Annotated in this window: 30 protein-coding genes and 2 pseudogenes; 14 read left to right on the top strand and 18 right to left on the bottom strand. The window is 71.1% G+C overall.

Features of this window, described 5'->3' with window-relative positions; genetic code table 11:
• Positions 1-370: 370 nt before the first annotated feature.
• On the bottom strand, positions 371-1,030 hold the full coding sequence (locus ABZY11_RS20910) for a helix-turn-helix domain-containing protein (RefSeq protein WP_356480563.1): 660 nt from the start codon (positions 1,028-1,030) through the stop codon (positions 371-373).
• A 199-nt stretch (positions 1,031-1,229) separates the two neighbouring features.
• On the opposite strand from ABZY11_RS20910, the gene ABZY11_RS20905 reads away from it, so the two are divergent.
• Both ABZY11_RS20905 and ABZY11_RS20900 read left to right on the top strand, forming a co-directional pair.
• Complete coding sequence (locus ABZY11_RS20905) at positions 1,230-2,435, top strand: cytochrome P450 (RefSeq protein WP_356480562.1); 1,206 nt, start codon at positions 1,230-1,232, stop codon at positions 2,433-2,435.
• A 3-nt stretch (positions 2,436-2,438) separates the two neighbouring features.
• Positions 2,439-2,651, top strand: coding sequence for a ferredoxin (locus ABZY11_RS20900; RefSeq protein ID WP_356480561.1), 213 nt, complete (start codon positions 2,439-2,441; stop codon positions 2,649-2,651).
• A gap of 129 nt (positions 2,652-2,780) precedes the next feature.
• On the opposite strand, the gene ABZY11_RS20895 is transcribed toward ABZY11_RS20900, so the two are convergent.
• From ABZY11_RS20895 to ABZY11_RS20880, 4 genes are all read right to left on the bottom strand, one after another.
• The gene (locus ABZY11_RS20895) at positions 2,781-4,553 is read right to left on the bottom strand and encodes an ABC transporter ATP-binding protein (protein ID WP_356480560.1); all 1,773 of its coding nucleotides are present in this window, start codon (positions 4,551-4,553) and stop codon (positions 2,781-2,783) included.
• Positions 4,550-6,310, bottom strand: coding sequence for an ABC transporter ATP-binding protein (locus tag ABZY11_RS20890; RefSeq protein WP_356480559.1), 1,761 nt, complete (start codon positions 6,308-6,310; stop codon positions 4,550-4,552). The genes ABZY11_RS20895 and ABZY11_RS20890 overlap by 4 nt, the downstream gene beginning before the upstream one ends.
• Before the next feature lie 680 nt (positions 6,311-6,990).
• Positions 6,991-8,853, bottom strand: coding sequence for an ABC transporter ATP-binding protein (locus ABZY11_RS20885; RefSeq protein ID WP_356480558.1), 1,863 nt, complete (start codon positions 8,851-8,853; stop codon positions 6,991-6,993).
• Positions 8,850-10,700: an ABC transporter ATP-binding protein gene (locus ABZY11_RS20880; RefSeq protein WP_356480557.1), complete on the bottom strand. Its 1,851-nt coding sequence runs from the start codon at positions 10,698-10,700 to the stop codon at positions 8,850-8,852. Before ABZY11_RS20880 ends, ABZY11_RS20885 begins: the two co-directional genes overlap by 4 nt.
• A gap of 172 nt (positions 10,701-10,872) precedes the next feature.
• Between ABZY11_RS20880 and ABZY11_RS20875 the strand changes: the two genes are divergently transcribed.
• The 4 genes and pseudogenes from ABZY11_RS20875 (at position 10,873) to ABZY11_RS20860 (ending at position 14,555) form a co-directional block, all read left to right on the top strand.
• Positions 10,873-11,775, top strand: a complete 903-nt coding sequence (locus tag ABZY11_RS20875; RefSeq protein ID WP_356480556.1) for an ABC transporter ATP-binding protein — start codon at positions 10,873-10,875, stop codon at positions 11,773-11,775.
• A 1-nt stretch (position 11,776) separates the two neighbouring features.
• On the top strand, positions 11,777-12,568 hold the full coding sequence (locus ABZY11_RS20870; protein WP_356480555.1) for an ABC transporter permease: 792 nt from the start codon (positions 11,777-11,779) through the stop codon (positions 12,566-12,568).
• Positions 12,569-12,599: 31 nt separating this feature from the next.
• Positions 12,600-13,888, top strand: a pseudogene (locus ABZY11_RS20865) (sensor histidine kinase).
• 19 nt (positions 13,889-13,907) lie between these two features.
• Entirely contained in the window at positions 13,908-14,555 is a 648-nt protein-coding gene (locus ABZY11_RS20860; RefSeq protein WP_356480554.1) for a response regulator transcription factor, read from the top strand.
• A gap of 24 nt (positions 14,556-14,579) precedes the next feature.
• Here the strand turns inward: ABZY11_RS20860 and glgX are convergent, their stop codons facing one another.
• Positions 14,580-16,811 (bottom strand): glycogen debranching protein GlgX, encoded by a 2,232-nt coding sequence (glgX, locus tag ABZY11_RS20855; protein ID WP_356480553.1) that lies wholly within the window; start codon positions 16,809-16,811, stop codon positions 14,580-14,582.
• Between the two features lie 154 nt (positions 16,812-16,965).
• Here glgX and ABZY11_RS20850 point away from each other — a divergent pair, with 154 nt between their 5' ends.
• From ABZY11_RS20850 to ABZY11_RS20825, 6 genes are all read left to right on the top strand, one after another.
• Positions 16,966-18,192, top strand: coding sequence for an Ig-like domain-containing protein (locus ABZY11_RS20850; RefSeq protein WP_356480552.1), 1,227 nt, complete (start codon positions 16,966-16,968; stop codon positions 18,190-18,192).
• A 213-nt stretch (positions 18,193-18,405) separates the two neighbouring features.
• Positions 18,406-19,653: an Ig-like domain-containing protein gene (locus ABZY11_RS20845; protein ID WP_356480551.1), complete on the top strand. Its 1,248-nt coding sequence runs from the start codon at positions 18,406-18,408 to the stop codon at positions 19,651-19,653.
• A gap of 88 nt (positions 19,654-19,741) precedes the next feature.
• Positions 19,742-20,509 (top strand): enoyl-CoA hydratase-related protein, encoded by a 768-nt coding sequence (locus ABZY11_RS20840; protein WP_356480550.1) that lies wholly within the window; start codon positions 19,742-19,744, stop codon positions 20,507-20,509.
• Positions 20,510-20,760: 251 nt separating this feature from the next.
• Complete coding sequence (locus tag ABZY11_RS20835) at positions 20,761-21,276, top strand: ATP-binding protein (protein WP_356480549.1); 516 nt, start codon at positions 20,761-20,763, stop codon at positions 21,274-21,276.
• Positions 21,277-21,648: 372 nt separating this feature from the next.
• Entirely contained in the window at positions 21,649-22,467 is an 819-nt protein-coding gene (locus ABZY11_RS20830; RefSeq protein WP_356480548.1) for a polysaccharide deacetylase family protein, read from the top strand.
• Positions 22,467-23,645 carry a hypothetical protein gene (locus ABZY11_RS20825; RefSeq protein WP_356480547.1) on the top strand — a complete coding sequence of 393 codons (1,179 nt, stop codon included), beginning with the start codon at positions 22,467-22,469 and terminating at the stop codon, positions 23,643-23,645. The genes ABZY11_RS20830 and ABZY11_RS20825 overlap by 1 nt, the downstream gene beginning before the upstream one ends.
• 37 nt (positions 23,646-23,682) lie before the next feature.
• Here the strand turns inward: ABZY11_RS20825 and ABZY11_RS20820 are convergent, their stop codons facing one another.
• The gene (locus ABZY11_RS20820) at positions 23,683-24,321 is read right to left on the bottom strand and encodes a GNAT family N-acetyltransferase (protein ID WP_356480546.1); all 639 of its coding nucleotides are present in this window, start codon (positions 24,319-24,321) and stop codon (positions 23,683-23,685) included.
• 153 nt (positions 24,322-24,474) lie between these two features.
• Here ABZY11_RS20820 and ABZY11_RS20815 point away from each other — a divergent pair, with 153 nt between their 5' ends.
• On the top strand, positions 24,475-24,690 hold the full coding sequence (locus ABZY11_RS20815; protein WP_123461777.1) for an EF-hand domain-containing protein: 216 nt from the start codon (positions 24,475-24,477) through the stop codon (positions 24,688-24,690).
• Between the two features lie 51 nt (positions 24,691-24,741).
• Here the strand turns inward: ABZY11_RS20815 and ABZY11_RS20810 are convergent, their stop codons facing one another.
• Both ABZY11_RS20810 and ABZY11_RS20805 read right to left on the bottom strand, forming a co-directional pair.
• The gene (locus ABZY11_RS20810; RefSeq protein WP_356480545.1) at positions 24,742-26,229 is read right to left on the bottom strand and encodes a carboxylesterase family protein; all 1,488 of its coding nucleotides are present in this window, start codon (positions 26,227-26,229) and stop codon (positions 24,742-24,744) included.
• Positions 26,230-26,347: 118 nt separating this feature from the next.
• A complete protein-coding gene (locus tag ABZY11_RS20805; protein WP_356480544.1) occupies positions 26,348-27,841 on the bottom strand; it encodes a long-chain fatty acid--CoA ligase in 1,494 nt (497 codons plus the stop codon).
• Between the two features lie 175 nt (positions 27,842-28,016).
• Here ABZY11_RS20805 and ABZY11_RS20800 point away from each other — a divergent pair, with 175 nt between their 5' ends.
• The gene (locus ABZY11_RS20800; RefSeq protein WP_356480543.1) at positions 28,017-29,339 is read left to right on the top strand and encodes a helix-turn-helix domain-containing protein; all 1,323 of its coding nucleotides are present in this window, start codon (positions 28,017-28,019) and stop codon (positions 29,337-29,339) included.
• A gap of 136 nt (positions 29,340-29,475) precedes the next feature.
• Here the strand turns inward: ABZY11_RS20800 and ABZY11_RS20795 are convergent, their stop codons facing one another.
• From ABZY11_RS20795 to ABZY11_RS20755, 9 genes and pseudogenes are all read right to left on the bottom strand, one after another.
• Positions 29,476-30,453, bottom strand: a complete 978-nt coding sequence (locus ABZY11_RS20795; RefSeq protein WP_356480564.1) for a terpene synthase family protein — start codon at positions 30,451-30,453, stop codon at positions 29,476-29,478.
• Positions 30,454-30,977: 524 nt separating this feature from the next.
• Complete coding sequence (locus tag ABZY11_RS20790) at positions 30,978-32,396, bottom strand: DUF6177 family protein (RefSeq protein ID WP_356480542.1); 1,419 nt, start codon at positions 32,394-32,396, stop codon at positions 30,978-30,980.
• 81 nt (positions 32,397-32,477) lie between these two features.
• Positions 32,478-36,449, bottom strand: a complete 3,972-nt coding sequence (gene eccCa / locus ABZY11_RS20785; RefSeq protein ID WP_356480541.1) for a type VII secretion protein EccCa — start codon at positions 36,447-36,449, stop codon at positions 32,478-32,480.
• A 48-nt stretch (positions 36,450-36,497) separates the two neighbouring features.
• Entirely contained in the window at positions 36,498-37,976 is a 1,479-nt protein-coding gene (locus tag ABZY11_RS20780; protein WP_356480540.1) for a MinD/ParA family protein, read from the bottom strand.
• 53 nt (positions 37,977-38,029) lie between these two features.
• The gene (gene eccD, locus ABZY11_RS20775) at positions 38,030-39,403 is read right to left on the bottom strand and encodes a type VII secretion integral membrane protein EccD (RefSeq protein WP_356480539.1); all 1,374 of its coding nucleotides are present in this window, start codon (positions 39,401-39,403) and stop codon (positions 38,030-38,032) included.
• A 103-nt stretch (positions 39,404-39,506) separates the two neighbouring features.
• The gene (locus ABZY11_RS20770; protein WP_356480538.1) at positions 39,507-39,821 is read right to left on the bottom strand and encodes a hypothetical protein; all 315 of its coding nucleotides are present in this window, start codon (positions 39,819-39,821) and stop codon (positions 39,507-39,509) included.
• Between the two features lie 256 nt (positions 39,822-40,077).
• Positions 40,078-40,431: pseudogene (locus tag ABZY11_RS20765) on the bottom strand (DUF6508 domain-containing protein); the annotation flags it as partial.
• 475 nt (positions 40,432-40,906) lie between these two features.
• Positions 40,907-41,305 (bottom strand): hypothetical protein, encoded by a 399-nt coding sequence (locus tag ABZY11_RS20760; RefSeq protein ID WP_356480537.1) that lies wholly within the window; start codon positions 41,303-41,305, stop codon positions 40,907-40,909.
• 14 nt (positions 41,306-41,319) lie between these two features.
• The coding region (locus ABZY11_RS20755; RefSeq protein WP_356480536.1) for an ADP-ribosyltransferase at positions 41,320-42,909 on the bottom strand (1,590 nt) is incomplete at its 5' end.

Raw genomic sequence — 42,909 nt, 5'->3', positions numbered from 1 at the left:
ACCCGGACAGAATGACGCCCACGCGCCGTCCACCACAGCACCCGGACGGCGCGTCACATCACAACAGGGCAAAGGTTGCCTGATGCGGCACTAGCCACACCGTCCGCCCGGCACGGGGGAGCCGGTCATGATTCTGTGGCACACCGCGCTCCCAGGCTTGGTCATGCGCCGATCGCCCCCTTCGGGGTGCGGTGCCGTTGGTGGGAGTGGTGCGGCGCCGCGGCTGCCAGGCGCATGATCAGGCGTAAGAGCTGTGGACCGGGTGATGTGTGATCGGGCCGGGCAGGGCAGTGATTCATCGCCCGCCGCGGGCGATCCGGGGCGTCCTCGGGAACTGGTCGGCCGGCTGCCCGGGTTCGTCCGAGCCCCCTCACGCCAGGAGGCTGCGCCAGCGGTCGGCCGACTCCATGATGTCCAGGCTGACCCGCTCCAGGAATGCCCCTGCCTTGGCCATCCGCCGCCCCACGGGGCTGTCGGGCCCGGCCGCCTCCGCCGTGGCCATCGCGGACTGCGCCGCTTCGAGCGTCTGCCGCGTGCTGAGGACGATGGATTGGTACCAGGCCTCGTCGTCGATCACGTAGATGTCGCGACGCCGCTGCGGATCGCGCTCGCGCCGGACATAGCCGTGCTGGACGAGGTAGTTCACGGCCAAGGAGACAGAGGCGGGGCTGACCTTCAGCCTGCGGGTCAGTTCGGCCGCGGTGCGCCTGCCGTCCTCGGACAGCAGCAGGTCGACGTGCACGCGTGCGGTCATCCTCGGCAGCCCCGCCCGGACCGCCATCTCGATGATCTCCTCTCCCGCCCTGTCACCCGGTGGTCCGGCCGCGCGCGGGGGTGTCGGTGTGCCGCGCCGCGCTCGCCGGCCCGTCGCCCGGTGCGCCCGCTGGGGCTGGTAGCCGCCGGAGCCGCCGTTGCGTCCGATCTCCCGGCTGATCGTCGAGGTCGGCCGGTCGAGCCGCCTCGCGATCTCGGCGTAGGAGAGCCCGTCGGCGATTCCGGCCGCGATGCGCTGGCGGTCCTGCTGGGTCAACCGTTCTCCTGGCATGCCGTCAGTATTGCTTTCGCCATCATTCATTGCAACGCGATATTGCATTCGAGTCCAGCGTCATTGCATCAATTTTCCGCAGTTCACCTGGGGAAATGCAATTCTGTTTATTGACAGTCATTCTGAATGCAACGTAGCTTTCGAGCATCGTCAAACGCGCACTATCGCGAGATGAGGGATGGTCATGGGTGAATTCCTGCACACCGTCGCGACGACGCCGACGGCGCGTCCGTCCGGCTGCCCCTTCGACCCGCCGGCAGAGCTGGTCGACGCCCGCCGGCACAGCGCCATCAGCCACTACACCTTCCCCGGTGGACAGCCCGGCTGGCTGATCACCGGATACGACCTGGTCAGGTCGGTCCTGGCCGACTCGCGGTTCAGCTCACGCAAGGAGCTCATGCTCCACCCGACCATCGACTACGGAGACATGAAGGCACCCCCGGCGCCGCCCGGCGAGTTCCTCCTCATGGACGAGCCCCGGCACAGCCGCTATCGAAAGCCGCTGATGGGCAAGTTCACCGTACGACGGATGCGACTGCTCACCGAGCGCATCGAGCAGATCACCGCCGACCACCTGGACGCCATGGAGGAGGCCGGGCCGTCGGCGGACCTGGTGACCGCGTTCGCCAAGCCCATCCCCGCCATCGTGATCTGTGAACTGCTGGGGGTGCCGTACCGGGACCGGGGTTCCTTCCAGGAGCAGGTCGACTCGTTCATGAACGGGGAGACGAGCGACGAGGACCTGATCGCGGCCTATACGGGGACCCAGCACTACCTCGCGGAGCTGGTGGCCGCCAAACGCGCGAACCCCACCGACGACGTGCTCAGCGACCTCACCGACAGCGATCTGACCGACGAGGAACTGAGGGGGATGGCCCTGCTCCTGCTGGCGGCCGGGCTCGACACCACCGCGAACATGCTTGCCCTCGGCACCTTCGCGCTGCTGCGCAACCCGGAGCAACTGGCCGCGCTGCGCGCCGATCCCGCGCTCACCGACCGGGCCGTGGAGGAACTGCTGCGATACCTCAGTGTCGCGAAGACGTTCATGAGGACGGCGCTGGAGGACGTCGAGGTGGGCGGCCGGACCATCGAGGCGGGCTCGCGGGTGATCCTGTCGTACAACACCGCCAACCGCGACCCCGAGCGCTTCGCCGACCCCCATGTGCTCGACCTCCGCAGGCAGGACGGCGGGCACCTGGCCTTCGGCCACGGCATCCACCAGTGCCTGGGGCAGCAGCTGGCCCGTGTCGAGATGAAGGTCGCGTTCCCCGCGCTGTTCAACCGCTTCCCCACACTGCGTCTGGCCGTACCGCCCGAGGAGGTTGCGCTGCGTCCGGAGACCGCGGACGTCTACGGGGTGAAGAGCCTCCCGGTCACCTGGGAGGCGTGACCGATGAGGATCACCGTGGACGCCGAGCGCTGCGTCGGCTCCGGAATGTGCGTGCTGACGGCCGGTGAGGTGTTCGACCAGCGTCAGGACGACGGCAAGGCGATCGTGCTGCGACCCGAGCCGTCCGCCGGGGCGCGGGACTCGGTTCGTGAGGCCGTCGACCTGTGCCCCGCCGCGGCGATCGCCCTGTCGGCCCCCGGTCCCCCGGTTTCGTAGGCCGCCGCCCATGGACGGCCTCCACCCGCCCCGAGCAATCGGCGCCGCTGGCTCTCCACGGTCGGTCACAGTCGGTAGGGGCAGCACAGAACCCGCGAGATCTGTCCGGGGCGGCGATGGGGCGCCGGCTCAGGGTGCGGGCGGCCGTTCGCCGTGCCAGGAGCGCCAGAGTGCGGCGTAGGCGCCGTCGGCCGTCACGAGCTCGTCATGGGTGCCCAGTTCGGTGATCCGGCCGTCCTCCATCACGGCCACCCGGTCGGCGTCGTGGGCCGTCTGCAGGCGGTGGGCGATGGCGACGACGGTCCGGCCTTCGAGCACGGCGGCCAGCGCCCGCTCCGTGTGCCGGGCGGTCCTCGGGTCCAGGAGCGCGGTGGCCTCGTCGAGTATCAGCGTGTGTGGGTCGGCCAGCACCACGCGCGCCAGGGCGAGCTGCTGCGCCTGGGCACCGTCCGGCCGGTGTCCTCCGTGGCCCAGATCGGTGTCCAGGCCGTCCGGCAGCTCGTCGGCCCAGTCGGCGCCGACGGCGGCGAGCGCCGCGCGCAGTTCGGTATCGGTGGCACCGGCCGAGGCGATCTGCAGGTTGTCCCGGACCGTGCCGAGGAACACGTGGTGCTCCTGGGTGACGAGGACGACGTGTCGGCGCAGCTGGTCGGGGTCCAGGTCGGCGACCGGGACCTGCCCTACCGTCACTGAGCCGGTGTGCGGTGTGTCCATGCCTGCCAGCAGTCTGCCCAAGGTGGTCTTGCCCGCACCGGAGGGGCCGACGATCACCAGTCGCTCGCCGGGCAGGACCGTCAGGTTGACGCCGTGCAGGACGTCGCTTCCGTCGTCGTAGGCGTAGCGCACATCGGCCACTTCGATCCGGTCGTCGGTCGGTGTGGGGGAGGCGGCCGGTGGTGCTTGCGGTGCCGGGCCGAGGCCCTCGACCCTGGCGAAGGAGGCGCTGCTGCTTTGCAGTTGCTCGATCCGCTGCAGGATGGTGTCCAGGGGCTGGGAGAGCTGCCGCAGGTACAGGGCCGAGGCGACCACTGCGCCGAGGCTCATCGTGCCGTGATCGTGCAGCACGCCGCCGATCAGCAGGACACCGACCACGGGAATGACGTAGGAGATGTCCACGGCCGGGAAGAGCACACTGCGCAGGAACAGTGTTCGGGTCCGGGTGCTCCGGCACCTTTCGATCTCCTCTTGGCATGCCGTGATGCGGCGCTGCTGCAGGCCGAGGGCTTCGACGGTGCGGGCGCCGGCAGCGGTGGCCGCGAGTTGCTCCGCGAGAGCCGAGTTGGCGGCTCCCTCGGCAAGGTACGCGATGAGGGCTCGGCGCAGATACCAGCGGGCGGCGAACCGGATACCGAGCAGGCCCAGCACCCCGCACGCACCGAGCAGCGGGTCAAGCGCGAAGACCGCACCGAGGATGAACAACACCTGGACTCCGGCGATGAGGACCTCGGACCCGGCATCCCGGAGGGCGGCGCCGACCGCGGCGACATCGGTGGTGCCACGGGTCATCAGGTCGCCTGTGCCGGCCCGCTCGACCACCGCGGCGGGCAGCGCGAGCGCCCGGTCGGCGAACTGCTCACGGATACGCGCCAGGGTCCGCTCGCCGAAGCGGTGTCCGACGTAGCCGGCATAACGGACCAGGAGGAGCTGCGCCAGTGCGAAGACGAGGATGGTGAGCGCAAGGCGGTCCACTGTGGACACTCCGCTGCCGGCCCTGACCTCGTCGATGATGCGGCCGAGCAGCCACGGGCCGACGAGTCCGGCACCTGCGGCCAGCGCGTTGAGGCCGATCATGGCGGCGAAAGCGCGAGCGTCCAGTCGGATCAGCCGGAGCGCCGCCTGGCGTATCCGAAATGGTTCGGCGATGGGCAGGGCTCGGGCCGTCGGCTGGGAGCCGGCAGTCATCGCACGGCCTCCTGGAACGGCGGGACGGTTCCTTCGTCCGGGCGGTCGTGGCCGTCGTCATCCACGCTGCGGGACACCAGGAGGCGGTAGCCGGGCTGCCGGTCCAGGAGTTCACGATGGCTGCCGACGGCCGCGACGGAGCCGTCGACCAGGTAGTACACGGTGTCCGCCTGGTCCAGCAGGAGCGGTGACGTGCTGGTGACGACTGTGGTGCGGCCGGACCGTGCGGCGCGCAGTCGGGTCGAGATGGCCGCCTCGGTGTGTGCATCGACCGCAGAGGTGGGCTCGACCGCGAGGAGTACCTCGGGATCGGCGAGCAGGGTCCGGACCAGCCGGATGCGCTGCCGCTGACCTCCGGAGAGGTTGCGGCCCTGCGCGTCGACGGGCGAGTCGAGCCCGTCCGGCAGGCTGCGGACGATGTCCTGCGCCATGGCCGCGTGGACACCGCGACCGATGGTTTCCTCGTCCCGGTCCCACTTGCCGCAGATCACCTCGCGCAGCGAACCGGCGAACAGATCGGCCTCGTTGTCGGCGACGAGGATCCGCCGGCGAACGTGCGTCAGGTCGATCTCGTCGAGGCGTATCGCGCCCCAGGTCGCGGCCGACTCGACGAATCGGCCGAGACGGTCGACCACCGCCGCAGACTCCGACGGCCGGGCGCTGACCAATGCGGTCAGTCTTCCGGGCGCCACCTCGACGCCGGATGCCGGATCACGAAGCGTGGACGGCGACCCGGGCCCGTCCGAAGCCGCGTCCCTGTCGACGGAATCGGGCTCCAGAGCCAGGAAACGTATGACTCTGCGGGCAGCGACCAGTCCCCGGCTGAGGTCGTAGCCGCCCTCGATGAAGAACGAGACCGGCACCACAAGGACCGCGACGTAGCCGTAGACGGCAACCAACTCGCCAAGAGTGATGGCCTGTTGAGCGGCCATCCGGGCCGCCAGCCAGGTCACGGCCCCGAGGAACAGGGTGGGAAGGCCGACACCAAGGGCCTGGATCCAGCTGGTCACCGCGCCGACGCGGTACCCCTCCGCCTGCAACGTCCGCGAGCCGCGCCGGTAGCGCTCGGCATACACCTCCTTACCGCCAATACCATTGAGGACGCGTAAGCCCCCGACAATGTCCTCGAAACGAGCGGCGAGCCCGCCCTGCTGCTCCCGGTACGTCGCCTCGACGCCCTGCAGCCGCCCCAGCAGTGGACCGACCAACACCGCGAGCAGTGGCACACCGAGCAGCACCACCACGGCGAGCAGCGGCGAAACGGTCAGCAGCAGCGCGGCCACAACGACATAGGCGAGGACCGCGCCGACACCGGGGCCGGTGATGGTCAGCGTGTTGGCGATCACGGCGACGTCGCCGAACCCGATCGTGACGACTTCCCCGGCCGTGACCCGGCGCGGCAGCGCCCCGCCCAGCCTGGTCGCCTGCATGACCACAACCTGTACAGAACGAAAGGCGGCGTCCAGCCGCACCCTGGTCATCGTGCGGTGTCGCATGATGGCCAGCCACGCGTTCAACACCCCCACACCCAACAACGCCGCGACCCAGCCGACCAGTGCGGACTGCTGTCCTGGTTCCAGCCCGTCGTCGATGGCGCGGGACAGTAAGTACGGCGGCAACGTCAGACAGAGCATCCAGGCGCTGCCAAGCAGCGCACCGGCGGCGATCCGACGGCGCTGACTGGTGATCAGCCACCACAGGTACCGCATGGCGCTGCGACAGTCCGGGGTCCCCGGATCCATGTACGAATCTTTCATCTACCACACGTTAGTGATCGCTGGCCGAGTCGTCCGGGAGACCGGGGACGGCACTGAGTGCCCTGCGCGTCCCGGCGCGAAGGCTCGCAAGAGATCGACAGTTGGCAACGGGTGGGATAGATCAGTGGTCAGCCGCCCAGACCACACCAGTGCCAAAAGTGGCGTTCGCGCCTCGTGGTCGGGGCGCCCGGCCGCCAGCCGCCGCTCGGCGACCCCGAGCCGATCAACGTCCTGCACGCTGTCCCAAGCCCGTTCGATCTCGGCCTCTGGGACCACGCCGGGACTGCGGCAGGCCGCGAGGAACCGAACGTGCTCCAGGACCACCCGATCCGCCCCGGACCAGATTTCGTACTCCCAACCGTGGCGTTCGACCAGTTCACCCGGCCAGGCCAACGCCTCCGTGATTTGTGGATCCGTGAGCCGATCTGCAGGCTTGACGTTCACCACCTGCACCACTCCCCACTCCATGACCAGCAGGAAGTCCGGCACATGCCGTCGTAGCGGACTGACGCTATCGGCTGTTCGCACGTCCCACGTACCCGGGCTGAAACCTGAACGGTCATACGGCGGTAGCTAGTTACTGTCCGGAGTCAGTGCGCACAGATTCCTGGAATTGCGCATTCGGTGCGCACCCCACGAGCACAGTGCGCACCGAATCGCGGATCCTACACGGAGGCCGCTCACGTCAGGCTCTCCCGCCACGCCCGGTGCAGCCCCGCGAAGCGGCCCGTGCCGGCGATGAGTTCGGCCGGGGCGCCGTCCTCCACGATGCGGCCGTGCTCCATCACCAGGACCCGGTCCGCGATCTCCACCGTGGAGAGGCGGTGGGCGATCACCACCGCGGTGCGGCCGTGCAGCACCGTGTCCATGGCCCGTTGCACCGCCCGCTCGCCGGGGACGTCCAGCGAGCTCGTCGCCTCGTCGAGGATCAGCACCGCCGGGTTCGCCAGCAGGGCGCGGGCGAAGCCGACCAACTGGCGCTGGCCGGCCGAGATCCGGCCGCCCCTCTTGCGTACGTCGGTGTCGTATCCGTCGGGCAGTCCGCTGATGAAATCGTGCGCGCCGATCGCCTTGGCGGCCTGCTCGATCTCCGCACGGGTCGCGTCCGGGTTGCCGATCGCGATGTTCTCGGCGACCGTCCCGGAGAACAGGAAGGCCTCCTGGGTCACCATCACCACGCCTCGCCGCAGCTCCGGCACGGCCAGGTCGCGCAGATCCGTACCGTCGAGCAGCACCCGGCCGTCCGTCGGGTCGTAGAACCGGGCCAGCAGCTTGGCCAGCGTCGACTTGCCCGCGCCCGTCGATCCGACCACGGCGACGGTCTGCCCGGCCGGGACCGTCAGATCGAAGCGGGGCAGCACCTCGCCGCCCGTGCGGTACGCGAAGCGCACCTGGTCGAAGACGACCTCGCGGCCCGGGTGTTCGCCCGTGAGGGCCGGCAGCTCGCGCGGGTTCGACGGCTCGGGGACGGACGGGGTCTGGGCCAGCAGACCCGCGATCTTCTCCAGCGAGGCAGCGGCCGACTGGTAGGAGTTGAGGAACATGCCGAGCCGGTCGATCGGGTCGTACAGCCGGCGCAGATAGAGCACGGCCGCGGCCAGCACCCCGAGCGCCAGGGTGCCCGAGGCCACCCGGTACGCCCCCCAGAGCACGATTCCGGCGACCGCGGTGTTGGCGACCAGCCGGGAGCCGACGACATAGCGCCCCATCTCCAGCATCGCGCTGCCGTTGGTCCACCGGTGCGTGTTGTTGAGGCCCTCGAAGTGCGCGTCGTTGACGGGCTCGCGGCGGAAGGCCTGGACGGGGCGGATGCCGTTCATCGTCTCCGCGAACTTCACGATGACCGCGGCGATCGCCGACGACCGCTCGGCGTACAGCACTCCGGCCCGCCGCTGGAAGCGCCGCACCAGCAGATACAGCGGGACGAAGGAGAGCACGGCCGGCGCGCCCAGACCGAAGTCCAGCCAGAGCAGCATCAACGAGATGGAGACGAAGGACAGGACGACGCCGATCAGCTCCTGAAGTCCCTCGCTGAGCAGCTCCCGCAGCGACTCCACGTCCGTGGTGGAACGGGAGATCAGCCGGCCCGAGGTGTAGCGCTCGTGGAAGTCCACGCTGAGCGCCTGCGCATGACGGAAGATCCGCCCGCGCAGATCGAGCAGCGCGTCCTGGTTGATCAGGGCGGCGACCCGGACGAACGCGTACTGCATGCCCCCGGCCACCGCCGAGCACAGCGCGTACCCGACCGCCACCGCGATCAACGGCCCGTAGTCCGCGTCCCGGAACGCGGGCACCCCGCTGTCGATGGCGTACGCGACGAGCAGCGGGCCGGCCTGGACCGCGGCCTGTTGGACCAGCAGCAGCAGCGCGGTCAGCGCCATCCGGGCCTTCATCGGCCGCAGCAGCGATCTCAGCAGTGCCCGGGTCGCGCCGGGCGGGGTGGGCAGATCGTCCCGGTCGAAGCGGTCCCCGGCGCCCTCGGGGCCCGCGGCGTCCGCCGCGTCCTCGGCGGGGGAGGAGTCCGCGGTCGTCGTACTGGTCATCGGGTGCCCTTCTCGGCGAGGAGGTCCTCGGCGGACAGGTCGGGGAAGGCGTCCTCGGCGGGCGCGTCCGCCGCGCCCTCGGCGCCCGACATCAGCCAGGCGTACTCGGGGCTGCTGCGCAGCAGTTCCTGATGGGTGCCGACGGCGGCGATCCGGCCCTCCGAGAGCAGCGCCACCCGGTCCGCGAGCATCACCGTGGACGGCCGGTGCGCGACCACGATCGCCGTGGTCTCCGCCAGGACCCGCCGCAGCGCGGCCTCCACCAGCGCCTCCGTGTGCACGTCCAGTGCGGAGAGCGGATCGTCCAGGACCAGGAAGCGCGGCCGGCCGACCACGGCGCGGGCCAGCGCCAGCCGTTGCCGCTGTCCGCCGGAGAGGCTGAGGCCCTGCTCGCCGACCTGGGTGCCCACGCCCTCGGGCAGATCGTGCGCGAAGTCGGCCTGGGCGATGGCGAGTGCCCTGCGCAACTCGTCCTCCCCGGCCCCCGCGGCGCCCATCAGCACGTTCTCCCCGACGCTCGCCGAGAAGAGCGTCGGCTCCTCGAAGGCCACGGACACCAGCTCGCGCAGCCGCTCCCGGGGCATGGTGGTGATGTCCGTACCGTCCAGGGTGATCCGCCCCGCGGTGGCCTCGTGCAGCCGCGGCACCAGGGCGGTGAGCGTCGTCTTCCCGGAACCCGTCGCCCCGACCAGGGCCATCGTCTCGCCGGGCCGGATGCGCAGATCGATACGGGACAGCACGGGCACGGAGCCGGGCGCCGCGTCGGGATAGCGGAACTCCACGCCCTCGAAGACCATTTCACCGCGGGACGGTCCGCTCTCCGGGGCCTGCCCGGCGACGGTGGGCGCGTCGTCCTCCTCGGCCACGTCCATCACCTCGAAGAACCGCTCGGTCGCCGTCGCCGACTCCTGGCTCATCGCCAGCAGGAAGCCGATCGACTCGACCGGCCACCGCAGCGCGAGCGCGGTGGAGAGAAAGGCGACCAGGGTGCCCGCGGAGAGGCCGCCGTCCGCGACCTGGACCGTGCCGAGCACCAGTGCCGCACCGATGGCCAGCTCCGGGATCAGGGTGATGGAGCCCCAGATGCCCGCGAGGAGACGGGCCTTGCCCAGCTCCGTGGTGCGCAGCCGCTCCGAGAGGGAACGGAAGGAGAGGGCCTGGCTGCGGTGCCGGCCGAAGCCCTTGATGATGCGGATGCCGAGCACACTCTCCTCGACGACCGTCGTCAGATCACCGACCTGGTCCTGGGCCCGGCGCGCCACCGCCGAGAACTTCGTCTCGAAGACCAGGCAGATGATCACCATCGGCACCACCGGAGTGAGCAGCACCAGTCCCAGCGTCCACTGCTGCATCAGCAGGATGACGAAGCCGATCAGGATCGTCGCCCCGTTGACCAGCAGGAAGGTCAGCGGGAAGGCCAGGAACTGACGCAACAGCATCAGGTCCGTGGTCGCACGTGAGAGCAACTGCCCCGACGGCCAGCGGTCGTGGAACGCCACCGGCAGCCGCTGGAGATGCCGGTACAGATCGGCCCGCATCGCCGCCTCGACCCCGGCCAGCGGCCGCGCCACCATCCACCGTCGCACCCCGAACAGCGCCGCCTCGCCGATGCCCAGCAGCAGCAGGTACAGCGCGCCGAGCCAGACCCCGCCCGGGTCGCGGTCCGCCACCGGCCCGTCGACGATCCACTTCAGTACGAGGGGGATCACCAGGCCGACGCAGGACGCGGCGATCGCCACCAGCGCGGCGCCGAACAGACGCTTGCGTACCGGCTTCACATAAGGCCACAACCGCAACAGGGACTGAACGGTGGACCGGTCCTTGGGCTCTGCATGTTTTTCGGGCATCACAGTCGAGCCTACGGTTCACCCTGACATCGCTCATGTGGTTTTTTCGGCCGACGGGCGGTGGCCGGGCCCGGGGAACGCAGGTCGTAGCCCGTATCAACCGATCGGCTGATGCCCCTTCGAGCGCGATGGACGATGGTGCGCCGGACCCCGCGACGCGATGCTCGGGGTCATGGCAATCATCGAAGTGAACGGGGTGCAGAAGGCGTACGCCGGGCGCACCGTGGTCGACGGAGTGAGCTTCGCCGTCGACGAGGGGGAGATCTTCGGGATCCTCGGCCCCAACGGCGCGGGCAAGACCACCACCGTCGAGTGCGTCGAGGGATTGCGGGTTCCCGACGCCGGTACGGTCCGCGTCGCCGGACTCGACCCCGTCGCCGACCACGACCGGGTCACCCGGCTGCTCGGCGCCCAGCTCCAGGAGAGCGAACTCCAGCCCAAACTCACCGTGGCCGAGGCGCTGGAGCTGTACAGCGCCTTCTACCCGGCCCCCGCCGACTGGCGGGAGCTCGCCGAACGGCTCGGCCTGCACACCGCGTACGGCACCCGCTTCGCCAAGCTGTCCGGCGGTCAGAAGCAGCGGCTGTCCATCGCGCTCGCCCTGGTCGGCAACCCGCGCGTGGTGGTGCTCGACGAGCTGACCACCGGCCTGGACCCACGGGCCCGCCGGGACACCTGGAAGCTGATCGAGGACGTACGCGACAGCGGCGTCACCGTTCTGCTGGTCACCCACTTCATGGAGGAGGCCAGGAAGCTCTGCGACCGGATCGCCGTCATCGACAAGGGGAAGGTCGTCGCCCTCGACACCCCGTCCGGCCTGATCGGCAAGGCGGACAGCTCCACGGTCATCTCCTTCACCCCGTCGCGGCCGCTCACCGACACCGAGCTGGGGCAGCTGCCCGGCGCGGCCTCCGTGGGGCGCGAGGACGACCGGATCGTCATCAGCGGCACCGACGAGACGGTCAACGCCGTGATCTCCCTGCTGGCCCGGCACAGCATCACCGCACACCGGCTCCGCATCTCCGAGGCGACGCTCGACGACGCCTTCCTCGACCTCACAGAACAGGCGGCCTGAGATGACCACGGCGAACCCGGCCACGGCGCAGGCCGCGACGGCACCCGCACCGGCATCCGCGCGCAAGGCGGTGCTCAGGTCCGAGACCCGGCTCTTCCTCCGCGAACCCGCCGCCCTGTTCTGGATCCTCGTCTTCCCGACCGCGCTCATGACGATCCTCGGCCTGATCCCCTCCTTCCGGGACCCCGACGACGCACTCGGCGGCCGGCGCGTCATCGATCTGTACGTACCGGTGGCGGTGCTGCTCGCCGTGATCATGTCCGGGCTGCAGGCCATGCCGCCCGTACTCACCGGCTACCGCGAACGCGGCATCCTGCGCCGGATGTCCACCACGCCGGTACGCCCCTCCGCGCTGCTCACCGCGCAGATCGCCCTGCACGGCGCCGCCGCCCTCGGCTCCGCCGCACTGGCGATGGCCGTCGGCCGGGTCGCCTTCGGCGTCGAACTGCCCGGACAGCCCGTCGGCCATGCCCTGGCGCTGCTCCTGTCGACGGCGAGCGTGCTGACCGTCGGCGCACTGCTCTGCGCCCTCTCCCGTACGACCAAGGCGTCCGCCGGCATCAGTTCGGTCGTGAACCTCCTGATGATGTTCACCGCCGGCGTCTGGATCCCGGTGCAGTCGATGCCCGACACCCTCCGGAACATCGTCCGGCTCACCCCGTTCGGCGCGGCGTCCGAGGCGCTGGACCGGGCGGCGTCCGGCGGCTGGCCCGGTTTCACCCAGCTCGGTGTGATGGCGGTGTGGACGGCCCTGGTGACGCTGCTCGCGACCCGCCTGTTCCGGTGGGAGTGACCGTCACGCGGGGGACGTGGAGACTGCGTCCATGAAAGCGTGGGACACGGCAACGGCGCACAGGAAGCGCACGATGAGCGCCGAGCTGGGGTGGGAACGGTTCTTCAGGTACGCGCCCTACGGGTTCCTCGGCCTGAGCACCGTCGTCTCGGCCGTGACCTCCCCGCTCATCATGGACCGCGCGGACGTGTACGCCGTCGTAGTGCTGGTGCCGGTGGCCTTCGCCCTTCAGCTGTGGTGGGGGAGGGTCAGGCCGGCCGTTCCTCCCAAATCGCGGGCGTCGCAGTTCTACTACGTCGCCCGCTTCGCGCTCGCCTTCGCACTGACCTGGTGCAACCCGTTCTTCTCGGTGTTCGCGATCCTCGGATACTTCGACACCGGCCGACTGCTCCCGCGCCGGGCCGTCCGTCCCGCGCTGCTGGCCACCGCCGTCATCATGGCGGGCGCGCAGTGCGGCAGCGGCCTGCCGCCGGTCTCCCTGATGAACTGGGTCGCCTTCGCCGCCCTGTTCGGCCTGCACGCCACCCTCACCATGGTCTTCGCCAAGATCGGCGACCGCGAGGCCGACCACGCCCGCACCCAGGTCGACACCATCGCCGAACTGGAGTCGGCCAACGCCCGCCTCGAACAGGCCCTGGCGGAGAACGCCGGGCTGCACGCCCAGCTCCTGGTCCAGGCCCGCGAGGCGGGCGTCGCCGACGAGCGCCGCCGGCTCGCCGCCGAGATCCACGACACCCTGGCCCAGGGCCTGGCCGGCATCATCGCCCAGCTCCAGGTGGTGACCTCGATCGGCGACACCGACCCGGCGCTGGCCCGGGTGCACCTGGACCGCGCCGCCGCCCTGGCCGGCACAGCCTCGGCGAGGCGCGTCGCTCGGTCCACGACCTGGTCCCCGCCGCACTGGAACACGACGACCTGCCGGGCGCGCTGAAGCGCACGGTCACCGACTGGGCGGAACGCCAAGGAGTCCGGGCCGAGTTCACCGTCACCGGGACCGTCGAGCCGGTCCACGACGAGATCGCCGCCACCCTTCTCCGGATCGCCGAGGAGGCCCTCGCCAACGTCGGCCGCCACGCCGGGGCCTCCCGGGTCGGTGTCACGCTCTCGTTCATGGGGGACGAACTCACCCTGGACGTACGGGACGACGGCTGCGGCTTCGATCCGGCCGCCCTGCCGCCGTACAGCGGTGCGGGCGGCTTCGGGCTCGGTGGCATGCGGGCTCGCGCCGAGCGCATCGCGGGCACCGTCGAGGTGGAGACGGAGACGGGCCGCGGCACGGCGGTCAGCGCCCGGGTCCTCCTGGTCCGGCACACCCGATGACCAGTACGGTTGGCCTGCCATGGCTCAGGAATCCGCACGCGTCATCACGCTCGTCGTCGTCGACGACCACCCCGTCGTACGGGACGGTCTGCGCGGCATGTTCGATTCGGCCCCGGGCTTCGAGGTCCTCGGAGAGGCGTCGAACGGGGTGGAGGGGGTCGATCTGGTGGTCCGGCTGGACCCCGATGTCGTCCTGATGGACCTGCGGATGCCGGGCGGCGGCGGAGTCGCCGCCATCGCCGAACTGGCCGGGCGCGGTGCCCGGTCCAAGGTGCTGGTCCTCACCACGTACGACACCGACTCCGACACCCTGCCCGCGATCGAGGCCGGGGCGACCGGCTATCTGCTCAAGGACGCGCCCCGCGACGAGCTGTTCACCGCCGTCCGCGCCGCCGCCGACGGCCGTACCGTGCTTTCGCCCGCCGTCGCCTCCCGGCTCATCTCGCGGGTGCGCACCCCCGCGGCGGGCGGCGAGGCGCTGTCGGTCCGCGAGCGCGAGGTGCTCGAACTCGTCGCGAAGGGCACGTCGAACCGGGAGATCGCCGCCGAGCTGTTCATCAGCGAGGCGACCGTGAAGACCCATCTCACCCATGTCTTCGCCAAGCTGGGCGCCAAGGACCGGGCCGCGGCCGTGGCGATCGGCTACGACCGGGGCATCCTCGGCTGACCCGGCCGCACCCGCTCACCCCGCTCACCCCGTGACGCGCAGCAGCTGCACCGACCTGGGCGGCACGGTCAGCGTCCCGTCGCCCGGGTGGGTGGTGCCGGGGGCCGTGGCCTGGTCCTCCCGCGAGGTGTCCAGGACCAGCTCGTAGCTCTGTGCCCACGGCGGCCCGGGGAGCCGGAAGCCGGACGGCCGGTGGTCCGCGTGCAGGATCGCCAGAAAGCTGTCGTCCGTGATCTGTTCGCCCCGCGCGTCCCGGCCGGGGATGTCGCGCCCGGAGAGATAGAGCCCGACCGTGGCGGCCGGCGCGTACCAGTCGGCCTCGGTCATCTCCGTACCCCCCGGGGTGAACCACGCCAGGTCCCGCAGCCCGTCCGCCGCCTGTGGCAGCCCGGAGAAGAAGGCCCGGCGGCGCAGCACCGGATGGCTGTGGCGCAGCCGCAGCACCCGCGCCGTCAGCTCGGTCAGCTCCCGCCAGACGGGCTGTTCGAGCAGCGACCAGTCCAGCCAGCCGACCTCGTTGTCCTGGCAGTAGGCGTTGTTGTTGCCGCCCTGGGTACGGCCCATCTCGTCGCCCGCGACCAGCATCGGCACCCCCGTCGACAGCAGCAGCGTGGTCAGCAGATTGCGCAGCTGGCGGCGGCGCAGCGCGTTGATCCCGGGGTCCTCGCTCTCGCCCTCGGCACCGCAGTTCCAGGCCCGGTTGTCGTTCGTGCCGTCCCGGTTGCCCTCGCCGTTGGCCTCGTTGTGCTTGTGCTCGTAGCTCACCAGGTCGCGCAGGGTGAAGCCGTCGTGCGCGGTGACGAAGTTGACCGAGGCGTACGGGCGCCGGCCGCCCCACGCATAGAGATCGCTGGACCCGGTCAGCCGGTAGCCGAGGTCGCGTACGTCGGGCAGGGCGCCGCGCCAGAAGTCCCGTACGGCGCCCCGGTAGCGGTCGTTCCACTCGGTCCACAGCGGCGGGAAGGCGCCCACCTGATAGCCGCCGTCGCCGACGTCCCACGGTTCGGCGATCAGCTTCACCCGGCGCAGCACCGGGTCCTGGGCGATCACCGCGAGGAACGGCGAGAGCATGTCGACGTCGTGCATGGAGCGGGCCAGCGCGGCCGCCAGGTCGAAGCGGAAGCCGTCGACACCCATCTCCGTCACCCAGTAGCGCAGCGAGTCCGTGATCAGCCGCAGCACCTGCGGCCGGACCACGTGCAGGGTGTGGCCGCAGCCGGTGTAGTCGGCGTATCTGCGGGCGTCGGGCTGGAGCCGGTAGTAGCCGCGGTTGTCGATGCCGCGCAGCGACAGCATCGGACCGAGCTCGCCCGCCTCGGCCGTGTGGTTGTAGACCACGTCGAGGATCACCTCGATCCCGGCGTCGTGCAGGGCCCGCACCATCCGCTTGAACTCGCCGACCTGCTGGCCCGCGGTGCCGCTCGCCGAGTAGTCGGCGTGCGGGGCGAAGTAGCCGATGGAGTTGTAGCCCCAGTAGTTGTGCAGCCCGCGCCGGAGCAGATGGTCCTCGTGGGCGAACTGATGGACCGGCAGCAGTTCCACCGCCGTCACCCCGAGCCGCAGCAGATGCCCGATCGCCGCCGGATGGGCGAGCCCGGCGTACGTGCCCCGCAGCTCCTCGGGGATGCCCGGGTGCAGCTTGGTGAAGCCGCGTACATGCAGTTCGTAGATGACGGAATCCGCCCACGGGGTCTTGGGCCGGCGGTCCTCCGCCCAGTCGTCGTCGTCATGGACCACGACCCCTTTGGGGACGTGACGAGCGGAGTCCCGTTCGTCGCGGACGGTGTCGGCGACCTGCTGCTGCGGCCAGTCCCTCACATGGCCGTACACCTCGGCCGGAAGCGTGAACGAGCCGTCCACCGCTCGCGCGTACGGATCGAGCAGCAGTTTCGCCGGGTTCCAGCGGGCCCCGGTCCAGGGGTCCCAGCGGCCGTGCACCCGGTAGCCGTAGCGCTGCCCCGGCCGTACGCCCGGCACGAAGCCGTGCCGGATCTCATGGGTCAGCTCGGTCAGCACGAGCCGGTGCTCGGTCCCGTCCTCGTCGAAGAGGCAGAGTTCGACGGCCTCCGAACCACCGGCCCAGAGCGCGAAGTTGGTGCCCGCGACCCCGTCGGGGCCCACCCGGAACCGGGCCCCGAGCGGTGTCGGGGCACCGGGCCACACGGCGGGCGGCTGCCCCGGCACGACCTCCCGCCGCTGCCGCCCGGCGGCCGTTTCCGGCTCCTGCACTGCCTCCTGCTCGGCTGCGCTCGACACCTGCTCGCCTCCCGCGGCTCGTGGGGACCGGCACCGAAAGGGAGCGCACGGCGTCCCGGCCGCGGCTCCCCGAGTGTGGTCCTCCCCTCTGTTTCTGCCCACCCCGGCGCCCGCACTCACGTTTCCCCCGACCGGCCCCCGTCGTTGGGGGGACGTGAACCACGTAGCGAAGAAGCCGGTGGCGAACCCGGCCACCGTGCTGACATGGGCAGGACTGCTCGTCGTGCTGGCCGTACTGAGCGGCTGTACCGGCGCCGGATCGATCTTCAGCGGGAAGGCAAACCCGCCGCAGGACCTGATCCAGGTCACCCCGCAGGACGGGGCGAAGAACATCGGCCCGGACGAACGGATCGCGGTGAAGGTCCCCGACGGGCGGCTGGAGAGTGTCGAGGTGACGCGGATCGAGGACGCGCAGCGTCAGGAGGTGCCGGGCCGGATCGCGGACGACGGCCGGTCCTGGGCGCCCCTGGGAGGGGCGGGCCGGCTCGGGCTCGCCGCCAAGTACAGCGTGGACGCGGTGGCCGTGGACGGCTCGGGGAACCGCTCGGCCCGCCACACCACCTTCGCCACGGTCGTGCCCCAACACCGCTTCATCGGTTACTTCAAACCGGAGAACCGGTCCACGGTCGGCACCGGGATGATCGTCTCCTTCGACTTCAACCGGCCGGTCACCAACCGCGCGGCCGTGCAGAAGGCGATCCGGGTGACCGCCGTTCCGCCGGTCGAGGTGGTGGGGCACTGGTTCGGCGAGGACCGGCTCGACTTCCGGCCCGCCGACTACTGGAAGCCGGGCACCGAGGTGACCGTCGAGATGGCGCTGCGCGATGTGGAGGGCGCGCCGAACGTGTACGGCACCCAGGACAAGAAGGTCGTGTTCGAGATCGGCCGCTCCCAGACGTCCCTGGTCGACGCGGCCGCGCACACCATGGAGGTGCGCCGCGACGGGGAGCCCGTCTCCACCGTCCCGATCACGGCGGGCGCCCCGGGGACGACGGCCACGTACAACGGGAAGATGGTGGTCACCGAGATGCACGACATGACCCGGATGGACGGCCGCACGGTCGGCTTCGGCGGCGAGTACGACATCAAGGACGTCCCGCACGCCGTCCGGCTCACCGAGTCCGGAACCTTCCTGCACGGCAACTACTGGTCGGACGAGGACATCTTCGGCTCGGACAACGTCAGCCACGGCTGTGTCGGGCTGCGCGACGTGCGGGGCGGCAGCAGCGAAACCCCGGCCGGCTGGTTCTTCGACCGGACACTCATCGGCGATGTGGTCGAGGTCGTCAACTCCGAGGACGGGCAGGTCGCGCCGGACAACGGGCTCGGCGGCTGGAATCTGGACTGGACCCGGTGGAAGGCAGGCTCCGCCCTCCGCTGAGGCCCCGTAGGACCGCCCCGGCCCGCCGCGTCCCGCGCCACCCGGTGAAGGCCCGGGACAACTTGGGACTGAACGGTGACATCCGGGGGGTCATTTCCCCACGGCCGGTGTGATTATCTTTCGCTGAGCGCGCATGTGCAGCGCGCGGGGGAGGGGGCCTTCGGGCTTCCGGGGTCTTGGCGGGGCCAGGCCGTGCGAGGGGAGACGACCACATTGAACGGGCAGCCGATATCGGGGACATCGGCCGGGGCGAACAGCGTGCGGGGCGGGCGAGGGTCCACCGGACTGCTGGCTCTGGTACTGGGTGCGCTGCTGTTGCTGGTGACGGCGTGCGGCGGCGGAGACGACGCCGGCAGCGGTAAGGGCGGCAAGGGGGGGACGGTCGACGACACCTCCGCCTCGCAGGCCGTGGTGACCATCGCGCCCAAGGACGGCGCGGACTCCGTCGCGACCAGCGGGGCGCTGAAGGTCTCGGCCGACCGGGGGAAGCTGACCACGGTCAAGGTCTCCGACCCCAAGGGCGCCGAGGTCGAGGGGAAGATCGCGGCGGACGGCGCGAGCTGGGCGCCGGACCAGCATCTGGCCGCGGCGACCAAGTACAAGGTCCACGCGGTCGCCAAGGACTCGGAAGGCCGTGAGTCGGCGAAGGACACCAGCTTCACCACACTGGTTCCGCAGAACACCTTCATCGGGCAGTACACCCCGGAGGACGGCTCCACGGTCGGCGTCGGGATGCCCGTCTCGATCCACTTCACCCGCGGCATCACCGACCCGGACGCGGTCGAGAACGCGATCAAGGTGACGGCCGAGCCGTCCGTCCCGGTCGAGGGCCACTGGTTCGGCAACGACCGCCTCGACTTCCGCCCCGAGGAGTACTGGGCCGCGGGCACCAAGGTGACCGTCAAGCTCAACCTCGACGGCGTCGAGGGACGCCCCGGTGTCTACGGCAAGCAGGCCAAGACGATCTCCTTCACCATCGGCCGCAAGCAGGTCAGCACGGTCGACGCGAGCACGCACCGGATGAAGGTCGTCCGCGACGGTCAGCAGATCAAGGACATCCCGATCTCGGCGGGCGCCCCGGCGACCACCACGTACAACGGCCAGATGGTCATCAGCGAGAAGCTCAAGGTGACCCGGATGAACGGTGACACCGTCGGCTTCGGCGGCGAGTACGACATCAAGGACGTGCCGCACGCAATGCGGCTGTCCACCTCGGGCACCTTCATCCACGGCAACTACTGGGGTGCCTCCAGCATCTTCGGTTCGACCAACACCAGCCACGGCTGCGTCGGTCTGCAGGACGTGCGCGGTGCCTGGAGCAAGAAGACCTCGGCGGCCTGGTTCTTCGACAACTCGCTCATCGGTGACGTCGTGGTCGTGAAGAACTCGCACGACAGCACGATCCAGCCGGACAACGGCCTCAACGGCTGGAACATGTCCTGGTCGGAGTGGACCAAGTAGCCCTCTGAGCAAGGAACGCGGAGCGGGCCCGGCGCTGTGACCAACAGCACCGGGCCCGTCGCCGTTAACCGCAGTTAACCTGCCTCCTATGACCGCAAATCTCGAAGTACGCGACGGCGTCGGCACGATCCTGCTGGACCGCCCGCCCATGAACGCCCTGGACGTCGCCACCCAGGACCGGCTGCGTGAACTCGCCGAGGAGGCGACCCGGCGCGACGACGTGCGCGCCGTGGTCCTCTACGGCGGCGAGAAGGTGTTCGCGGCGGGCGCGGACATCAAGGAGATGCAGGCGATGGACCATACGGCGATGGTCGTACGGTCCAAGGCACTGCAGGACTCGTTCACCGCGGTGGCCCGGATCCCCAAGCCCGTCGTCGCCGCCGTCACCGGCTACGCGCTGGGCGGCGGCTGCGAGCTGGCGCTCTGCGCCGACTTCCGCATCGCCGCCGACAACGCCAAGCTGGGCCAGCCCGAGATCCTGCTCGGGCTGATCCCGGGCGCGGGCGGCACCCAGCGCCTGGCCCGGCTGATCGGCCCTTCCAGGGCCAAGGACCTGATCTTCACCGGTCGTCATGTACGCGCCGAAGAGGCCCTGTCGATCGGCCTGGTGGACCGTGTGGTGCCCGCCGCCGAGGTGTACGAGCAGGCGCACGCCTGGGCCGCCGCGCTGGCGAAGGGACCGGCTCTGGCGCTGCGCGCCGCCAAGGAATCCGTCGACGCCGGTCTGGAGACGGACATCGACACCGGGCTCACGATCGAGCGGAACTGGTTCGCCGGACTGTTCGCCACCGAGGACCGGGAGCGCGGAATGCGCAGCTTTGTGGAAGAGGGTCCGGGCAAGGCCAAGTTCCTCTGAACGAACGACAGTTGGGTACGGGGTGACGCGGGTTCATCCGTGCGGGCGGATTGGCTGGACCTTGAGAGAACCATGAGGTCCAGCTCCCCAACAGGCCCGCAAACCTCGCTCGGAGAGGGTATCCGCGCAGGTCAGAGGGGCTGTGGCGGGCCGCGTTCTGTCAGCGGCATATGCCTACCGATCTCTGCGGAATGGTGCGTTCCGGGGTGCGGATTCCTTCGGAACGCCCCCGGGGTGCCCGTCGTGCGGCCATGATGGTGCCCATGGCGGGCCTGGAGGGTATGGAGCAGCCGCGACCGCACAGCGGTGCGACAGCGGGGCGGTGGATGTCGGCCGTTGAGGATGAACAGGCGTTCAAGGCGCTGGAGTTGTTCGGAAACCCGACGGAGGGCGAAGTCCGGCTGCCCTCGCGTCCGGAGTCCGCGGCCACCGCCCGGCGGCTCACCTTGTGCGTGGTGCTGCGCCAGTGGGCGCTCTCCCCGCAGACGGCCGAATACGCCGTGCTGCTCGTCTCGGAACTCGTCGGCAACGCGGTGCGGCACACCGGCGCCCGGGTCTTCGGGCTGCGGATGCTGCGCCGTCGCGGCTGGATCAGGATCGAGGTGCGCGACCCCTCGCGCGGGCTGCCCTGTCTGATGCCCGTCCAGCCGATGGATATCAGCGGGCGGGGCCTCTTCCTCGTCGACAAGCTTTCCGACCGCTGGGGTGTGGACCTGCTGCCGCGCGGCAAGACCACCTGGTTCGAGATGCGGATCTCCGACCGCTGACCGCGACGGGCCTGCGCCCGGACGGACGGTGACCCGGACGCACAGCAGCCCCCGGTTCACCGTGGTGCGGCGCTTCGGGGGCTGCTGTGTGGGGGCCGTGAAATGGGGGGTGTGTTCACGGCCGCTTGTGACGACCTGGCTCGGGTCATGCGGTCGTGTCACCGACTATGGCAGACGGGCGACCTCCTCACCAAAGGAACAATCTGCACCTTCGCCTCCATAGTGGGACATTTCCCGAGTGAATCGCAGGTGTGATGGGTCACTTGCCTGCAAAAGTGTGAATATTTATGGGATTCAGTGAGCGTTTCATTCGCTTAGCCCATATGCCCAAATTGTTATTATCTTCTCAATTCGCCCCTACTGTGTCTGAGTATGAACGCCTCCGACACTCCGGTGCACCGCCGCGGCGCCCTGCGCGCGGGAGCAGGGGCCGCCCTCGCCGGTGTCCTCACCGCCGGATGCGCGGACCGCGACACCGCCCGCACACCGGCGGGCACCGGCACGGACGCGGTGAGCCCGAAGAACCCCGTCGACGCGACCATCCGGTCCCCGTCCCCGCACCTCGCGCCCGGACCGCACCGTTTCCCCGGACAGCCGGTCCAGATCGACCACGGCCCCCGCGACCGCGCCCGCGTCGCCCTCACCTTCCACGGCCAGGGTGACCCCGCCATCGCCCGGACCGTGCTCGCCGAGGCCGAACGGGCGCACGTCCGGATCACCGTCCTCGCCGTGGGCAGCTGGCTCGACGAACACCCCGGCATGGCCCGGCGCATCCTCGACGGCGGCCACGAACTCGGCAACCACACCCAGCACCACGCCGACATCTCCTCGATGGGCGAGGACGAGGCGTACGCGGAGATCAACGGCTGCGCCCGGCGGCTGCGCCGGCTCACCGGCTCCATCGGCACCTGGTTCCGCCCCTCGCGCACCCGGTACGCCACCCCGCTCGTCCAGCGGCTGGCCGCCAGGGCGGGCTACCCGCACGTCCTCTCGTACGACGTGGACTCCCTCGACTTCACCTCTCCCGGCGCCGCGGCCGTCACCCGCAAGGTGGCCGGGGAGATCCGCAACGGATCGGTGGTGAGCCTGCACTTCGGCTACGCGGACACGGTCGCCGCGCTGCCTGTCCTCCTCACCGAAATCGACCGCCGCCGACTGCGCGCGGTGACGACCACGGAGCTGCTGACCTGATGTCTCCCTCCACCAAGCACACCGCCGCCCTGCTCGGGGGCGTCCTGCTGGCCGTACTCACCGGCTGCGGCACCTCCGCCGAGAAGACGAACGTCCAGGCCGTCGGCAGCGAGGCCGCCCGGCCCGCCGAGTCCGACCGCGTCGCACCGCCGGGGCTCCCCGGGATGCCCCCGGTGCTCGACACCAAGGACGTCTACGCGGCCGACCGGGGAAAGCTCTCGCCGGCGGTCAAGGACTTCCCGTCCCGGGTGTACGTCCCCAACACCAACTCCGACACCGTGACCGTGATCGACCCCGCGACGTACAAGGTCATCAAGACCATCAAGGTCGGCCGCCAGCCGCAGCACGTCGTCCCGTCCTGGGACCTGAAGACCCTCTGGGTCAACAACGACATCGGCGACAGCCTCACGGCCATCGACCCGGCCACCGGGAAGACCGGCCCGACGGTGCCGGTCTCCGACCCGTACAACCTCTACTTCACCCCGGACGGCAAGTACGCCGTGGTGATGGCCTCGATGGACCGTCAGCTGGTCTTCCGTGACGCCCACACCATGAAGACGGCCAGGGCCGTCCCGGTCGACTGCGCTGGCGTCAATCACGCCGACTTCTCCACCGACGGCCGGTACTTCATCGTCTCCTGCGAGTTCTCCGGCGAGCTCCTCAAGGTCGACACGGCGAAGATGAAGGTCATCGGTCGGCAGAAGCTGCCGTTCAAGGGCGCGATGCCACAGGACGTGAAGCTGTCGCCGGACGGCGGGACCTTCTACATCGCGGACATGATCGCCGACGGGGTCTGGGTGCTGGACGGGAAGAAGTTCACCACCCCGAAGCTGCTGCGCACCGGCAAGGGCGCCCACGGTCTCTACGTCAGCCGCGACTCCAAGGAGATGTACATCTCCAACCGCGGCGAGGGCTCCGTCTCCGTCTTCGACTTCGGGCAGCGCAAGCTGGCGAAGAAATGGCACCTGCCCGGTGGCGGCAGCCCCGACATGGGCGGGGTCTCGGCGGACGGCAAGGTCCTCTGGCTGAGCGGGCGTTACCACTCCGAGGTGTACGCGATCGACACCGCCACCGGCAAACAGCTCGCCCGCATCCCGGTGGGCAGCGGCCCGCACGGACTCGCCGTCTACCCGCAGCCGGGCCGCTACTCGCTCGGCCACACCGGCGTCTTCCGCTGACCGCCGGACACCGGCGCGCCCCGGCCCCGCCGGCCGCTCACCCGGCGATCAGCAGGGCCTCCGAACCCACCGGCCGGTAGCCCGCCGCCTGGAACGTCCGCACACTGCGGGCGTTCCCCGGCGACTGCTGGGCCCACACCACCGCGTCCGGCACCAGCTGCCGGGCCGCCCGCGCGAGCCGCTCGCCGAGCCGCCGGCCGCGTGCCTCCCCGGCCACCTCGATCGCGGTCTCCCAGCGCCCCGCGACGCCCCGGCCGAGGATCACCACACCGCCCTCGGCGGCCCAGACCCGCACCTCGTCGCGGTACTTCATCGCCCGCGCCACCCTCGGGTGCTCCGGGTCCTCGATCTCCCGCAGCGCGATCTCCGGTTCACCGGGCAGCGCGTCCGCGACCGTCAGCAGATCGATGGTGTTCATGTGCCGGCCGGTCCGGGCCATCAGCGCGCTCAGGAAGTGCGGGTTCATCGTCGCGGCGAGCGCGTCGCCGGGAGTGCCCGCCAGCACGGACCGCACCCAGCCGGGGTCCTCGTCGGTGAAGACCACCGAGTGCGCGGTGAACGCCAGCACTCCCGCGTCCCGGGTGCCGGGCTGCCCCACCACGGTCGTCGACCCGTCCGGCGGGGGAAACCGCCCGTGCGCCGCGGCCGTCAGAATCCGTGCCAGCGCGTCATCCACGAGCGTTCCGCTTCCCTGTCCGGTCCATGGTCCGCCGGGCGGCGGGCCTGCCACCCATGATCGACGACCGGCCGCCGCGAACGCCATCGGTCGCGACCGTTAATCTGACCCCGTCAGTCAGGCATTGATCAGGTATTACGAAGGGGCGGAACCGTGGCGGACATAGAGTCGGCGCGCAAGGCATTCGAGCGGTTCGATCTGAACGGCGACGGGCTGATCTCGGCCGCCGAGTACAAGAGCGTGATGGCTCAGCTCGGCGACCCCTACGTCACCGAGCCGGTGGCCCAGGCCGTCATCAACTCGCACGACGCCAACGGCGACGGGCTGCTCACGTTCGACGAGTTCTGGGCGGCGCAGAACAAGGGCTGATCCCCGGAGGACCCCCGGCCCTCGGGCCGGGGGCCGCCGTCGGGGCCGCCGTCAGGCGTTCTCGCGGTACGGCGCCCAGCCGCGCAGCTCCTCGTCGCGCGGGGCCCGCACCACGGCGGGCTTTCCGGGGCCGAAGCCCATCACCGGGCGCGAGGCGTCCCAGGCCGGCCAGCCGGGGTCGCCGGACGCGGCGAACGCCACCCACGCCGCGTGCATCGCGTCGGCCAGCTCCTGCGGGGCGTCCTCACCGGCCAGCGCCACCGCGTCGGGCCGGTCCAGCGTGTCGAAGACGAAGCCGATCTCCAGCGCGTGACAGGCGCCCAGCCGCAGAACCGGGGACGGCCAGCCGAACTCGTAGACATGGGTGCTTCCCGGGGCGTCTGCGTGGGCGTCGGCCACCCGGTTCAGCGGGACCCGCAGCAGCAGATCGGTGGCGAGCGCGCCGAGCAGCTCACCCGGCGTGGCACCCGGCCGGTTCGCGCGGTACGTACGCGCCGTGGCGCCCGGCACCTTGAACTTCAGCAGGGCCAGCCTGAGCTTGAACCCGGACAGCCGCTCCGTCAGACCGCTGGGTACGAACCACAGCCGGTACTCCTCGCTGGTCGAGCCCATCAGCAGATCGACCTCGGACGCGGCGCCGTCCAGCAGCGCTTCGAGCGGATCGCGGGGCAGCAGATCGCCGTCCACCACGATCTGGAAGGAGTTCCCGCCGGTCAGCGGGGAGCCGCCGGACGTCACCTCGGTCTGCGCGGCCAGCAGCGCCGCCGGATCCACCGCGGCCAGCGCCCCGGCCGTCGCCGCGACCCCGAGCCGCTTGGCGATCAGCTCCGTGGTGCGGCGGGCGGCCGCGCCCGGCGGCAGCGCGGTCGGCGCACCGCTCTGCAGCACCGCCCGCCGGAACAGCCCCCTTGCCCGCGGGGCGGCCAGCAGGGCGCCGATACTGATCGCTCCCGCCGACTCGCCGAACACCGTGACCAGGTCCGGATCGCCGCCGAACGCCGCGATGTTGTCCCGCACCCAGGTCAGCGCCGCGATCTGGTCGAGCAGCCCCAGGTTGGCGGGCGCGTCCGGGAACACCCCGAACCCCTCGATGCCGAGCCGGTAGTTGACCGAGACCAGGACCACACCGTCACGGGCGAACGCGGTCCCGTCGTACAGCGGCACCGCCGACGAGCCGTGCAGCAGCGAACCGCCATGGATCCAGACGAGCACCGGCAGCCCGGTGCGGGCCGGGGACGGCGTCCACACATTGAGGTTCAGGCAGCCGTCGCCCGCCACATCGGGGTCGGGCAGCAGCCGGTCCAGCGGCGGGGAGTACGGCCGCTTGGGCGCGGTCGGCCCGAACGCCACCGCGTCCCGCACCCCCTCCCACGGCTCGGGCGGCTCGGGCGCCCGGAAGCGCCGGGGGCCGACCGGCGCGGCGGCGTACGGGATGCCGCGGAAGACGGCGACACCCTGCTCCGATGTGCCGCGCACCGCCCCGTGGACCGTGCTGACCCGAAGGGACGTCCCGGATATCGGAGGGGGTACGGCAGACATGAGGTCCAGCCCTTCTGCGGCGCGGTCGCGGACGGTGTCGATGGCTCGATACGTACCCGGTCCGGGGCCGCGTCGACCCGGACCGGGCTGCTGGAGTGATGCGCGGGCGCCGGTGGGGTCAGGAGGAGGCCGCCGTCAGGGCCCGCTTGAGGACCTTGCCGGTCGGTCCCAGCGGCAGCGTCCCGGTGAACCGCACGATCCGCGGATACTTGTGCCGCCCGAGCCGCTCCCTGGACCAGGCGATCAGCTCCTCCTCCGTCACCGCCTCCGCTCCGGCACGCAGCACCACGACCGCGCAGACCTCCTCACCGCGCGCCTCGTCCGGCACCCCGATCACCGCGACCTCGGAGACCGCCGGGTGACGGACCAGCACCTCCTCGACCTCACGCGGATAGATGTTGAAGCCACCCCGGATGACCAGGTCCTTCTTCCGGTCGACGATGCTCAGGAAGCCGTCCTCGTCCCGGACCCCGAGATCCCCGGTGCGGAACCAGCCGTCTACCACCGCCGCGGCCGTCGCCGCCGGATCGTCGAGATACCCGGCGAACACGTTGTGGCCGCGCACCACGACCTCGCCGACCTCGCCGTCCGGGAGCAGCACCACGGCGTCCTCCACCGCCGCGTCCGCCACGCCGGTCTCCACGCCCCACACCGGGTGGCCGACCGTGCCGGGGCGCCGGCCGAGCTCCGGCTGGTTGAAGGTGGCGACCGGGGAGGTCTCGGTCAGCCCGTAGCCCTCCAGGACCTGCGTCGCGAAGGTGTCCTCGAAGCGTTCGAGCACGGCGACGGGGAGGGCCGCGCCGCCCGAGACGGCCGCGCGCAGGGTGAGGCGGTGCGTCGTGTCGTCCTGCGCCGCCGCCTCGACCAGGGCGTGGTACATCGTCGGTACGCCCATGAAGACGCTCACCCCTTCGGCGGCCAGCAGCTCCAGCGCGCTTGCGCCGCTGAAGCGCGGCATGAGGACGAGCGTCGCCCCGGCCCGGAGCGTCGCGTTCATCGCACAGGTCTGCCCATAGCTGTGGAACAGCGGAAGACAGCCGAGGATCACGTCGTCGACATTCAGCCCCAGCAGGTCGTGGGCGACCACGGAGGCGTTCATCACGATGTTGAGGTGGGTGAGCAGCGCCCCCTTGGGCCGCCCGGTCGTGCCGCTGGTGTACAGGATCACCGCGGTGTCCTCCGGGGCCGCCGGCTCCGGGGCGGGCAGCGGCTCGCCGCCCGTCGGCACGCCGCGCACGGCCCGGACCCCCGCGGCCCGCGCCCCCTCCTCGGCGACCGGCCACAGCGGACCGTCACTGATCAGCGCGACGGAACCGCTGTGCCGCAGCACGAACGCCACCTCGTCGGCCACCAGCAGCCCGTGCACCGGCACCACCGTCGCCCCGGCGGCGAGCGCGCCGTAGTACGCGTACAGGAAGTCCGCCGAATTGGGCAGCAGCACCGCGACCCGGTCGCCCGGCCGGACCCCGGACGCCCGCAGCGCGCCCGCACAGCGCAGCGCCCCCGCCCACAGCTCGCGGTAGCTGATCCGGGTGCCCGGATCGACCACGGCCACCCGGTCGGGATACCTGCGGGCCGACTCACCCAGGACGGTTGCGACGCTGAGAAACATGACACGCTCCAGGAAACATGGCGTTCACACGGCTGCTCCTGCTCAGAATCGGCCGTGGCCCCGCCCCGGCACAATGTGCAGTTGCCCACCATGCGTACGCCCCACCTGGGCAGCGGCCACTCGGAGCGGTACCCGACAAGGCATCCGCCTAACGCGTGGGCGTTAGCCTTCGGTCATGGCGCAGAACCCGGGGGCCCGGGGCCCCAGCCCCGACCGCGACGGTGACGACGACGGCGAGCTGCGGCGCGCCCTGGCCGTCGCCCTTGTGCCGGGGATCGACGAACTGACCCGGCGGGTCGTCGACGACATCCACGCGCACAGCGGTACCTACGCCTCCGGCTCGCCCGTCAGCCGGGACGATCTGTGGGGGATCTGCCGCGACAACCTGCTGCGTGCGCTGGAGGACTTCGGCGGGCTGCCGCCCAACGGGGGCGGCTTCGAGCATGCGGCGAGCGAGACGGGGCGACGGCGCGCGGAACAGGGCGTACCACTGGACACCGTGCTGCAGGCGTACCGGCGCGGTGGCCGGGTGATGTGGCAGATGATGGCCGAGCATCTGCGGGCGACGCGCGGGACACCGGACGCCGTGGGGCCGGTCGCGGCTGACCGGGACACCGAGCTCGACATGGCGGGTGCCGTATGGGAGACCATCGACCGCTACTCGCTGGTGATGGCGGAGTCGTACCGGCTGACCCAGCTGGAGATGCAGGGCAGGCAGGACACCCGCCGCGTCGCCCTCTTCGAGGCCCTGCTCGACGGGCGCGGCGACGATCCGGCGGTCACGGCGGCGGCCTCCGCCGCGCTGGGCGTGCCGGTCCACGACCGGTACGTCATCGTCGTCGCCGCCCAGGACCCGGCCGCGCCGCCCAACCCGGCACCCGTCCTCGACGACCACGGCATCTGGTCCTTCTGGCGGCCCCGGTCGGGCCGGTACGCGGGAATCGTGCGGCTGGCCGCGGGGGAGTCCGGTGTCCTGCTCGACCTGCTGCGCCACCGCACCGGTGCCACCGCGGGCGTGTCACCGGAGTTCGACCGGCTGGCCCAGGCGGGCCGGGCCCTGCGGCTGGCCGAGCAGGCGCTGCGCACACTGCCCGCCGGAAGCGGTGAGGCGGCGGCCTTCGACGACCGGCTCGCGGAGGTGCTCCTCGTCGGCCGGCCGGAGATCGCCGAGCGCATCGTCACCACGCAGCTGGGCGCCGTACTGGACACGGCGGCGGAACGCGACGTGCTGCTCGGCACCCTCCGGGTCTGGCTCGACCAGGGCTGCTCGGCGGCGCGTGCGGCCGAGCAGCTCTACTGCCACCGCAACACGGTCCTCAACCGGATCGGCCGGATCGCCGAACTCACCGGCCGTTCCGCGGAGTCGGGCGAGGCGCGACTGGGGTGGGCGCTGGCTCTGCGGGCACTGCCGCTGACGGCCGCCGACGACGAACAGGCGCCGAGGGACGGCGACTTCGGCCGGAAGCCGTCCGGCCGGTCGGGACCGGCCGGACCCTGAGGGCTGCCCCCGGGAAGCACAACGCGCCCCGGGAGGGGCCGCGCACCGCGCGGGACCGGAGGCCGTTGCCGGGCCTCCGGTCGTCGGCACCCGCGCCGTGCTGACGGCTAGGGGCTGTCCGGCGGATCAGGGTCGGTCAGGCCGCGAAGTGCTCCGACAGGGACTCCCGTTCGTCGACCTCGACGAGATCGGGACGGGTGTAGCGCTCCGCGCGGGCGTGGTAGTCGAAGTCGCCCCGGACCAGCCCGCGGTAGTCCCGCACGCACCGCTCCAGCGCGGTCCGGGTGGGGCCCTGGATACCGGCCGCTTCTATTTCCTCGATCAGTTCCTTCTCGGCGCGCTGCACCCGCTCCGCGACCTTCGCGAGCTGCGCCCCGGCCTCGTCGACGGCCTCCTGGAGCGTGCAGCCGCGATCACGCTGGATGAGGTGCACCGCATTGTGCTCGTATCCGAGCAGTGCCTCCTTCTCGAAGGAGCAGATGTCGTTGCAGAGCCCCGAATGATCGGTCACCGCATTGCGCAGCGCGATGTACGCGGGAAGACTCCGGGCCGATTCCGGAAGGTCGATTCCGGCGGTGATCTCATGGAGATCCAGAAAGGGCTGCATGGCCACCGAGTCCCGGCGGTGCTTCACGAATTCGGACCGGGTCGGCGCCTGTCCGGCGGCCCGCTCCACGGCCTCGGCGTAGTACGTCCACAGCCAGGCGACCGTGTCCCGCCGGAACTGCCGGATCCAGCGCGCCGAGCGGTCCCGGTACGTCCGGGTCCGCAGCCCCACGAGCGCGCGCTCCATGGCGCCGCGCGGCGGGCCGCCGTCGAGAACGGTGACCAGCCGGTCGATCGCCGCCTCGCACATGCGCGGATCGCGTCCGGCGGGCCCGTCGTCGAATTCGTCGTCGACGAGGAAGGCCCAGAAGAGCCACTGGCAGAAGAGATCGAGATGTTGCTGCGAGGCAGTGGGGAATATGAGGGATATCCAGAGTTCGGGCCTGGTCCGGATCATCTTCTTCCGGGCCACCGGGGAGAGCGAGAGGTCGTTGGATTCGGCCCATTCCCATGCGGCCTCCCTGGTCTCCTCAAGGCCGGGATTGCATCCGGTGCTCTGGAACGGCATATGAAACGCTGGCAGCGTGATCTGGCTCATTGGTGCCCCTCGTCGAAACGATTCGGATGAACGATACGAACGGGTATCCGGTCGGACTCACGTGTCGGCGCCGAGTACGCATCGGGGCGGGCCGCCCGCACCCACCGACCCTGGCCAGAGGTTCACGGTGCGAGACGAGGAAGTCATCCCTGCTCACTCTCCTCCGCCGGGGGTCGGGGCATCGGGGCCGGGCCTGCGGGCCCGCGGTGGCAATCGCCCTTGGCTCAGGACGGTGGCATCACCATGCGTGACCCCCAGTCAACCCCCTGTTGACGAAAGAGGGAAGCCGTTTGTGGCTGAAACTGCTTGATCGTCAGGAACGAATGAACATCTCTGAGCATTTGGCGACCTCTTGTGGTGATCGTCTGTCGACGGCCCAGGCGCCCACGCCGTCGATTTCACGCCGTCCGGCCCCGGGCATGCCGATGGCCCCCGGGCCGGAAATCCGGCGCCGGGGGCCATCGGCAAGCCTGAGGGCTGTCCCGTAATCCTGCTCAGGCGCCCTTCAGATGCCGCATCAGCCGCTCGAAGTCCTGCCAGCCCGACAGGTCCGACGGATCACCCGGCAGCGGGTAGTACAGCGCCGGACGTGTCCTCGGGCCGAGCTGGACCGGCGGCTCGGCGAGCGGGGTGCGCCGCGCACGGTCGCCGGGCATCTCGCGCACCTCCTCCGCGCCGAGCACGAAGGCCAGCGGGACCCCGGGCCCCTCGAAGCGCGGCGGAACGGCCAAGTCGCGTCGGGCCTTGCGGAGTTGGACCAGCATCGACTGGAGGTGGTGGCGAGTGGCCAGCACCTCCGCCACCCGGGGCAGGGCGTCCACCGGGGGTTCCTCGCCGGGGCCGTAACCGAACGCCAGCGTGACGTCCTCCTCCACCCCCGCCTTCGTACGGCTGATGCGGACCGTGGCCAGGCCCGGCCGGTCCGGGCTGCCGACCACCACGAGCCAGGTCGGCTCGGGCGCCCGGTCGAAGGCGACATCGGTCAGCCGGCGCAGCGACCACGGCAGGTTGGCGGGCTCGGCGGTGCCCCACCCCGCCGGGGCCTGCCCCGTCAGTTCCTGCCACACCGACTCCAGGGCCCCGCCCAGCACCAGCCGGTCGTCCGCCGGGTGGACCGTGCGGAACGAGATCGCCAGCTGACGCTCACCCGTGTTCGCGACCTCCTGGTAGGCGGCGGCCACCGGCGTGCGCGGGTCCTCGGGGGTGGCATCGGCCGACTCGACCGTCGCGAACATGCCGTTCTGCCAGCGCAGTACGGCACCGGACAGACCGTCGTAGTAGCCGTCCTTCTCGTCCTGCACCACCCAGCGCGACGGCCAGCCGCTGAGGCTGTTGCGTACGGCGGGGGAGAGCGTGGCCCCCGGAGAGGTGACGATCTGGAGCCCCAGCTCGGCATTGGCCGCGGCCCGGAACGCGTCCGAGAGCCAGGCCGTCATGGCGATCACCGGACGGTCCTGGATGATGACGGCCGCCTTGTCGGTGAGCGCGTCCACGGCGGGCTGCGCGGCGGCGGGCGTGGGCGCGACGCTCACCCCGTCGGTCTTCACCACCGCGAGGGAACGCGCGGCCTCCGGCGGCCAGGCGGAGCCCCCGGCCAGCGTGGCGATCCGGGCCGCGAAGGTGCCCGCGAGCAGCTCGGCCTCCTCGACACCGGTGGTGGCGCGGGCCTCCGTCCACCAGAACGGCACCGGGGGCGCGGTGGCCCCGAGCAGCCGCTCGGCCTCGCCCGCGACCTGCACCAGCAGCGGCGCCTCGATGGAGACGAGCGGCCGGCCCTGATCGTCGCAGAGCTGCACGACGGCATCCTCGCCCGTCGTCCCCACCAGCTTGTCCGGGCCGCCCGCGAGCAGACCCGCGAGCACGGTCAACGGGTCGGGCATGCGTGCGGTGAGGGCGATGACGTCCTTGGTCATGTGGTCGGCCGTTCCTTCTTCGTCCGGGTGCGGATGTGCGGTGGGGCGCGGCCCGCGGAAACGGGACCGCACCCCGGTACGTCACTCCGCGGTGTACACGGTCTGGATCAGCCGGTTGGGCTGGCCCCTGCGGATGAACACACCGCGCCCCGGCGGCTGCTGGGTCGCGTACACACCGGGGAACAGCTGGCCCTCGCTGCGGTCGCCCGCCATCAGGAGCGCCGAGGCCCCCGACTCGCGCAGCCCCAGCACCAGCGGGTCGTACATGCCGCGTGAGGCGCCCGCGACCCGGCGCGTCAGCACGAAGTGGAGCCCGATGTCGACGGCGGACGGGATGTACGGCAGGAACGGGTCGAGCGGCGACTGCCCGGCCGTGGTCAGCACGTCGTAGTCGTCGACGAGGATCACGATCCGCGGGCCACTGCCCCAGCTGCCGGGCTCCAGGTCCTCGGTGTCCGCCCGGTCGTCCGGCAGCCGCTTCTCCAGCTCGGTGGCGATACCGGCGGCCAGCCCCGCGCACATCTTGGGGTTGTACGCGTAGCCGCCGCGGAACTCCTCCGGGATCGCGCCGCGCAGACCGCGCCGCGGGTCCATGACGGCGAAGACCAGCTCCTCCTCGCCGTAGCGCTCGATCAGCCCACCGGCGACCGTCTTCAGCAGGTTCGTCTTGCCGCACTCGCTGTCGCCCAGGATCAGCAGGTGCTGGTCGTGGTGGAACAGATCGAGCAGGGCGGGCGCGAGCGCCGTCTGGTCCAGGCCGATCGGCACCCGCTTGGGCTCGGCGACCGGGCCCGGCAGCAGGTGCGGCTCCAGGACGTGCGGCAGGATCCGCACCGGCTGGGCGACCTCCCCGCTCCAGGTGGCGCGGACCGTGCGGGCCGTGTGCTCCAGGACCGCGCCCAGGTCCGAGACGTCCGCGAGACCGTCCGTGCGCGGCAGCGCGACCTGTGCGAAGAGCTTGCCGTCGGTGAGGATGCGGCCCGGCTCGTCCGGCGACAGGGTCTGCGCCAGCTTGCGGTCGATGCTGGACTCGCTGGGGTCGTTCAGCCGCAGCTCGACCCGGGTGCCGAAGTTCGACTGGGTGGCGATGCGCACATCGTTCCAGCGGAGCATGCCCGCGACGACGTGGATGCCGTAGCCGCCACCGCGCTTGAGGATGTCGACTACGGCGTCGTCCAGCTCGTCGAAGTCATCGCGCAGCGCACCGAAACCGTCGATGATCAGCACGATCTCGGCCGAGGCCAGCTGGGGCAGCCGGCCCGCCGAGTGCAGCGAACGCAGCTGCTCCACGGAGTCGATGTTGTGCTCGCGGAACAGCTCCTCGCGGACCGCGAGCATGCCCCGCACCTCCTCGACGGTGCGCCCCGCGCGCTCCCGGTCCGCACGGCCGGCGACGCCGCCGACGTGCGGCAGCCCCGACACGGCCTGGAGACCGCCGCCGACCAGGTCGAGACCGTAGACGCCGACCTCCTGCGGGGTGTGGGTCAGCGCGATCGCGAGCGCGAGCGTACGCAGCAGCGTCGTCTTGCCGGCCTGCGGACCGCCGATGATCGCGACGTGACCGCCCGCCACCGTGAGGTCCAGGTACCACTGGCCCTGCCACTGCTTGGTCGGGTCGTCGAGCAGACCGAGCGGCACCTGGAGCGGACCGCGCCGCTTGGCCAGCTGCATCCCGCGCGGGCCCACGTCCAGCGGCCCCGCGACCTTGTCCAGGGCGATGGCGCCGGGCAGCGGCGGCAGCCAGATGCGGCGCACCGGACCGGCCGCCTCCCGCAGCTGGTCGACGATGACACCCATCTCGGTCGGCCCGGTCTCCCGGCGCCGCACCTTTGGCTCCTCGCCCGAACTCTCCGGCTCGGCCAGGGTGTTGAACGCCTCGTACTCCAGGGCGAGCGGACCGGCGTCCTCCTCCTGCGTACGCTGCACCGGGCCCCGGTACGCGCCCGAGACATAGCTCGCCTTGAAGCGCTCGTAGTGGCTGGTGTCGACCTTGAGATAGCCGAAACCGGGCAGCGGCGGCAGATGGAAGGCGTCCGTGGTGTCCAGGACCGTACGCGACTCGTCGGCGGAGAAGGTGCGCAGACCGAGCCGGTACGAGAGATAGGTGTCCAGGCCCTTGAGCTTGCCGCCCTCGATGCGCTGGCTGGACAGCAGCAGATGCACACCGATGGAGCGGCCGATCCGGCCGATGGACAGGAACAGGTCGATGAAGTCCGGCTTCGCGGTGAGGAGTTCACCGAACTCGTCGATCACGACGAACAGATGCGGCAGCGGATCCAGATCGGGCCGCCGGTCCGCGCGCAGCGCCGCGTAGTCACCGATGTCGGCGACATTGCCCGCGTCCTTGAGTACCTGCTGGCGGCGCTTGACCTCACCGGCCAGCGAGGCGTGGACGCGCTCGACGAGGCCCGCCTGGTTCTCCAGGTTGGTGATGACCCCGGCCACGTGCGGCAGTTCAGCGAACGGGGCGAAGGTCGCACCACCCTTGTAGTCGACCAGGACCAGGGCCAGGTCCTCCGGCGGATGCGTGGCCACCAGGGCGAGGACCAGGGTGCGCAGCAGCTCCGACTTGCCGGAACCGGTGGCACCGACACACAGCCCGTGCGGGCCCATGCCCAGCTCGGAGGACTCCTTGAGGTCCAGGAGCACCGGCTGGTGGGAGTCGCTGATACCGATCGGCACGCGCAGGAAGGCACGTTCGCCGCGCGGCGCCCACAGGTGCGAGAGGTCGAGCTGCGCCACGTCGTCGATGCCGAGCAGGTCGGCGAAGTCGACCGGACCGGACAGCGGGGCGTCCACGAGCGATTCGGCGGACAGCCGCATCGGCGCCAGCATCCGGGCCAGTCCCTCGGCGAACGGGATGCTGACCTCGTCCACGGTGCCGTGGGCGCTGATCGGCTCCTGCTCGCGCAGGTCCTCGATGACCACCCCGTCGCCGCCGACGGTGATGCGGACACTGACGTGCCCCGGCTCCTGGACCCGGTGCTCCAGCAGGTGCAGCACGCTGACGCCCATCTCGCGCAGGCCGACCGCGTCGTCCGGGCGCGGCAGGTCGACGGCGTCCTCGCCGTGCCCGTCGGTGACGACCAGCAGCCGGGACGTCATGGACAGCGCGTCCTTCCCGGACAGACCACGCCGCACCTCGGCCGCGTACGAGGCACGACGGCGCAGCTCCGGACCGATCTGGCGGGCGAGCTGGGGCGCGGACGGGGCGATCCGGCGGGCCGCGACCGGGCCGTCGAACTGCTCGGTGTCGAGCAGGTGCGGCAACCACTTGGCCCACTCCCAGTCGGCCAGCCGGTCACCGGGCACGGCGAGCGCCATCGCGACGTCGTCGGGGGCGTGCGTGGCGGCGGTCTGGACGAGCAGGGCGCGCGCGATGCGCAGACAGTCCTCGCGGGGGCCGATGACACTGATGTTGCCGACCCGGTCGAGCGGGACGGTGAGCGGGAGTTCGGTGCCGGTACGGAAGCGGTCCATCAGCGCGGACGCCTCGTTGAGCATGAAGGTGTCGGGCGGCGAGAGGACGGACGAGCCCTGCTGGGCGACCGTCAGATCGCGTACCGGCATCTCACCCGTGCCGACGCGTACCCGCAGGAAGTCGCCGTCGAGCCGGCGCCGCTCCCAGACCCGGGCCGGGTCGCGCACTATGTCGTACAGGGCGTGCGGCGGCGGATTGAGCACATCGGCCCGCTCGGCCCGCCGGCGCTCCTCGACGGAGAGTTCCTCGCGCAGGTCCTCCAGATAGGCGAGGTAGGCCTCGCGCTGGGTACGGCGGGTGCGCTGGGCCTTGCCACGCTGAGAGAAGACCAGCGCCACGGAGCCGATGACGGTGACGACGAGGATGATCGCCCCGAGCCCGGCGAACTGACTGTTGCGTACGACCGTCATCATCACGACGGAGGACATCACACCGGCGACGGGCAACAGCGACATCGCGATGTTGCCGGACTTGCCCTCGGGCAGGTTCGGCGGGGCCTCGATGGTGCGCGCCTCGGAGGCGGCCGGTGGCCGGGTGGTCCTGGCCGGTCGGTGGATCAGTCGGGTACTCATCGTCGTCCGTCACTCGGGGTCGGGATCAGTGGTGCTGCCGATCGGTGATCAGTGGTGCTGCTGGGAGAGCCGGAACACGTCGGCGGCGAGCCGGGTGGCGGCCTCCCTGGTCGCGTGCGCCAGGAGTTCGGTACGGATCTCGCCGCCGGCCGCCAGATGCCGGTCGTACGGCAGCACCTGGACACTCGCACCGGTGGCCTTCAGCTTCTCTGCGGCCTCGTCGAGATCGAGTCCGGGGTGCGGCACCAGTTCGCTGAGCACGACGACCGTGCCGGCGATGACCTGCCGGGGCAGCGACTGCATCCACTGGAGGACCGCGTAGGTGCTGGTGACGCCCTCCAGCGTGGCGGGGGCGGCCAGCACCCGGGCCTGGGCGGCGGACAGCGCGACCCGGGCGACCTCGGCGGGCAGCGTCTCGCAGTCGACGACGGTGACGCCGAAGTAGCGGCGCAGCGACACCATGACCCGCTCGTACGCCCGGCTGTCCAGCATCGCGCCGATCTGGCCCTGACTGCCCGGCAGCAGCCAGGCGTTGCCGGGGAGCTGGACGAGATAGCCGGTGATGTCCAGCAGCGACATCTGCGGCTCGATGATGCCCGCCAGGTCACCGGTGGTCCAGCGCAGCGACTCGGCGCCGAGCCGCAACGGCAGCGAGCCGAGCGCCGGGTCGGCCTCGACGAAGAGGACCGGGTCCTGGCGGTAGTGCGCGTACGTGGTGCCGAGCAGCGCGGCGACGGTCGACTTGCCCGCGCCGCCCCGGATGGAGGTCACGGCGATCTGCCGACCGGTCGTCACGGGCTGCTGGAGCATCTCGGCGGTGGCGGTGGTACGGGCGACCTCGCGCGCGGCCGACGAGGACACGCTCACCCGCAGGGCGCGCGCGGCCCGCGCGGCGAACGGCTCGCCGCGCCGCGCCTTGCGCCCGACGGCGGCCAGCCCCCGGTCCACCACGGGCCGGGAGTCGGGGGTGTGGTGGGGCCGGGTGCTCGGGGTGTACGCGGCCTGCGCCCGGGGCCGGTCCTGCTGCGGCTGCTGCCCGACGGGGTGCGCGGCCACGGCCTGCTGCCCCTGGTAGTCGGGGTGCTGCTGGGGCTGCTGCGGCTCTTGGTAGCCCTGGTGCTGCTGGGTCTGCTGCGGCTGTTGGTCGGGCTGCTGTTCCTGGTAGCCGACGTACTGCTGCTGGTGGGGCTGCTGCGGTTGCTGGTAGCCCTGGGGCTGCTGCGGTTCCTGATAGCCCTGGTACTGCTGGTGCTGCGGCTGTTCTTGTCGGTAACCGGGGTACTGCTGCTGGGACGGCTGGGGCTCCTGGTAGCCGGGGTGCTGCTGGGGCGTCCCGTAGGCGTGGGCGTTCTGCGCGGGAAGGCCGGGGCCCTGCGCGGCGGCACCGTACGGCTGACCGCCCTGACCGCCCTGACCCTGCGCGGGAGCGCCGTACCCCTGACCGTCAGGGTCTTGCGCGCCCTCCTGGGCGGCGTTGCCCCTCATGGCGCGCAGCACATCGCCCTGCCAGTTGTCTTCGTTCGGCATGTCTGCCCTTCTTTTTCGCCCTGCTGCCCCGCCCGGAGCACCTGCGCGTCGACTCAGAACTTGTTGAGCAGCTGTCCGTACACGCCGAACACACCGACGGCGAGCGGGAAGAGCCCCACCACGCCGATGGATTCGACCAGATCGGCCATGCGCCGCAGCCGGACCTGCACGTGCTCGGGCGGCTGCACCGCCAGGACGAGCAGCGGCAGCACCGCGGCCACGCACAGCAGGGCGAGCGGTCCGGCACCCCCGGCGTGCTGCATCCACAACATGACGAGACGCACGACCAGGATCGCGGCGGCGGCGAAGAGCGCCACGACCTCGGCGACCAGCGGGAAGGCCCGCGCCCGGGAGAGCAGCACGAGAGCCACCAGCGAGGGCAGCGCCACGGTCCACACGGACGGCTTGTCGGCCAGGGTGAGCAGCCAGCCGCCGGCCGCCGCGGAGACCGCGGTGACCACCGTCGCCAGGGCGAGGCCGCGGTGGGTGGCCGCCAGTGCGTTGCCGACCTGGTGGCGGCTGACGGAGGCGCCACCGGAGCGGCGGTCGTCGAGTGCGGTGAGCCCGGAGGCCGCCAGCGCCAGCCGGGGAAGCAGACCGAGCAGTACGACGGAGAAGACGGCCATGACGGCGCCGAGCCGGGCCAGGTCGTCCTGGACGGCGGCGACGGCTTCCCACACCACGGTGATCGCGGTGGTGGCGACGGCGCCGATGAGCCCGCCGCGGCCGAGCGGCGAGAAGTAGCCGAGCAGCACCAGTGTCAGGACCAGCGCGGCGGCGACGGCGGCGAGCCGCGAGGTCCCCGACCAGTCGTAGGCGTCCGCGGCGGTCCAGGCGGTGAGGATGCCGAGGCTGCCGGAGGCGAGCAGGAGCGCGGTCGCCAGACCCCGGTTGCCCTGCCCGATCTTCGCGATGAGCGCACCGGCCGCCAGCAGGACGAGCGTGGCGGCCGCGAGGGCGGCGGTCAGCGCGTCCAGGGCGAACTCGCGCCGGGCGAGCAGCGCGGCGACCACCGCGAAGGCCACGGACGCCACACCCGCACTCGTCCGGCGCGCGGCGGGACGCCAGCGCCAGGCCTGCAGATCGAGGTCGTCGGCCACCAGGTCGGTGACATCGTGCACGACCGGGGCCGGGGGCGCGGAGTGGGCCCGGACCAGCCGGAGCACCGCACCGTCCGCGATACCCGCCGAGGACAGCGTGCTGTCGTGCGGGAGCGCGGAGCCGTCCGAGGTGATCAACTGCCGTGTCATCGGGCGTGCCGCCGCCCGGTCGTCCAGCAACTGCAGAATGTCCGGCAGCAGCTGCCCGATCGGTGTGTCGGACGGCAGGACGATATCGGCCCGGCGTCGCTCACCGACCAGAGTCACCCGGCTGAGCTGCGCTCGGGAAGTCGTTGCTGTGCTCACCACTTTACGGGAACCTATCATCGCGACGTTTTGAGGAGTCGGGCAGCTTGGCGTGCCCATGCTACTAGCGCCTTCTCAGTCCCCTTTGCGGGGAACTCTTTCTGAATTTGCCGGAGTTAGTGACTTACTGGGGATTCTTCGCCGATTCCCCGGTTTTCTCCGGTTGCGCCGTTTTCGTCGGCTGCTGGTACTGCTGTTCCTGACGCTGCTGCTGCTTCTGCTGCTCGGCCTTCTGCTTCTCCAGCATGTTCTGGACAAAGGACCACCCCACGCATCCCGCACACAGCACGGCGGCGATGGCGATCCCCGCGAACACCTTCCCGAGCCGCTCGTCCGCCGTGCGCCGTGCCCGCTGTGCGCCGAACAGCAGTGCGTCGCGCATCCTGCGCCGGCGTACCGCCACCGACTCCAGAAGCTGGCTGTCGTAATCCCGTGCCATTCGTCTTGTCGTCCGTTGCCTCAGTCGTACGTTGCGTCGGTCATGGTCGCTGCATCATCGGCCCGTCTGCGCGAGGGACGGCGGCCGGGGCCGGGGCACTCCCGCGCACTCCGGGGAGCGGCATATTCCGCATCAGCCGGCAGGCACCGTACGGGAATCCCCTAATTCACTCCTGCAACATAAGGCATGGGCGAGCGGGCAGTACAGCCCACGTTGCGGGCACGAGCGAGTACGGCGAACCGGTATTCCGTATTCGTCAGGGAACGCCGTGCGGGCCGTCGGCTTCGGCCTCGTACCAACCACACAACGACTCGGCCACGGCGTCGAGAAGGCCGTCCCTCGCGGCCTGGGCGATGGTCCCGTCGCAGAAGCGTTCCCCGCGCACCACGGCCGTGGCCGCGCGCACCGCGTCGGCCGGACTCAGCCGTCCGTCGGCGGGCACGGTCGGCGGCGGGTTGTCCTGCCACAGGTACGCGGGCGTCACCGCGCCGACGGCGGGCAGTGCGCGCACCAGGCGTTCGAGCCGCTCGCCGTGGAGCGGGTAGCTCATCAGCCAGGTGCCGTCGGGCTGCTTCCCACCCTCGGACCACCGCACCTCGCGGTCCTCGTCCGTGAGGTGCGGCGAGTGCCTCCCTCGGCTCGCGCCACGCGTCGGCGTTCTCGCGGTCGAGCTGAGCCAGCAGACGCCGGTCGTCGGCCTCGGTGACGACGTGGGCCAGCTCCGTGAGCGCGGCCAGGGACGGGGCCGTGGTCAGGGAGTCCGGGACGACATGACTGACGCACCTCGGGTCCGAGCCGCGGACCAGCTCGGCGAGCGCGGCTGTGGGTACCAGCCCGCGCGCCTTGGCGGTTCTGAGCTCTGCGGACCACTCGATCCCTTTGTCGAACCCGGCCCGGTCACCGGCGGGCCGCAGACACCAACCGGCGGCGTCGTCCTCGTCGTTGGCCCACAGGTAGCCCATCGCCTCGCCGCGTGCGTCGGCGACGGTGAGGTGGTGGACCGGCTTGTCGGTCTCGGCGCGGTAGCGCGGTGCGTCGGGTTCGTAGGTCATGGTCCGCTCTCGTCGTGGGCGTCGGTGCAGGACTCAGCCCCCGCTGACCATTTCCTTGAACCGGGCGAGCGACGGAGCCTCGGCCAGCGAGCCGGGCACGACACCGCTGCCCTTGATGTCACTCGTGTCCCGGACCAGCTCGGCGAGCAGGGCGGTGGGAGCGATGCCCCGGGACTTCGCGTCCCGCAGCTTCCTGAGCCATGCGGCTCCGGCGTTGATCGCGGCGGCCCCCAGTCCCTGCGGCGTCACCCAGCCCGCGGCGTCACCCTCGTCGTTGGCCCATACGTAGCCGATCACCACGCCGTCGCTGTCGGCGACCCGCACGTACTGCACGGGTCCCTGCGCGACACGGTTGTAGCGGGGCGGCCCGGCGACCCGCTTGAGCTGCATGTCTTCCTCGAAGCGCGGATTGGGTCGGTTCTCGCTGGTCATGCACTCTTCCTCTGTCACTTCGGCAGGACTTCGCCGTACACCTGGGCCTGTCCGGCCTCGTCCACGAAGACTCGGGTCACCCGGTACTCCGAGCCGCGCCCGAGAAGGATCTCACGCTCGGTCACGCCGTAATGGCTGACCTTCTCCAGCCACAGCGCGGGCGTCCCCTTCGGGACCCGCAGGTGGAGGATGGCGTCCTTCCCCGCGAAGCTGGGCACCGGGTGGTTGCCGAGCGATGTGGACAGATAGCCCTCGTCACCAAAGGTGCCACCCATCATTTCGAGTGGCGAGTCGAGGTCGAGGTGCCCGATGCCCGTGCCGCGCACCACCATGACGTCCTCCGGCACGGGGCGGGTCGACATCACCCGGTCCATCTCGCTGATGTCGTGCAGCACCTCGGGCCTGGGACCGTAGTAGGGGTCGTTCCTCAGGTAGCCGTTCATGTCCTTGTACGAGGGGAACGAGTCGCCCGTGTAGTCCCGAAGCGCCTGCTGCGCGGACGGGTCCAGATCTTCCACGTAGTCGTTCCAGTAGTCCCGGCCGTACTGGACCGCATCGAAGTCGTCCGCGAACGGAACGGTGCCGTCGGTGAGTTCGGCGGCGGCGACCCGGTGCTTCTCGGCGGTGGAGAGCGCGTCGAAATCGGCTTCCGACACGTGGGGCGTGTACTTGAAGTCGTCCGCCGTTCCACCTGCGCCGGGGCCGTCCGCACCGTGGTGGCCGGCCGTCGTCGCGTCGTCGGCGCCGTGCGTGAGGTCGTCGGCGGAGCCGTGCGGGTCGACGTGGCTGCCGTGGTCACCGGTGTGCGCCGCGTCGTCGGCGTGCGTGGACGCGTCGTCCGCGTGCCCGCCGTGCGCGTTGTCGTGGCCGCCGCCGTGCGAACCGTCGTGCCCGTGTGTGCCCGGTCCGTCATGGCCCGGGGCGTGTGGCGTGTCCGGGGTGTGCGGGTTGCTGCCGGGTGCGTCGTGGCCGGGACCGTGGGGTCCCGTGGGCGGCAGGTCGTGACCCGGGGCCGGGTGGCCCGGGATGTCGTGTCCCGCGCCGGTGGGGAAGTGGTCGGTGGGAACGTGACCGCCGACGCCGCCCGGGACGTGGCCGGGTGCGTGGCTCACCGGGTCGAAGGCTGCCGGAGCGGGGCCGAACGATCCGTTCGGTATGTGGCCGGGTCCGCCCGGTACCTGGCCGCCCGGACCGTGCGGCACGTTGTCGAAGCCGCCACCGGGGGTGTGCGGCGCCATGTCGGGGAAGCCGCTTCCCGCGTGAACTCCCGTCGACACCGGCTGCTGAATCTGCCAGGACGACGGCAGGCCCGAGGTGTGTGGGACCGTGTCGTGCGGGATCGGAGTCGTTTCGACCACGCCGTTCGGCGCGACCAGATTGCCGTTGGGCTCCAGGATGCGACCGTCGGGCAACTGCACCGAACCGTCGGGGAGTTTGGGGATCTCGATGTTGGTGATGCCCTTGAGGCCCTTGGTGATGTCGCCGATCTTCGACAGGCCGGCGCCTGCACCCTTGGCGATGTAGGTCATGGGGTCGATGACCTTGCCGGCCTTGCCGGCGACGGAGAGTACCTTCGCGACGGCTCCGGCCTTGCCGGCTCCCGC

The sequence above is a fragment of the Streptomyces sp. NPDC006510 genome (assembly GCF_040611955.1).
GTDB lineage: Bacteria > Actinomycetota > Actinomycetes > Streptomycetales > Streptomycetaceae > Streptomyces.
This window is presented reverse-complemented; position numbering and strand designations above follow the sequence as displayed.

Excerpts from the sequence above, each read along its gene's own strand:
- ABZY11_RS20905 (WP_356480562.1), top strand. The coding sequence starts at position 1,230 with ATGGGTGAATTCCTGCACACCGTCGCGACGACGCCGACGGCGCGTCCG.
- ABZY11_RS20900 (WP_356480561.1), top strand. The coding sequence starts at position 2,439 with ATGAGGATCACCGTGGACGCCGAGCGCTGCGTCGGCTCCGGAATGTGC.
- ABZY11_RS20895 (WP_356480560.1), bottom strand. The coding sequence starts at position 4,553 with ATGACTGCCGGCTCCCAGCCGACGGCCCGAGCCCTGCCCATCGCCGAA.
- ABZY11_RS20890 (WP_356480559.1), bottom strand. The coding sequence starts at position 6,310 with ATGAAAGATTCGTACATGGATCCGGGGACCCCGGACTGTCGCAGCGCC.
- ABZY11_RS20885 (WP_356480558.1), bottom strand. The coding sequence starts at position 8,853 with ATGACCAGTACGACGACCGCGGACTCCTCCCCCGCCGAGGACGCGGCG.
- ABZY11_RS20880 (WP_356480557.1), bottom strand. The coding sequence starts at position 10,700 with ATGCCCGAAAAACATGCAGAGCCCAAGGACCGGTCCACCGTTCAGTCC.
- ABZY11_RS20875 (WP_356480556.1), top strand. The coding sequence starts at position 10,873 with ATGGCAATCATCGAAGTGAACGGGGTGCAGAAGGCGTACGCCGGGCGC.
- ABZY11_RS20870 (WP_356480555.1), top strand. The coding sequence starts at position 11,777 with ATGACCACGGCGAACCCGGCCACGGCGCAGGCCGCGACGGCACCCGCA.
- ABZY11_RS20860 (WP_356480554.1), top strand. The coding sequence starts at position 13,908 with ATGGCTCAGGAATCCGCACGCGTCATCACGCTCGTCGTCGTCGACGAC.
- ABZY11_RS20840 (WP_356480550.1), top strand. The coding sequence starts at position 19,742 with ATGACCGCAAATCTCGAAGTACGCGACGGCGTCGGCACGATCCTGCTG.
- ABZY11_RS20835 (WP_356480549.1), top strand. The coding sequence starts at position 20,761 with ATGATGGTGCCCATGGCGGGCCTGGAGGGTATGGAGCAGCCGCGACCG.
- ABZY11_RS20830 (WP_356480548.1), top strand. The coding sequence starts at position 21,649 with ATGAACGCCTCCGACACTCCGGTGCACCGCCGCGGCGCCCTGCGCGCG.
- ABZY11_RS20825 (WP_356480547.1), top strand. The coding sequence starts at position 22,467 with ATGTCTCCCTCCACCAAGCACACCGCCGCCCTGCTCGGGGGCGTCCTG.
- ABZY11_RS20810 (WP_356480545.1), bottom strand. The coding sequence starts at position 26,229 with ATGTCTGCCGTACCCCCTCCGATATCCGGGACGTCCCTTCGGGTCAGC.
- ABZY11_RS20805 (WP_356480544.1), bottom strand. The coding sequence starts at position 27,841 with ATGTTTCTCAGCGTCGCAACCGTCCTGGGTGAGTCGGCCCGCAGGTAT.
- ABZY11_RS20800 (WP_356480543.1), top strand. The coding sequence starts at position 28,017 with ATGGCGCAGAACCCGGGGGCCCGGGGCCCCAGCCCCGACCGCGACGGT.
- ABZY11_RS20795 (WP_356480564.1), bottom strand. The coding sequence starts at position 30,453 with ATGCCGTTCCAGAGCACCGGATGCAATCCCGGCCTTGAGGAGACCAGG.
- ABZY11_RS20790 (WP_356480542.1), bottom strand. The coding sequence starts at position 32,396 with ATGACCAAGGACGTCATCGCCCTCACCGCACGCATGCCCGACCCGTTG.
- eccCa (WP_356480541.1), bottom strand. The coding sequence starts at position 36,449 with ATGAGTACCCGACTGATCCACCGACCGGCCAGGACCACCCGGCCACCG.
- ABZY11_RS20780 (WP_356480540.1), bottom strand. The coding sequence starts at position 37,976 with ATGCCGAACGAAGACAACTGGCAGGGCGATGTGCTGCGCGCCATGAGG.
- eccD (WP_356480539.1), bottom strand. The coding sequence starts at position 39,403 with ATGATAGGTTCCCGTAAAGTGGTGAGCACAGCAACGACTTCCCGAGCG.
- ABZY11_RS20770 (WP_356480538.1), bottom strand. The coding sequence starts at position 39,821 with ATGGCACGGGATTACGACAGCCAGCTTCTGGAGTCGGTGGCGGTACGC.
- ABZY11_RS20760 (WP_356480537.1), bottom strand. The coding sequence starts at position 41,305 with ATGACCAGCGAGAACCGACCCAATCCGCGCTTCGAGGAAGACATGCAG.